The sequence below is a fragment of the Primorskyibacter aestuariivivens genome (assembly GCF_028023675.1).
In the GTDB taxonomy this organism is placed as follows: Bacteria; Pseudomonadota; Alphaproteobacteria; order Rhodobacterales; family Rhodobacteraceae; genus Marinovum; species Marinovum aestuariivivens.
Map to the genome: position 1 here is coordinate 54,675 of NZ_JAQIOZ010000001.1, position 55,746 is coordinate 110,420.

General features: G+C 62.4%; 55 protein-coding genes and 2 tRNA genes (1 of these 57 cut by a window edge). 29 read left to right on the forward strand and 28 right to left on the reverse strand.

The window, feature by feature from the left end; translation table 11 throughout:
- Positions 1–39 precede the first annotated feature (39 nt).
- Entirely contained in the window at positions 40–2,220 is a 2,181-nt protein-coding gene (locus tag PGB28_RS00300; RefSeq protein WP_271419469.1) for a vWA domain-containing protein, read from the forward strand.
- A gap of 52 nt (positions 2,221–2,272) precedes the next feature.
- A complete protein-coding gene (locus PGB28_RS00305; protein WP_271419470.1) occupies positions 2,273–3,433 on the forward strand; it encodes a cation:proton antiporter in 1,161 nt (386 codons plus the stop codon).
- A gap of 114 nt (positions 3,434–3,547) precedes the next feature.
- On the opposite strand, the gene PGB28_RS00310 is transcribed toward PGB28_RS00305, so the two are convergent.
- The 4 genes from PGB28_RS00310 to PGB28_RS00325 form a co-directional block, all read right to left on the reverse strand.
- Entirely contained in the window at positions 3,548–3,784 is a 237-nt protein-coding gene (locus PGB28_RS00310; RefSeq protein ID WP_271419471.1) for an acyl carrier protein, read from the reverse strand.
- 225 nt (positions 3,785–4,009) lie between these two features.
- The gene (fabG, locus tag PGB28_RS00315) at positions 4,010–4,747 is read right to left on the reverse strand and encodes a 3-oxoacyl-[acyl-carrier-protein] reductase (protein WP_271419472.1); all 738 of its coding nucleotides are present in this window, start codon (positions 4,745–4,747) and stop codon (positions 4,010–4,012) included.
- A gap of 64 nt (positions 4,748–4,811) precedes the next feature.
- Positions 4,812–5,750 (reverse strand): ACP S-malonyltransferase, encoded by a 939-nt coding sequence (gene fabD / locus PGB28_RS00320; RefSeq protein WP_271419473.1) that lies wholly within the window; start codon positions 5,748–5,750, stop codon positions 4,812–4,814.
- A gap of 141 nt (positions 5,751–5,891) precedes the next feature.
- On the reverse strand, positions 5,892–6,161 hold the full coding sequence (locus PGB28_RS00325; protein WP_271419474.1) for a hypothetical protein: 270 nt from the start codon (positions 6,159–6,161) through the stop codon (positions 5,892–5,894).
- A 349-nt stretch (positions 6,162–6,510) separates the two neighbouring features.
- Between PGB28_RS00325 and rpsF the strand changes: the two genes are divergently transcribed.
- The 5 genes from rpsF (at position 6,511) to PGB28_RS00350 (ending at position 9,109) form a co-directional block, all read left to right on the forward strand.
- Positions 6,511–6,864 carry a 30S ribosomal protein S6 gene (rpsF, locus tag PGB28_RS00330; RefSeq protein WP_271419475.1) on the forward strand — a complete coding sequence of 118 codons (354 nt, stop codon included), beginning with the start codon at positions 6,511–6,513 and terminating at the stop codon, positions 6,862–6,864.
- 19 nt (positions 6,865–6,883) lie between these two features.
- Positions 6,884–7,111, forward strand: coding sequence for a 30S ribosomal protein S18 (gene rpsR, locus PGB28_RS00335; protein ID WP_005608650.1), 228 nt, complete (start codon positions 6,884–6,886; stop codon positions 7,109–7,111).
- Between the two features lie 12 nt (positions 7,112–7,123).
- Positions 7,124–7,747, forward strand: a complete 624-nt coding sequence (gene rplI / locus PGB28_RS00340; protein ID WP_271419476.1) for a 50S ribosomal protein L9 — start codon at positions 7,124–7,126, stop codon at positions 7,745–7,747.
- A gap of 92 nt (positions 7,748–7,839) precedes the next feature.
- Complete coding sequence (locus PGB28_RS00345) at positions 7,840–8,232, forward strand: DUF1801 domain-containing protein (protein ID WP_271419477.1); 393 nt, start codon at positions 7,840–7,842, stop codon at positions 8,230–8,232.
- A gap of 76 nt (positions 8,233–8,308) precedes the next feature.
- On the forward strand, positions 8,309–9,109 hold the full coding sequence (locus tag PGB28_RS00350; RefSeq protein ID WP_271419478.1) for a methyltransferase domain-containing protein: 801 nt from the start codon (positions 8,309–8,311) through the stop codon (positions 9,107–9,109).
- 19 nt (positions 9,110–9,128) lie between these two features.
- Here PGB28_RS00350 and PGB28_RS00355 read toward each other — a convergent pair whose 3' ends face one another.
- From PGB28_RS00355 to PGB28_RS00365, 3 genes are all read right to left on the reverse strand, one after another.
- A complete protein-coding gene (locus tag PGB28_RS00355) occupies positions 9,129–9,932 on the reverse strand; it encodes a DUF2189 domain-containing protein (protein WP_271419479.1) in 804 nt (267 codons plus the stop codon).
- A gap of 180 nt (positions 9,933–10,112) precedes the next feature.
- Positions 10,113–11,444 (reverse strand): trigger factor, encoded by a 1,332-nt coding sequence (gene tig, locus PGB28_RS00360; protein WP_271419480.1) that lies wholly within the window; start codon positions 11,442–11,444, stop codon positions 10,113–10,115.
- Between the two features lie 129 nt (positions 11,445–11,573).
- Complete coding sequence (locus PGB28_RS00365; protein WP_271419481.1) at positions 11,574–12,971, reverse strand: hypothetical protein; 1,398 nt, start codon at positions 12,969–12,971, stop codon at positions 11,574–11,576.
- A 196-nt stretch (positions 12,972–13,167) separates the two neighbouring features.
- On the opposite strand from PGB28_RS00365, the gene PGB28_RS00370 reads away from it, so the two are divergent.
- Positions 13,168–13,932, forward strand: coding sequence for a helix-turn-helix domain-containing protein (locus tag PGB28_RS00370; RefSeq protein WP_271419482.1), 765 nt, complete (start codon positions 13,168–13,170; stop codon positions 13,930–13,932).
- Here the strand turns inward: PGB28_RS00370 and PGB28_RS00375 are convergent.
- Together PGB28_RS00375 and PGB28_RS00380 are read right to left on the reverse strand one after the other, a co-directional pair.
- Entirely contained in the window at positions 13,863–14,594 is a 732-nt protein-coding gene (locus PGB28_RS00375; protein WP_271419483.1) for a hypothetical protein, read from the reverse strand. The two genes, PGB28_RS00370 and PGB28_RS00375, sit on opposite strands and share 70 nt — an antisense overlap.
- A gap of 292 nt (positions 14,595–14,886) precedes the next feature.
- Positions 14,887–14,971, reverse strand: a tRNA-Leu gene (locus tag PGB28_RS00380).
- A 170-nt stretch (positions 14,972–15,141) separates the two neighbouring features.
- Here PGB28_RS00380 and PGB28_RS00385 point away from each other — a divergent pair.
- Positions 15,142–15,672: a Hint domain-containing protein gene (locus PGB28_RS00385; protein ID WP_271419484.1), complete on the forward strand. Its 531-nt coding sequence runs from the start codon at positions 15,142–15,144 to the stop codon at positions 15,670–15,672.
- Positions 15,673–15,699: 27 nt separating this feature from the next.
- Here the strand turns inward: PGB28_RS00385 and PGB28_RS00390 are convergent, their stop codons facing one another.
- Complete coding sequence (locus PGB28_RS00390; protein ID WP_271419485.1) at positions 15,700–17,382, reverse strand: NAD(P)H-hydrate dehydratase; 1,683 nt, start codon at positions 17,380–17,382, stop codon at positions 15,700–15,702.
- 173 nt (positions 17,383–17,555) lie between these two features.
- On the opposite strand from PGB28_RS00390, the gene PGB28_RS00395 reads away from it, so the two are divergent.
- The 4 genes from PGB28_RS00395 (at position 17,556) to PGB28_RS00410 (ending at position 20,766) form a co-directional block, all read left to right on the forward strand.
- Positions 17,556–17,894, forward strand: a complete 339-nt coding sequence (locus PGB28_RS00395) for a P-II family nitrogen regulator (RefSeq protein WP_271419486.1) — start codon at positions 17,556–17,558, stop codon at positions 17,892–17,894.
- A gap of 48 nt (positions 17,895–17,942) precedes the next feature.
- The gene (gene glnA / locus PGB28_RS00400; protein WP_271419487.1) at positions 17,943–19,349 is read left to right on the forward strand and encodes a type I glutamate--ammonia ligase; all 1,407 of its coding nucleotides are present in this window, start codon (positions 17,943–17,945) and stop codon (positions 19,347–19,349) included.
- 107 nt (positions 19,350–19,456) lie between these two features.
- A complete protein-coding gene (locus PGB28_RS00405) occupies positions 19,457–19,873 on the forward strand; it encodes a hypothetical protein (RefSeq protein WP_271419488.1) in 417 nt (138 codons plus the stop codon).
- 77 nt (positions 19,874–19,950) lie between these two features.
- On the forward strand, positions 19,951–20,766 hold the full coding sequence (locus tag PGB28_RS00410; RefSeq protein ID WP_271419489.1) for a lytic murein transglycosylase: 816 nt from the start codon (positions 19,951–19,953) through the stop codon (positions 20,764–20,766).
- Between the two features lie 77 nt (positions 20,767–20,843).
- On the opposite strand, the gene PGB28_RS00415 is transcribed toward PGB28_RS00410, so the two are convergent.
- The 4 genes from PGB28_RS00415 to PGB28_RS00430 are packed head-to-tail and all read right to left on the reverse strand — an operon-like array spanning position 20,844 to position 25,042.
- Positions 20,844–22,052: a beta-ketoacyl-[acyl-carrier-protein] synthase family protein gene (locus PGB28_RS00415; RefSeq protein ID WP_271419490.1), complete on the reverse strand. Its 1,209-nt coding sequence runs from the start codon at positions 22,050–22,052 to the stop codon at positions 20,844–20,846.
- Between the two features lie 31 nt (positions 22,053–22,083).
- A complete protein-coding gene (locus tag PGB28_RS00420) occupies positions 22,084–22,344 on the reverse strand; it encodes an acyl carrier protein (protein ID WP_271419491.1) in 261 nt (86 codons plus the stop codon).
- Between the two features lie 40 nt (positions 22,345–22,384).
- Positions 22,385–23,467: a UDP-3-O-(3-hydroxymyristoyl)glucosamine N-acyltransferase gene (locus PGB28_RS00425; protein WP_271419492.1), complete on the reverse strand. Its 1,083-nt coding sequence runs from the start codon at positions 23,465–23,467 to the stop codon at positions 22,385–22,387.
- A 33-nt stretch (positions 23,468–23,500) separates the two neighbouring features.
- The gene (locus tag PGB28_RS00430) at positions 23,501–25,042 is read right to left on the reverse strand and encodes a L,D-transpeptidase family protein (RefSeq protein ID WP_271419493.1); all 1,542 of its coding nucleotides are present in this window, start codon (positions 25,040–25,042) and stop codon (positions 23,501–23,503) included.
- 403 nt (positions 25,043–25,445) lie between these two features.
- On the opposite strand from PGB28_RS00430, the gene PGB28_RS00435 reads away from it, so the two are divergent.
- Positions 25,446–26,015 (forward strand): YcbK family protein, encoded by a 570-nt coding sequence (locus PGB28_RS00435; protein WP_271419494.1) that lies wholly within the window; start codon positions 25,446–25,448, stop codon positions 26,013–26,015.
- Positions 26,016–26,058: 43 nt separating this feature from the next.
- Here the strand turns inward: PGB28_RS00435 and PGB28_RS00440 are convergent, their stop codons facing one another.
- From PGB28_RS00440 to PGB28_RS00455, 4 genes are all read right to left on the reverse strand, one after another.
- Positions 26,059–27,270: a type II secretion system F family protein gene (locus PGB28_RS00440; protein WP_271419495.1), complete on the reverse strand. Its 1,212-nt coding sequence runs from the start codon at positions 27,268–27,270 to the stop codon at positions 26,059–26,061.
- Complete coding sequence (locus PGB28_RS00445) at positions 27,267–28,721, reverse strand: GspE/PulE family protein (protein WP_271419496.1); 1,455 nt, start codon at positions 28,719–28,721, stop codon at positions 27,267–27,269. The genes PGB28_RS00440 and PGB28_RS00445 overlap by 4 nt, the downstream gene beginning before the upstream one ends.
- A gap of 42 nt (positions 28,722–28,763) precedes the next feature.
- Positions 28,764–30,728, reverse strand: a complete 1,965-nt coding sequence (gene gspD, locus PGB28_RS00450; RefSeq protein ID WP_271419497.1) for a type II secretion system secretin GspD — start codon at positions 30,726–30,728, stop codon at positions 28,764–28,766.
- Between the two features lie 167 nt (positions 30,729–30,895).
- Complete coding sequence (locus tag PGB28_RS00455; protein WP_271419498.1) at positions 30,896–31,381, reverse strand: hypothetical protein; 486 nt, start codon at positions 31,379–31,381, stop codon at positions 30,896–30,898.
- A 96-nt stretch (positions 31,382–31,477) separates the two neighbouring features.
- Between PGB28_RS00455 and PGB28_RS00460 the strand changes: the two genes are divergently transcribed.
- Entirely contained in the window at positions 31,478–31,993 is a 516-nt protein-coding gene (locus tag PGB28_RS00460) for an outer membrane protein assembly factor BamD (RefSeq protein WP_271419499.1), read from the forward strand.
- An 8-nt stretch (positions 31,994–32,001) separates the two neighbouring features.
- On the opposite strand, the gene gspM is transcribed toward PGB28_RS00460, so the two are convergent.
- The 7 genes from gspM to gspG all read right to left on the reverse strand — a co-directional run bounded on the left by gspM (position 32,002) and on the right by gspG (position 36,567).
- Positions 32,002–32,499: a type II secretion system protein GspM gene (gspM, locus tag PGB28_RS00465; RefSeq protein ID WP_271419500.1), complete on the reverse strand. Its 498-nt coding sequence runs from the start codon at positions 32,497–32,499 to the stop codon at positions 32,002–32,004.
- On the reverse strand, positions 32,492–33,727 hold the full coding sequence (gene gspL / locus PGB28_RS00470) for a type II secretion system protein GspL (protein WP_271419501.1): 1,236 nt from the start codon (positions 33,725–33,727) through the stop codon (positions 32,492–32,494). The genes gspM and gspL overlap by 8 nt, the downstream gene beginning before the upstream one ends.
- Positions 33,728–33,797: 70 nt before the next feature.
- Positions 33,798–34,643, reverse strand: coding sequence for a type II secretion system minor pseudopilin (locus tag PGB28_RS00475; RefSeq protein WP_271419502.1), 846 nt, complete (start codon positions 34,641–34,643; stop codon positions 33,798–33,800).
- Positions 34,640–35,260, reverse strand: a complete 621-nt coding sequence (locus tag PGB28_RS00480) for a type II secretion system protein GspJ (RefSeq protein WP_271419503.1) — start codon at positions 35,258–35,260, stop codon at positions 34,640–34,642. The genes PGB28_RS00475 and PGB28_RS00480 overlap by 4 nt, the downstream gene beginning before the upstream one ends.
- A gap of 4 nt (positions 35,261–35,264) precedes the next feature.
- Positions 35,265–35,633: a prepilin-type N-terminal cleavage/methylation domain-containing protein gene (locus PGB28_RS00485; protein WP_271419504.1), complete on the reverse strand. Its 369-nt coding sequence runs from the start codon at positions 35,631–35,633 to the stop codon at positions 35,265–35,267.
- The gene (locus tag PGB28_RS00490) at positions 35,621–36,109 is read right to left on the reverse strand and encodes a type IV pilin protein (protein ID WP_271419505.1); all 489 of its coding nucleotides are present in this window, start codon (positions 36,107–36,109) and stop codon (positions 35,621–35,623) included. Before PGB28_RS00490 ends, PGB28_RS00485 begins: the two co-directional genes overlap by 13 nt.
- Complete coding sequence (gene gspG / locus PGB28_RS00495; protein ID WP_271419506.1) at positions 36,106–36,567, reverse strand: type II secretion system major pseudopilin GspG; 462 nt, start codon at positions 36,565–36,567, stop codon at positions 36,106–36,108. Before gspG ends, PGB28_RS00490 begins: the two co-directional genes overlap by 4 nt.
- 289 nt (positions 36,568–36,856) lie before the next feature.
- On the opposite strand from gspG, the gene PGB28_RS00500 reads away from it, so the two are divergent.
- The 7 genes from PGB28_RS00500 to PGB28_RS00530 all read left to right on the forward strand — a co-directional run bounded on the left by PGB28_RS00500 (position 36,857) and on the right by PGB28_RS00530 (position 46,364).
- Entirely contained in the window at positions 36,857–37,366 is a 510-nt protein-coding gene (locus tag PGB28_RS00500) for a prepilin peptidase (RefSeq protein WP_271419736.1), read from the forward strand.
- Positions 37,367–37,490: 124 nt separating this feature from the next.
- Positions 37,491–39,110 (forward strand): tetratricopeptide repeat protein, encoded by a 1,620-nt coding sequence (locus tag PGB28_RS00505; protein WP_271419507.1) that lies wholly within the window; start codon positions 37,491–37,493, stop codon positions 39,108–39,110.
- Entirely contained in the window at positions 39,107–40,357 is a 1,251-nt protein-coding gene (locus PGB28_RS00510; RefSeq protein WP_271419508.1) for a tetratricopeptide repeat protein, read from the forward strand. The genes PGB28_RS00505 and PGB28_RS00510 overlap by 4 nt, the downstream gene beginning before the upstream one ends.
- 232 nt (positions 40,358–40,589) lie before the next feature.
- A complete protein-coding gene (locus PGB28_RS00515) occupies positions 40,590–41,042 on the forward strand; it encodes a hypothetical protein (RefSeq protein WP_271419509.1) in 453 nt (150 codons plus the stop codon).
- 262 nt (positions 41,043–41,304) lie between these two features.
- Positions 41,305–41,733 carry a hypothetical protein gene (locus PGB28_RS00520; protein ID WP_271419510.1) on the forward strand — a complete coding sequence of 143 codons (429 nt, stop codon included), beginning with the start codon at positions 41,305–41,307 and terminating at the stop codon, positions 41,731–41,733.
- Positions 41,734–41,997: 264 nt separating this feature from the next.
- Positions 41,998–45,033 (forward strand): FG-GAP-like repeat-containing protein, encoded by a 3,036-nt coding sequence (locus PGB28_RS00525; protein ID WP_271419511.1) that lies wholly within the window; start codon positions 41,998–42,000, stop codon positions 45,031–45,033.
- Between the two features lie 68 nt (positions 45,034–45,101).
- Positions 45,102–46,364: a lytic murein transglycosylase gene (locus PGB28_RS00530; RefSeq protein WP_271419512.1), complete on the forward strand. Its 1,263-nt coding sequence runs from the start codon at positions 45,102–45,104 to the stop codon at positions 46,362–46,364.
- 72 nt (positions 46,365–46,436) lie between these two features.
- Here PGB28_RS00530 and PGB28_RS00535 read toward each other — a convergent pair.
- Positions 46,437–46,523, reverse strand: a tRNA-Leu gene (locus PGB28_RS00535).
- Between the two features lie 188 nt (positions 46,524–46,711).
- Positions 46,712–48,436 (reverse strand): peptidoglycan-binding domain-containing protein, encoded by a 1,725-nt coding sequence (locus tag PGB28_RS00540; RefSeq protein WP_271419513.1) that lies wholly within the window; start codon positions 48,434–48,436, stop codon positions 46,712–46,714.
- Between the two features lie 120 nt (positions 48,437–48,556).
- Here PGB28_RS00540 and lipB point away from each other — a divergent pair, with 120 nt between their 5' ends.
- Positions 48,557–49,225 (forward strand): lipoyl(octanoyl) transferase LipB, encoded by a 669-nt coding sequence (lipB, locus tag PGB28_RS00545; RefSeq protein WP_271419514.1) that lies wholly within the window; start codon positions 48,557–48,559, stop codon positions 49,223–49,225.
- A gap of 62 nt (positions 49,226–49,287) precedes the next feature.
- Here lipB and PGB28_RS00550 read toward each other — a convergent pair whose 3' ends face one another.
- Positions 49,288–50,175 carry a LysR family transcriptional regulator gene (locus tag PGB28_RS00550; RefSeq protein WP_271419515.1) on the reverse strand — a complete coding sequence of 296 codons (888 nt, stop codon included), beginning with the start codon at positions 50,173–50,175 and terminating at the stop codon, positions 49,288–49,290.
- Between the two features lie 102 nt (positions 50,176–50,277).
- Here PGB28_RS00550 and PGB28_RS00555 point away from each other — a divergent pair, with 102 nt between their 5' ends.
- The 6 genes from PGB28_RS00555 to PGB28_RS00580 all read left to right on the forward strand — a co-directional run.
- A complete protein-coding gene (locus PGB28_RS00555) occupies positions 50,278–50,688 on the forward strand; it encodes a GFA family protein (RefSeq protein WP_271419516.1) in 411 nt (136 codons plus the stop codon).
- 34 nt (positions 50,689–50,722) lie between these two features.
- Positions 50,723–50,917 (forward strand): DUF1059 domain-containing protein, encoded by a 195-nt coding sequence (locus PGB28_RS00560; protein ID WP_271419517.1) that lies wholly within the window; start codon positions 50,723–50,725, stop codon positions 50,915–50,917.
- Positions 50,918–51,073: 156 nt separating this feature from the next.
- The gene (locus PGB28_RS00565) at positions 51,074–51,328 is read left to right on the forward strand and encodes a hypothetical protein (protein WP_271419518.1); all 255 of its coding nucleotides are present in this window, start codon (positions 51,074–51,076) and stop codon (positions 51,326–51,328) included.
- Positions 51,329–51,582: 254 nt separating this feature from the next.
- Entirely contained in the window at positions 51,583–53,478 is a 1,896-nt protein-coding gene (locus PGB28_RS00570; RefSeq protein WP_271419519.1) for a PhoX family protein, read from the forward strand.
- 249 nt (positions 53,479–53,727) lie between these two features.
- Entirely contained in the window at positions 53,728–55,401 is a 1,674-nt protein-coding gene (gene ctaD, locus PGB28_RS00575) for a cytochrome c oxidase subunit I (RefSeq protein ID WP_271419520.1), read from the forward strand.
- A gap of 333 nt (positions 55,402–55,734) precedes the next feature.
- A protein-coding gene (locus tag PGB28_RS00580) for a DUF2244 domain-containing protein (RefSeq protein WP_271419521.1) crosses the window boundary here: on the forward strand, positions 55,735–55,746 show its 5' end (the start). It continues 486 nt past the right edge of the window; the window shows 12 of its 498 coding nt (coding positions 1–12); it begins with the start codon at positions 55,735–55,737; its stop codon lies off the right edge, out of view.

Genomic DNA, 55,746 nt, shown 5'->3' on the forward strand with positions numbered 1-55,746 from the left:
CGCTGGTGGCCAAAGTTTTTCCCTGAGAGGATTTAAGCCATGTTTCGCACATTCCTGATGCTTTGCGCGCTCTGCGCACCGGGTCTGGCCGCCGCGCAAGAAGCCCCGCGCACCATCCTGGTCATGGATGCCTCCGGCTCCATGTGGGGCCAGATCGACGGCGTGGCCAAGATCACCATCGCACAACAGGTGATGGACGACCTACTCGCGACTCTGCCCGACGGCCAGGAGCTTGGCCTCGCTGCCTATGGCCACCGGACCAGAGGGGACTGCGCGGATATCGAAACGCTGGTGGTGCCGGGCACAGGCACACGCGACGCCATTTCGCGCGCCGTGAACGGGATCAAGCCACGCGGCAAGACACCTATGACAGATGCGGTGATCGCCGCCGCCGAGGCGCTGCGCTATACCGAAGAAGCGGCGACCGTGATCCTTGTCTCGGATGGGATCGAGACCTGCAACCCAGATCCCTGCGCCGCCGCCCGCGTGCTGGAGGAGTCCGGCGTGAATTTCACCACGCATGTGGTTGGATTTGACGTGAGCGACCCCGAAGCGCTGGCGCAAATGCAATGCCTTGCCGAAGAAACCGGTGGCCGGTTCCTCACCGCCGACAATGCCAGCGAGTTGGGGGATGCTCTCGAAGAGGTCGCCGCCGCGCCGGAACCTGTGGCTGTCACGGTAACCTTTATCGCCACCGAGGGCGAAGGCGGGCCGCGCGTCACTACGGATCTCATGTGGTCGCTGTCAGACGGCGACACCGTGCTGATGGATTTTGAACGCGGGGCATCTGTCTCTGCTGATCTGATGCCAGGGACCTACCTCGTCTCGGCCCTGCGCCCCGAGGATGAAGCCAGCGCCGAAGCGGAAATCTCCGTGGGTGACGCCAACGAGACCGTGACGCTGGTGCTGCCCGCGCTCCTGCCCGCCGCATCGGTGAGCGGTCCGGCAGAGGCCGAGGCGGGAGCCACAATCCCGATCGATTGGGACGGACCCGACGCGCATCGCGATTACATCGCCGTGTCGAAACCCGGCGACAATGGCTATGAGAATTACGCCTATACCTCCAAGGGCGACCCAGCCCAGCTTCTCATGCCCGCCGAGCCTGGCGATTACGAGCTGCGCTATGTGCTGAACGAAGGCCGCAAGGTACTGGCCGCGCAGCCCATCACCGTGACGGCGACACAGGCCACGCTTGAGGCCACGGACAGCGCGCCCGCGGGGGCCACGATCCCGGTTACATGGGACGGGCCGGATTACCACCGGGACTATATTTCGGTCGCGCGCCCCGGGGACCGAGGCTATGTCAACTATGCCTACACCTCCAAGGGCACACCCGCGCAACTGGTCCTGCCGCCGGAGCCGGGGACCTACGAACTGCGCTATGTGATGAGCCAGGACAAGACCGTACTGACGACCCGGATGATCGAGGTGACAGCCGTCGAGGCAACGCTGGACGCTCCGGCCCAGGCCAATGCGGGCGAACCGCTTACCGTGGGCTGGACCGGTCCGGATTATCACCGGGATTACATCGCCGTGGCACGCCCGGCGGACCGGGGCTATGAAGCCTATACCTATACCAACCTTGGCACGCCGCTGGCACTCAAGATGCCGCTGGAACCCGGTGCATACGAATTGCGCTACGTCATGAGCCAGAACAAGACCGTGCTGGCGGTACAACCCATCGAAGTGGTGGATGTGCAGGCCAGTCTCGATGTGCCGGCCACTGCGCCCGCCGGATCGAATATCGCCGTGCATTGGGACGGGCCGGGCTATGACCGCGACTATATCTCTGTCGCGCGGCCATCTGATCCGAAATATTCCGGTTACACCTATACGAACAAGGGCAATCCGCTGATCCTGCGGATGCCGGTCGAGCCTGGAGACTACGAAATCCGCTACATCGCCAATGCCAATGGCACGGCCATCCTCGGGCGGGAACCGATCACCCTGACCGAGGTCACTGCCACGCTGGACGCGCGCGAGACCGGTCGCGCGGGCGGCACGCTGGCGGTGCATTGGGACGGGCCGGATTTCAAGGGCGACTATATCGGCCTGTCCCGGGCCGGATCCTCGGACAGCGAATACGAGAGCTATCGCTACACGTCCGAGGACAGCCCGCTGGTGGTCGAGCTGCCGGAGGTGCCGGGCGACTATGAGCTGCGCTATTATATCGGTCAGGACCGCAAGGTGATCGCGCGCTTGGCGGTGAGCGTGGAATAGACGCGGATCGGACCGGCGCTGAGGCCCGGCCCATGACAGGACAGACGCGCTGATGGATATGCACGTAACCTTCCTCATGCTGGGCGCGATCTTTGCCACGGGTCTTGCCGCCGACCTCGTGGCGCGCAAGACACCGATCCCGCGGGTCACGCTGCTGCTTGTGCTGGGGGTCATCGCGGGCGGCGCGGGGTTTGACCTTTTGCCCCGCCCCGAGGATGCGCTGCAGGAATTCCTGTCAGTTACGGCGCTGACCATGGTGGCCTTTCTGCTGGGCTCGGCCCTCTCGGCCCGGACCCTGCGCGAACGCGGTCGCGCGATCCTCTGGCTGTCGCTGAGCATCGTGCTGGGCACGCTGGCGTTGGTGGCGCTCGGTCTCTGGCTGGTCGGGCTGCCGCCGGGGCTTGCGCTGATCATGGGGGCGATTGCCACCGCCACGGCCCCCGCCGCGACGCAGGACGTGGTGGCACAATCCGGCGTCGACAACAGTTTCACCCGCACCCTGTCGGGCATCGTGGCCATCGACGATGCCTGGGGGCTGGTGGTGTTTTCCATGGTCCTGCTGGTCGTGCAGCAAACCACCGGAAGCGCCCATGGTGCAGCGCTGCTGGGACATCTGGCCTATGACCTCGCCGGAGCAACGGCGCTGGGGCTTGCTGTCGGGCTGCCCGGGGCGTGGCTGACCGGGCGGTTGCGCGACGGGGACCCGATCCAGATCGAAGCGCTGGCGCTGGTTTTTCTGCTGGCAGGCGGTGCGCTTTATCTTGGCCTGAGCTACCTGATCGCGGGCATGGTGGCGGGCGCGGTGCTGGTTAACTGGGCCACCCATCACGACCGCGCCTTTCACGAGATCGAGCATATCCGCTGGCCGTTTCTGGTGCTGTTTTTCGTGCTGGCCGGTGCGGCGCTGGAGCTTGAGGCGCTGGCTTCGCTGGGACTGGCAGGCGGCGTCTATGTGGTGCTTCGGGTGCTGGCACGGCTTCTTGGGGGCTGGCTGGGGGCGCTGGCCGGGCAGACAGCTGCGCATGAGCGTCCGCTCTACGGTCCGGCCCTGCTGCCGCAGGCAGGCGTTGCGGTGGGCATGGCGCTGATCGCGGCGCAGACCTTCCCCGAATGGCGCGACACGATCATGGCGCTGACCATTGGCACGACAGTGTTCTTTGAACTCATCGGCCCGCCCGCCGCACTCTGGGCGATCAAACGCAGCGCAGTTTGACCGATTTCTTCAAAAGAAATCGGTGCGAAATCTTTTGAAGATTTCGGCACCATTCCAAAGAAAAACGGCGCGCCCGGTGGGGCACGCCGTTTCAGAATCTGATCAACAGGTCGCTTATGCGGACGCTTCGTTGATGAATTTGGTCGCGTCGCCAAAGGTCTGGATGGTTTCGGCCGCGTCGTCCGGGATCTCGATGCCGAACTCTTCTTCGAACGCCATAACCAGCTCGACAGTGTCAAGGCTGTCTGCGCCGAGGTCGTCGATGAAGGAAGCGTTTTCAACGACTTTCTCTTCTTCCACGCCCAGGTGTTCCACAACGATCTTTTTCACGCGCTCTGCGACGTCGCTCATATCTGTATTCCTCATCGTCTTGGGCCTTCGGCCCTGTTGTGCCCGCGCCCCTGAAGGGTCGAACTGAATTTGCCCCTCCCGAGGCAGCGATTGGCCAGTGGCCCAAACTTGTCCACGCATGGCGGCAAGAACCCCGACCGGCTGTGCCGCTCCCGGAAATTCCCCGCGCCTATAGCACATGAAACGCCATTGGCAAACGCTTTCCGGCTGCGGAATGGTCGCGGCTTACAACATGGCCATGCCGCCATTGACGTGCAAGGTTGCGCCGGTCACATAGCCCGCCTCAGGGCTGGCCAGATAAAGCACCGCCGCCGCGATTTCCTCGGGCGTGCCCATGCGGGCGGCCGGGATCTGCACGTTGATCTTTTCCTTCTGATCATCGGTCAGCTTGTCGGTCATGGCGGTGGCGATGAACCCCGGTGCCACGGCGTTCACGGTGATTCCCCGGCTTGCCACCTCATAGGCCAGCGATTTGCCCATGCCGATCATGCCCGCCTTGGCGGCGGCATAGTTGGCCTGCCCCGGGTTGCCGGTCGCGCCCACGATGGAGCTGATATTCACGATCCGCCCCCAGCGGGATTTCATCATGCCGCGCATCACGCCCTTGCAAAGCTTCATCGAGGCGGTGAGGTTCACGTTCAGAACCGATTGCCATTCCTCATCCGACATCCGCATGAAGAGGTTGTCACGGGTGATCCCGGCATTGTTGACGAGAATATCCACCGCGCCCATCGCCTCGATCGCCTGTTTCGGCAGCGCGTCCACCGCATCCATGTCCGAGAGGTTGCAGGGCAGCACATGGGCGCGCTCGCCCAGCTCTGCCGCCAGTTCCTGAAGCGGTGCCTCGCGCGTGCCGCTCAGCCCCACGGTGGCCCCCGCCGCGTGCAGCGCCCTGGCGATCTCGCCGCCGATACCGCCCGACGCGCCGGTGATCAGCGCGCATTTTCCTGTCAGATCAAACATGTCTGCCCCATTGATAGTGAAAAATCTCGTATCTCGGTCCCAAGCGCCACGAGTAAGGATGACCTCAGCCGACCGCCTCTTTTGCCGCGACCACATCCTCGGGCGTGCCCACATTGCGGGTCGCCACAGCGCGGTCGATCCGGCGCACCATGCCGCACAGCGCCTTGCCCGCGCCGATCTCCCAGATCTCGGTCACACCATGGCGCGCCATCCATTCGACGCTTTCGCGCCAGCGTACCGCGCCGGTCACCTGATTGACCAGAAGCGAGCGGATCGTCGCCGGATCGTCCACCGCCTCGGCAGCGACATTGGCCACCAGCGGCACCTTGGGCGCGTTGATCTCCACATGGTCGAGCGCCTCGGCCATCACGCGGGCCGCGGGCTCCATCAGCATGCAGTGGAACGGCGCGCTCACCGGCAGCATGACGGCGCGTTTGGCCCCGGCCTCCTTGGCCAGGTCAACGGCGCGCTCAACAGCGCCCTTGTGGCCGGACACGACAACCTGCGCCGGGTCATTGTCATTGGCGGCAGTGCAGATCTCGCCCTGCGCCGCGTCATGGGCCACTTTGCGCGCCGCGGCCAGATCCAGCCCCAGAAGCGCCGCCATCGCGCCCTCGCCCACCGGCACCGCGTCCTGCATGGCCTGACCGCGGGTGCGCAACAGCCGCGCGCAATCGGCAATGCTCAGCGATCCGGCGGCAGCGAGCGCAGAATATTCGCCCAGCGAATGCCCGGCCACATATTGCGCCATATCCACGGTGATGCCCTCGGCCTCGAGCGCGCGCATGGCCGCCAAAGAGGTTGCCATCAGCGCAGGCTGCGCATTGCGGGTCATGGTCAACTCTGCCGCATCGCCCTCCCAGATCAGGTCGCTCAGCTTTTCGCCCAGAGCGTCGTCCACCTCATCAAAAACGGCCCTCGCCGCAGGATAGGCGTCGGCCAGCGCCTTGCCCATGCCGATCGCCTGTGCGCCCTGCCCCGGAAATACGAATGCTCGCCCCATTGTTGTCCCCTTATCAACAGCTTTTGTCGCGTTGGCATATGGATACGCGTCCAGCCCGGTTCCTGCAATGACCAGACGCAAAAACAAACCCCGCTGGCCGGAAAGCCAACGGGGTCAGGCGCGGGAACCGTGAGACCGGTATCAGGTCGGAGCGTGCGGCGTCCGGGCAGCAAACAGAAGGTGCAGGCCCGTCACGCCTAGGAAGAAGGAGGCGCAGAGTTTCATCAGCATGATCTCGGCGATATTGCTGGCCCCCGGTGCGATCCAGATGCCAAGCGCCGAAGCCAGCAGCGCAACGGCGATCAGACGCGTGAAACCGCGCACCAAGGTCGCAACCGAGATCTCGCGCGTCGGCGGAACCATTTGCGCCGAAGAACCTTTGACGTGCATGTAGTTGTCTGTTGCGGCCATGTGTCTGTCTCCCATCATTCAAGCTTTTCCCTTTGATCGCCGTGAAATCGGGCGCGAATGCGGCGCAAACGCGGTCATGCCGGGAAAACTCCGGGCCAATCCGGGGGCAGGCCCATGGTGACATCACCAAAGTTCCGAAATCTTCGAAAGATTTCGGTCCGATTTCATTGAATGAGATCGTGACCACACCAGCGGTACACTTGGCCACCCCCCCTTGCCATTCGCCCATTTCACTGTATACGGGGCGCTCCTTTCGCAAGACGATACTGAACCGCGCAGTCTCTCGTGGGTCCGGGGCGAAAGGTGTAACCGGCCCTTTGAAATGCGCCTTGATATAAATGGAGTGCACATGCCCCTTTATGAGCATGTCTTTATCTCGCGCCAGGATCTGTCCGGCGCGCAGGCCGAAAGCCTGGTTGAACATTTCAGCACCGTTCTCGCGGACAATGGCGGCAAGGTCGTCGAAAGCGAGTACTGGGGCGTGAAGACCATGGCCTACAAGATCAACAAGAACCGCAAGGGCCACTATGCCTTCCTGCGCACCGACGCACCGTCGGAAGCCGTGCAGGAAATGGAACGCCTGATGCGTCTGCATGATGACGTAATGCGTATTCTGACCATCAAGGTCGACGAGCATGCCGAAGGTCCTTCGGTCCAGATGCAGAAACGTGACGAACGCGACACCCGTCGCGAACGCCGCTAAGAGACAGGAGCGCTAAACCATGGCCGCAAAACCGTTTTTCCGCCGTCGTAAAGTGTGCCCCTTCTCTGGTGAGAATGCACCCAAGATCGACTACAAGGACACCCGTCTGCTGCAACGCTACATCTCTGAGCGTGGCAAGATCGTGCCCTCCCGCATCACCGCAGTCTCCGCCAAGAAACAGCGTGAACTGGCCCGTGCCATCAAACGCGCCCGTTTCCTGGCCCTGCTGCCCTACGCTGTGAAGTAAGGAGAGACTGACATGCAAGTTATCCTTCTCGAACGTGTTGCCAAGCTTGGCCAGATGGGTGACGTCGTCGACGTCAAGCCCGGCTTTGCCCGCAACTACCTGCTGCTTCAGGGCAAGGCGCTGACCGCATCGAAAGAGAATATCGCCTCTTTTGAAGCCCAGAAAGCCCAGCTCGAAGCGCGCAACCTTGAGACCAAGAAAGAGGCCGAAGATCTGGCCGGTCGTCTCGATGGTCAGCAGTTCATCGTGATTCGCTCCGCCTCGGACGGCGGCAACCTCTACGGCTCTGTCACCACCCGTGACGCCGCTGATGTGGCCACCGAAGAAGGCTTCTCGCTGGATCGCAAACAGGTCATCATCCGCAGCCCGATCAAGACGCTCGGCCTGCACGACGTCGAGGTGCACCTGCACCCCGAGGTGATGGTCACCATGACGCTGAACGTGGCCCGTTCGCCCGAGGAAGCCGAGCTGCAAGCCTCTGGCAAGACCATTCAGGACGCTGCCGCCGAAGAAGAAGCCGCCGCCGATTATGAAATCGCCGAGCTGTTCGAAGACATCGGTTCCGCCGCGTCGGAAGACGAGGATCTGGCCGAAGTTGTCGAAGACGTGCTGCCCGAGGGCGACGACGAGGACTGATCTCGCCCGCAATATCTATTCAAGACGCCGCGCAGAGCAATCTGCGCGGCTTTTTCTTTGCCTGTCGGGAATGCCCGTTTACCCTACCCGACATGGGACATGACACAATCGACGCGTATCACGCGGCACAGGCCGCGTCCGACCGCGCGATCTGCGATCGCCTGCGCCTTGGCATCGATCGCGGGCTGCCCGAGGCCGGGGCGAAGATCTGGCACGCGCATCCGGTCTGGTTTCTGGATGGCAATCCGATTGTCGGCTATGGCAAGCTGAAATCCTGTATGCGTCTCATGTTCTGGAGCGGCCAAAGCTTTGACGCGCCGGGGCTGAAATCCACGGGCAAGTTCAAGGCCGCCGAGACGCGCTACACCGATGCGGCACAGATCGACGATGCTGCGCTCGCCGCGTGGCTGGCGGATGCGCGTGATATCCAGTGGGATTACAAGAATATCGTCAAACGCAAAGGACGGCTGGAGCGGTTGTGCTGAGGCGGATCACTTTGTGGTCGACGGGTTTCACCCGCGTCGGCTAGGCTGACCGAATTGCCAGACAGGAGCGATTTTCATGGCCGATCCTTTTCAAAATGTGGATGCCGCAGGCCCCGAATTTATCAAGGCCTTTGCCGACGCGATGGATGTCCGGCAGTCGGACCCGACGATGGAGCGCATCGTCGCGGCCTATCTCGGGCGGCTTGAGTTTCCGCCTGACAGCCTGACCGTGGAAATCGGCGCAGGCGCGGGTGCCGTGTCGCGCCGCATCGCCGCCCATGCCGCCCCGGCGCAGGTCACGGGGTTTGAACCCTCTGAGGGTTTTGTGGCCGAGGCGCGGGCGCGGGCCGCAGATCACGCAAACCTGAGCTTTGAGCAGGCCGATGGCACCGCGCTTCCGCTGGAGGATGGCGCAGCACAGAATGTCATCCTGCACACCGTGCTCACACATGTGACCGATCCGGGTGCTCTTTTGACCGAGGCCGCGCGCATCCTGCGCCCCGGTGGCAGGCTGGTGGTGGGCGATGTGGATTTCTCCAAGGCCACCTTTGCCAATGCCCCGAATGACCCGCTGGATGTCTGCGCGCGCGAATTTGCCCGCTCTTACGTGACCGACGCGCATCTTGTGGGTAAGCTGCGCAGCCTGATCGCCGCGACAGGTCTGGAGCTGGAGCATTTCGGCATGGACAGCCGCGTGGTCACAACCCCGGACCAGATGCGCCCCTGGGTCGAGTTTACGACGCGGGACATGGTCACAGCGGGGTTGATCGGCGAAGACATGGCCCGCGCGCTGATGGCAGAGCATGACCGGCGGGCGGAAGCGGGCACGCTTTATGGCTATCAGGCCTTTGCCACGGCTGTGGCGCGCAAGACCTGACGGCAGACCCTGCGAATGATCACGGGTCCCCGGCCACTTCCCGGGCGACAACCCGCGTATAGAGATGCCAGGTGGTGTGGCCCAGGATCGGCAGGGTGAAGATCAGCCCCAGAAAGGCAGGCACCAGTGACAGCACCATGGTGACCGAGATAATCGCCGCCCATGTGAGCATGACAGCTGGGTTTTCCCGGACCACCTGAACCGAGGTCAGCATGGCCGTGACAAAATCGATATCACGGTCCAGCAGCAGCGGCATAGCCACAACGGTCACCGAAAACAGCACCGCCGACAAAAGCGCCCCTGCACATGTGCCGACGGCCAGAAAGGTCCAGCCCGCAGGCGTGAAAAAGACGATGTTCAGGAAGCCCCAGAAATCCGAAAAAGACGCGTCCTGAAGGATGATGGCCAGCCAGAGCCGTACCTGGTAACTCCACACCCAGAAAATGAACAGGGTGACAAAGGCCATCCAGCCCATTTCGCGCTTGCGCTGATGGGCCATGACGGTAAGAACATCCATCCATCCGAAAGCCTCGCCCTTTTGCCTGCGACGGGACATCTCGTAGAGACCGGCGGCGGCGAACGGCGCGACCAGAGGAAAGCCGATGGCGGCCGGAATGACCATCCAGATCTTGCCCAATCCGACCAGCGCCCAGACGAACAGCATGCCAAAGACCGCATAGAACAGCCCGAAAAAGCCGCTCATGACAGGGCGTGCGAGAAAGTCGGCAAACCCGGCTTTCAGCGATGCCTTGATATCGTCCACCGTGACGCTGTTGACCCGTGGCGCGCTGCGCGGATGTGCCCCTTCTGTGCTGGATGACATGACAGTTTCCCCCATTCGGGGCGTACCAGTATTTGTCCCGGCGACAAAACCGGCATCGCCCGCCGATACCAAGGGTGCCTCAGGACCCGCAAATGGGCAAGACCCGGGCGCAAGAACACCCCGGACACGAAAAAGGCCGCCCCGAGCGGAGCGGCCCTCTCAATCCAATGAGCGATGACGTTACTCTTCGTCGAGCTCTTCGACGGCTTTCTGCAGCTCTTCCTTGGAGACCTCTTTCTCGGTTACCTCGGCCAGCTCCATGATGTAGTCGACAACCTTGTCTTCAAAGATCGGGGCGCGCAGTTGCTGCTGCATCTGGGCGTTTTGCTGCACGAATTCAAAGAACTGGCGCTCCTGACCCGGGTACTGACGGGCCTGGTTCATGATCGCCTGTGTCATCTCGGCGTCAGAGACCTGTACCTCGGCCTTCTGGCCCAGTTCGGCCAGCAGCAGGCCCAGACGCACGCGGCGCTCGGCCAGTTTGTTGTGCTCGTCGGTGGGTTCGATCTCGCCGTGGTCATGCCCCTGCACTTCGGGGTTTTCCTCGTGCCACAGCTGATGCGCGATCTGCTTGGCCTCGGCCTCCACCAGCGACGGCGGCAGGTCAAAGGACACGATCTCGTCCAGCTGGTCGAGCAGCGCGCGCTTGGTCACGGCACGCGACGCGCCGACATATTCCGCTTCCAGACGTTCCTTGATTTGCTCTTTCAGGGCATCAAGGCTCTCGGCACCGAATTTACCGGCCAGTTCGTCATTGATCTCGGCGGCCACCGGTTCCTTCACCTCTTTGATGGTGCAGGAGAACACGGCCTCTTTGCCGGCCAGATGCTCGGCCTGATACTCTTCGGGGAAGGAGACGGTGACGTCTTTTTCTTCCTCGGCCTTCACGCCCACCAGTTGCTCTTCGAAACCGGGGATGAAGGAGTTGGAGCCCAGCACCAGCGGGTAATCCTCGGCAGAGCCACCCTCGAACGCTTCGCCATCCACCTTGCCGACGAAATCCATCACGACCTGATCGCCGTCTTTCGCCTTGGAGCCTTTGCGGCGCGATTTGAAGTCCTGCGCGGTCTCGGCCAGGTTGGCCAGCGCTTCGTTCACTTCGTCGTCACCGGCCTTGGCGACCATCTTCTCAAGCTTGAGCGATTTCAGGTCCACTTCGGGGATCTCGGGCAGCGCCTCATAGGACATCTCGACATTCACGTCGTCGCCTTCTTTCCAGTCCTCGTTGGTCATCTTGACCTCGGGCTGGAGCGCGGGGCGGTCGCCGCTGTCCTCGAAATGCTTGTTCATCGCACCGTCGATGCTTTCCTGCATCGCTTCGCCCAGCAGACGCTGACCGAATTGCTTCTTCAGCAGCGGCATCGGGACCTTGCCCTTGCGAAAGCCCTTCATCTCGATCTCGGGCTGTGCTTCGGCCAGCTTTTCGTTGACCTTTTCGTCCAGCTCGGCCGCGGTGACGGTGATCGCGTAGCCGCGCTTCAGTCCTTCGTTCAGGGTCTCGGTGACCTGCATGTTCTCTCGTCCTTCATGGTGGTTCGCGCAACCGCGCCGCAACAGGGCCGCAGCCGGGTGGGAAAATCTCGCCGTGTAATATTGGTCAGGCGGGCGCTGTGCAAGCGTGAATCCGGGGTGAATCCGGCCTCATTGCCCGGTTTCAAAGCAGAAGGCGCGCTCTGGTGTGCCGACACAGCGCGGATTGGTGTCAAAAGCTCCCTCTCCCAGCGCTGGTGCGACGGTGGCAACGGCACCATTCAACGAAATGGTCGGCGTGTCCTGGCCGCGCCGCTCCCTGCCTGTTACACGGATCGCTTCGCCTGCAACATTGGCTTCCCAAATGTAGCTGCGTGTCGCATCGCCGTAAAAGACCTGCTGAAAGGAGACGGTACACGGCTCTTTCGCCGTCACTGTCCCACCAGCGAGAAGCGTGCAGGTTGTCTGCATGGTCGCGCTTGCCTCGGGGAAGGTGACGTCAGCGGTGAGCGCGTCACGCCCGTTCATGATGGCGGCAAGTTCCCTCAGCGGGACTTGCGGTGGATAGAACTTCCACGCCTCGGCCTGAGCAGAAAAGGATGTCTGCCCTCCGCCCCAGTCGTCAATGAGCGCGCGGCCCCACAATTCGTTCTCTTCGGTGCGCCCCAGTTCGCCGGAACAGGTATAGCCCCCTTCATCGAAAATCCCCATCTCGAAGCGAACGGTCCGGCCCTCTTCCTCGAACCTGTTCCACGTCCGGTCCATGCCGGTATATATCCGGTAGAAGTCGGGCACGGTGCTTGACCGCCCGACAGTGGGCAACGACAGCGCGGCACCGGGTCGCCGGGCCATGTCACACAGTTGGCCAACCCGATCCCGGGTCAAGCCCTGCGGCACCGGCAGGCCCACCAGATCAACGCCATAGGCCTGGGCCGCGCCAACTGTATCAAGATACCCCAGCACCTCAGGCGGGACCGACAACATCTGGTCAATCAGCTTGGGCGACAATTCCAGCGTGTCAGCGCGCGACATAAGCTGCGAGATCGCCTGCACGGCCAACCGAAACGCCTTGTCCACCGACTCCTTGGAATAGTCCCCGCTGGGCACATCGAGGCTCGGTGCATGAAAGGCGAGTTCCCCGCCAACATGCAGGTTGCGGGCCGGAAAATTGCCATGCTGGCCTTCGCTGGATTGCCCGGCCAGGAAAAGCACGGCACAGGCGCTGTGGCATTTATCGCCAGCGGCCACCATCGTCGCCATGTTGCGCAGGATGAAGGTGCCCTCCTCTTCGCTGTAGCCCTCCTTGATATAAAGCGCCATGCGCACCGCCTCGGCCAATGATCCGCCGGGGCTGTCGAGACAGATCATCGGGTGGGGACCACTGTTGACGGACTGCGCCCCGCCAACCACTGGCAGGCCAAGCGGTGTGACCTCGTCGCGCACAAATGCCTTGAACCGGTCCAGATCCCCAGTTTCGATTGGCCCGGATATCTTGACCGCGCAACGGTGCGGGTTTTCCTGCAAAACCGTGAACTCGGCGGCTTCTGCCGCCGCGCCCGATACAGCCATGCAAAGTGCAGCAATCGCGGTCCGAACCATTCTGTAATCTCACTGTTGATACGTTTCCCCTGTTTTGGCGCGGACCTACGCCGGGGTCAAACCGGTTGACCGGACACGGCAAACCGCGCCGGTGGCCGCGCCCCTTGGCTTGACAATCCTGCGTTGCGCCAACACATTCAGCCGTCCGAATAATAGATATGTGCCCATGCCCCAGGACCCTTTGCGCGACAGACTTCAATCCCTCATCGAAGCCCAGGGGCGCAAACCCGCGGAACTGGGCGCGGCGATTGGCATCGACGAAAGCGCGCTCACCGGCTTTCTCGATGGCAGCACCCCCGAGGGGCCCTCCTTTGCGACCATGTCGCGCCTTGCGCGGGAATTGGGCGTGAGCCTGTCCTATTTCGATGAACAGGAAGGCGATTTCGAAATCGCCAGCGCCCGCGACATTGACCAGCAGGCCTCGCGCCTGTTGACTGATGTATTCCGCACCGCGCGGGCCAAGATGCTGGCACAGGGCAGCCGCCCGACCATGGACTGCATCGTCGCCTGGTGGCAGGAGACTGGTGGCAAGCTGGAAAACTGCGAGACGCTCCTGCCCTATGTCGATCTGGTGTCGGCCTCGGGTCAAGATGGCGCGCCGGAAGTCACCCATATCGGGCCGCTTGGCTTGTCAGCGGAGACGCTGAAATCCAACGACGCGTCCAAGCTTCAAACGTTCATCGAAAAGCTCAACGATGCGGACATGAACGAGTTGCGCACAACCATCGCAACCGTGAGCAGGATCGGCGTCGGCATGGTCACGCCGCAATCCCGGATCGTTCCGGCCACGCGTATCTCGGATTCGTTCCGGGTGGATTTCGTGCGCCTTATGTTGCCCGTCACGGATAAAAAGGGCGCGCCCTACGTGCTGAATTTTTCGACCTTGCTCAGCGTGTCGTCACCCAGGAAATATTCCGGCGACCGGGTGTAGAACCGCGCCGCGTGGCACAGATCGCAGGCGGGCAAGGCGACCAGGTACTCATTCGACGTCCGCCCCGGCACCTCGCTCAGCCAGGTCTGCGCCCCCGGCACCTGTACCGTGTAGCCATAAAGGCTGGCCAGCCCGCGTTCGACATCGGGCTTGCGGATAAAGGCGTATTGCCAGTCCGTGCGCCAATGGATCTGGCAATAGCAGAACAGCAGATGGGTAAAGAGACTGTAGAGGTTCCGTGACCCGCGCGCCTCGGGGTGGAAAAAGAACTCTCCCAGATAGGCAACGCGCCCCCGGATGCTTGTAACGGCCGCAGGCGCATGACGTTCAGAGATGGAGTCCATCGGGATGCTGTACATGCGCGCATAGGACCGCAGCCAGAACGCGCTCAGGCTTTCCGAACCGAGCCGATCCAATCGTGCCGCCACACCCGCGATGTCCCGGCCATCCTTCTGCAGGAACAGCCAAAAGGCTTCTTCCTTGGACAGATCGTGAAATTCGGTGGACAACATGGGGGTAAACCCGTGTTTCTGCATGGCCCGCATACGCGCCTGGCCACTATCCAGATCTGTTGTCGGCTCAACGGAAATACCGCGCTCGGTCAACCCGCGTTCGCACAGGGAAAAGAACCGGGCCACGTGGAAATCTTCTGTGCCAAACATGTTTTGCCCCTGAAACGACCTTCGTCCGCGATCACGACAGGGCGGTTCCGACAGGGTTGAACACAACCCACAAGTCTCAACTCCGCACTGTCTCAGCCATGTTCGTTAAGATGATCAGGGGATTTTGGCCAGCCGAAGCCGCAAAAACGTTAACCTTCGGGTCATTCTTGTCTCACGCAGGGCCATGATGACCGGGCAGCCGCAGCTGTGCCGAGGTCTTTGACGCGGGTGAGAGTTCAAACCTCGAACCGGATCGGCCTCAAGTCGCCCAAGGCGGTAGACCAATCCGAAGTGGTGCGGGTGGAGGGACTTGAACCCCCACGCCTTGCGGCGCCAGAACCTAAATCTGGTGCGTCTACCAATTTCGCCACACCCGCATCCGACGCAGGGCATACCTACGTGACGGGGCATTTAGCAAAGCTTTTCGGGCGATGCGAGAGGAAAGCCGCAGGAAAATGCCCCGCCGCGTCACAAAAAAGCCGCGACATTTACCGGCTGTTGTCCTATTCTTGCGAAAAAACCGAGGCAGGAACAAACAGGTACGCCCATGAAACCGAAAACGGTCGGGCGCCACGCGGGGACATCCCCGGTTCGGGACGAATCCGTCCCGAGCAACGGCGCGCATTCTCAGGACAAACTTTCCCGAAACAACGGGCTCATGCCCGGCACGCGGCTCTTGACGCTGGATGGCGAATTGCCGGTTGAGTTTCTCTCTCCCGGCGACCGCATCATCACCCGCGACAGCGGCATGGCGGTGCTGCGCGACCTGCGGGTCATGGATGCGGATTGTGAAACGGTTACAGTGCGCGCCGGATCGCTGGGTCATACCCGCCCCGATGCCGATATGGTGCTGCCCGCCACGCAGCGGGTGCTGGTGCGCGACTGGCGTGCCGAGGCGCTGTTCGGAATGAAAGCGGCGCTGGTGCCGATCAAACGGCTGGTGGACGGTGATTTCGTCTCGGTGGGGCCGAGGCGGCGGATGCGGCTGATCCAGCTGGTGTTCGACGTGCCGCATATCCTTTATGCCGACGGGCTTGAGGTGGAAAGCGCCGTGGCGGAGCGGGCGACCACCGCGTGACGTAGCGGTGCGCCGTGACGGCGCACCCTACAGGTTCAGCGCCCTGAACACTTTCGGCAGTTCTTCCGGCAGATCCTCGGCAATCAACCCGGGCCCAAAACTGCGCGCGCATTCCACATGCAACCATGCGGCGGTCTCGGCCGCCTGCATCGGGGCGAACCCGCGAGCGAGAAGCCCGGTGATGAATCCTGCAAGAACGTCACCCGACCCGGCGGTGGCGAGCCAGGGGGCCTCGCGGTCATAGACGGCGGCGTTGATGGAACAGCGCCACGACGGATCAGCAATGACAGTATCGGGACCTTTGAAGAGCACGGTGCACCCTGCCCGTTTCGCGGCATCGCGCGTCGCGTCCACTTTGGAATAGGCCGGGCCTTTGGTGGCGGGCGCGTTGAGCCGTTCGGAAATATCCGGGAACAACCGCGCGAATTCCCCGCCATGGGGCGTGAGAACGCAGTTCTCGTGCAACATGTCAAAGAGCGTCTGCGGATCATCCTGAAACGCACTCAGCGCATCAGCATCCAGAACAACCCCTGTAGGGTGGGCAATTTGCCCACCATTCCCCAACGCCACAGGCACCAAATCGCGCGCCCGCTCCAGCCCCAGGCCCGGCCCAAGGCACAGCGCATTCATCCGCTCGTCCCTGAGCACCTCCGCCAGCCCGTCGGCATCCGCCACCCGGGTGAGCATCAACGCGGTGATCTGCGACGCCACCTCCATCTGCGCCGAGGGCGGCACCCCCAGCGTCACCAGCCCCGCCCCGATCCGGAGCGCGCCCCGGGCCGCGAGACGCGCGGCACCGGTTTTGCCAGCCCCGCCGGAAAGGATGAGCGCGTGACCGTGGGAGAATTTGTGACCGGTTTTCTTAGCTAGACAGTAAGGATGCAATGGCCCGGACAACGTAGCGACTCGGCCCAAACCCTTGTCAGCCAAGTCATCATCCAAGTCTTGCGGATTATCTAGTTCCAATAGCCCAATTGGCTTTACGACAACATGCCCACAGCTTTCTGGACCGCCTGCCAATCTGTGTCCGAGTTTTTCGCGATGAAAAGTTACGGTCAAATCAGCAGAAAGGACCTGGTCAATTCGCGTTGCTGTGCGGCCGGTTCTATAAAGCCGCCCACTGTCAGCACAAAGCCCGCTGGGAATGTCGACAGCGACCCATCGTGTTGCGCCCCCCCATTGGTAAGGTGAACTGTCGCTGCAAAGATCGAACAAGCTAGCAATTCCTGACGCCGGGCGGGTGAGGCCAGTTCCGAAAATTGCATCGATGACCAATGGTGCCGGAGCATCTGGCAGGCTTTCTTCACCATAACCACGAGCAAGGATACGTGCCCAAAGCGATTCAAATGCCAAGGCTGTAACAACCGGAAAGCCGAGAGCAGTAACCTCCCCCATCTCCGCCCACCGCTCATAATTCATCTTCGCATCCGGCGGCAGCTTCTCAGCATCCCCATAGAGAAACACCTCCACCTCCCAGCCGCGCTCCTTCAGCAGCCGCGCCACCACAAACCCGTCGCCGCCATTGTTCCCCGGACCGCAAAGCACCACCGCGCGATGCGCCCCCTGCCCCAGTTCCGGCCACTCTTCGAACACTGCTTCAACCACACCCGAACCGGCGCGTTCCATCAGCTCCAGCCCGGTCACCGCGCCGCTCTGAATCGCGGCAGTTTCAATGGCGCGCATTTGGGCAGCGGTGAGCAATTCGGTCATTTTTCGGGCCTCCCGATTCACTTTCGCCCATTTCGCGGGCAAATTGCCTATTTTTTAATCACACCCTTTTCCCGGGCTGCGATTTTCCCCTGCCCCGGACCCTAGCCAATTGTGGCCCCTCAAGAGAAGTGATCTGTGCCACCAGGAACACGGGATAGCGAGGAGGCCACCACATGAAAAAGATCGAAGCGATCATCAAACCCTTCAAACTCGACGAGGTGAAGGAAGCGCTGCAGGATGTTGGCGTTCAGGGCCTCTCGGTCGTCGAGGTCAAAGGCTTCGGTCGCCAGAAGGGCCATACCGAGCTCTATCGCGGCGCGGAATATGTGGTGGATTTCCTGCCCAAGGTGAAAATCGAGGTTGTGCTGGACGACGATCAGGTCGACGGCGCGATTGAGGCCATCGTGGGCGCGGCCAAGACCGACAAGATCGGCGACGGCAAAATCTTTGTCTCCCCCGTGGAACAGGCCATTCGTATCCGGACCGGCGAAACCGGCTCCGACGCGCTGTAATCCGGCGCAAAGCAAGACACCCCAACACGCAACAAAGGGATATGTAAAATGAGCGCACAAGACCTGCTCAAGCAGATCAAGGACGAGGACGTCGCCTATGTCGACATCCGTTTCACCGACACGCGCGGCAAGCTGCAGCACGTGACCGTGGATGTGGATCTCGTGGACGAAGACTTCCTCGAAGAAGGGTTCATGTTCGACGGCTCCTCCATCGCAGGCTGGAAATCCATCGAAGCCTCCGACATGAAGCTGATGCCCGACACGGACAGCGCCTATATGGACCCGTTCTATGCGGAAAAGACCATCTGTGTGCATTGCTCCATCGTTGAGCCCGACACCGGCGAATCCTATGAGCGTGACCCGCGCGGCACCGCGCAAAAGGCCGAAGCCTACCTGAAGGCCTCCGGTATCGGCGACGTGGCCTATATGGGTCCGGAAGCGGAATTCTTCCTGTTCGACGACGTGCGTTTCTCGAACTCGATCAACAAGGTCTCCTATGAGGTAGACGCGCTCGACGCTTCGTGGAACACCGACACCGAATACGAGATGGGCAACACCGGCCATCGCCCCGGCATCAAGGGCGGCTATTTCCCGGTCAACCCGATCGACGACGGTCAGGATATCCGCTCGGAAATGCTCTCGACCATGAAGCGTCTGGGCATGAAAGTGGACAAGCACCACCACGAAGTGGCGTCCTGCCAGCACGAGCTGGGCCTGATCTTTGACAGCCTGACCAAACAGGCCGACGAGCTGCAGAAATACAAATACGTGATCCACAACGTGGCACAGGCCTATGGCAAGTCGGCAACCTTCATGCCGAAGCCGATCTATGGCGACAACGGCACCGGCATGCATGTGAACATGTCGATCTGGAAAGACGGCAAGCCGCTCTTTGCAGGCGACAAATATGCTGACCTGTCGCAGGAAGCGCTGTATTTCATTGGCGGCATCCTGAAGCACGCGAAAACGCTGAACGCCTTCACCAACCCGTCGACCAACTCCTACAAGCGTCTGATCCCGGGCTTTGAAGCCCCCGTTCTGCGCGCCTACTCGGCCCGTAACCGTTCGGGTTGTGTCCGTATTCCGTGGACCGAAAGCCCCAAAGCCAAGCGCGTCGAGGCCCGTTTCCCCGACCCGTCGTCCAACCCCTACCTGTGCTTTGCCGCGCTGCTGATGGCCGGTCTGGACGGGATCACCAACAAGATCGATCCCGGCGAGGCGATGGACAAGAACCTCTACGACCTGCCGGCCGAAGAGCTGGAAGGTATCCCCACCGTCTGTGGTTCGCTTCGTGAAGCGCTGGATGCGCTGGCCGCCGATCACGCCTTCCTGCTGGCCGGTGACGTGTTCACCAAAGACCAGATCGAGGGCTATATCGCGCTCAAGATGGAAGAGGTAGAACTGTACGAACACACGCCGCACCCGGTCGAGTTCGGCATGTATTACAGCTGCTAAAGTGGCTGGTGGGCAGCATTGCCCACCCTACAAAGATGCAAAGGGCGTCCCACCGGGCGCCCTTTTTTGCTATACTGGATCTGTTGCCCAACACGAAAGGACATGTCATGGCCGCCATCAAGATCCTGCATTTACTGGCCATGGCCTCGGGCGTGGGCTTTGGGCTGGCCGGGCTTGTCATCGCCCGGGTGAGCGCCGGGGCCGATCCGGCCGCCACGCCGACGGTGATGAAAATACGAATGCGGCTGGGTCAGGGAGGGTTCCTGTCCCTGGTTATCCTCTGGGCCACCGGCATCTGGCTGTGGCAAACGACGCATGGCGGCGCTGTATCAGCGCTGTTCCTGAGCAAGATTGCGGTGGTGATCCTCCTGACCATGCTGTCGGGATGGATGAACGTCATCAGCCTGCGCGCCGCACGCGGCGGCCCGCGTCCTGACCCCGCGCGCATGGCACAGATGGCCCGGGCGGCAACGGCTCTGGCGGTGCTGGCGGTTATCCTTGCGGGTCTTGCCTTTGGAACCTGAACATAAGGATTTTTGTTTACCTGTCTTAATGGCTGGCTAAACTGCGGATTGTTCAGTCGGTTCAAAGGATTTCAAGCATGCGCCATCTTCTGCTTTCCGCCTCAATTGCTCTGGGGCTGTTGTCAACATCGGTTCAGGCCGCGCAGTGCATCACGTCGAAAGGCCAGTTCGGTGCCTACAAGGCCGGGCTTGCCAAGGACGCGCAGCGCAGCGGCATTGGGCAACGCGGATTGCAGGCCCTGAACGCGGCGGGCCTGTCCGGAATCACGTGGCGGTTTGAGTCCAACCCAAGAAGCCAGACCGGCACCCTGCAGTCCGATCCGGCGACATTCCTGGCCAAGCGCTCGGGTTCCTCGGCCGATGCCTTTATCAGCCGGGTCAGATCCAAGATGGCCGCCAACCCGCGCACCTTTGCCGCGATTGAGCGCAGCACCGGTGTTCCGGGCAGCATCCTGGCCACCATCTGGGGACTTGAGACAAGCTGGGGCGGTTATCTGGGCAACACCCGGATCGTGGACGGGGCGGTGACCCTAGCCTCCTACTGCCGCCGCCACCCGCGCTTTGAATCCCATGCCGTTGCCGCGCTCAGCCTTGTGGATCGCGGCGTGATCACGTCAGCCACCAAGGGCGGGCCATCGGGTGAATTAGGCCATATGCAGTTTCTCGCGGGCAATTGGGTCAAATTCGGCGTGGACGGCAATGGCGATGGCCGCGCCGATCCCTATAGCGCCGTGGATGCGCTGATGTCGGCGGCCAATATGCTCAAGCGCAATGGCTGGAAAGCCGGGCAACCTTTTGGCGAAGGCACGCATAATTTCCGCGTTCTCTCGGCCTGGAATGACAGCGGCAATTACCAGCGCGCTATCGCTTATGCGGCGGAACGGGCGCAATAAAGCCGTCTCTGGTCTTCTTCTGTTTGAAAATACCTTGGGGGGAGCCGAAGGCGGGGGGCAAAGCCCCCCAACCCCTTCTAAACCTTGCGCAACGCCAGAACCGCGTTCAACCCGCCAAAGGCAAACGCATTGCTCAGCGCCACCTCGACCCTTGCCTCGCGCGCCTCGTTCGGCACCACGTCCAGCGCGCATTCCGGGTCTGGCTCTTCATAGCCGATGGTCGGCGCGATCACCCCGTCGCGCAGCGCCATGACACAGGCCAGAAGTTCCACCGCCCCGGTGCCGCCGATCAGATGGCCATGCATGGATTTGGTCGATGAAATCATCAACCTGTCCGCATGCGCCCCGAACACATCCGCCACGGCGGCGCATTCGGTTTTGTCATTGGCGGCGGTCCCCGTGCCATGGGCGTTGATATAGCCCACCTCTTCGGGATTGATCCGCGCATCCATCATCGCGCCACGGATGGCGCGCGCCGCGCCATTCTTGGAGGGCATGACGATATCGGCCGCATCCGACGACATGGCAAAGCCCACCACCTCGGCCAGGATCTCGGCACCGCGTTTCTTCGCGTGGTCATAGTCTTCAAAGACAAATACCGCCGCGCCTTCGCCCTGCACCATGCCGTTGCGATTGGCACTAAAGGGTCGGCAGGCATCCTTGGACATGACCCGCAGCCCTTCCCATGCCTTGACCCCGCCAAAGCAGAGCATCGACTCTGACCCGCCGGTCACCATCACCGGGGCCATGCCGCCATGAACCATCTGAAAGGCCTGGCTCATGGCGTGGTTCGACGACGCACAGGCGGTCGAAACCGTAAAACTTGGCCCCTTGAGGTTGAACTCCATCGACACGTGGCTGGCGGCGGCATTGTTCATCAGCTTGGGCACCACGAATGGATGAACCCGGTTCTTGCCCTCTTCATAGACCGAGCGGTAATTGGCATCGAGCGTGGTCATACCGCCGCCGGAATTGCCCAGAACCACGCCGGACCGCGCGGCCAGTTCGCCATCAAAGCTCAGCCCCGATTGCGCCACTGCCTCGCGCACCGCAAGAAGCGTGAATTGCGTGAACCGGTCATAAAGCGCCAGTTGCTGGCGGTTGAACCGGGCCTCGGCATCATAGCCGCGCACCTGACCGCCAATGCGGATCGACAGGCGCTCAACATCCGGGAAATCAAGCGGACCGATGCCGCAGCGCCCTTCACGGAACCCTTCCAGCGTCTCGGCCACATTGTGCCCGATGGCATTGATGGTGCCCGCCCCGGTGATGACAACGCGTTTCATACCCTGTGCCATGGCCCGCGCCCGCCCGCCGTCAATCGTGCTGCTCGGCGATCAGTTTTTCGATCCCGGCCACGATGGAGGCCACGGAGGAAATGTCGAAATCGCTCTCTGATGGCTCGTTGGCGTTAAAGGGAATGGAGATATCGAACGCCTCTTCAATGGCAAAGATGCTTTCCACCAGCCCGAGACTGTCGATACCGAGGTCATCCAGCGTGCTGTCCATGGTCACATCGGACGGCTCAAGCACAGCCTGTTCCGCGATGATTTCAAACACCTTGTCCTTGACGTTCATGCCTTATCCCTACTGTGTGCTCGCCCGTGATGTAGTGTCTCTACTCTGGCTTTGAAACAGCTTTTTTAAGGGCTGCGACTTCCTTGAACAAACGCGGCAATCTGCGCAGCGCCTTGTAGCTTTCCATCTGGTTTTCCATCTTGGTCGCCGGATAGCCAAGCAGCACCCGCCCCTTGGGCACGTTGGACATGATCTTGGTGGCCCCGCCGGCAATCACGTTGTCGCCCACGAAAATATTGTCGCTCACCCCGCATTGACCGGCAAAGACGCAATTGTTGCCCACCTTGGCCGATCCCGCCATGCCCACCTGACCGCAGATCAGGCAATCCTCGCCGATCTGCACGTTGTGGCCCAGATGCACGAGGTTGTCGATCTTGGTTCGATTGCCGATCACCGTATCGCGGATGGTGCCCCGGTCGATACAGGTATTCGCCCCGATCTCTACATCATCGCCGATGGTGACCGCGCCCAGAGAATGGATGCGCGCCCAGCTCTGGCGCTCTTCCTCGCCCTGATCGCCCAGCGTGTCGCGCACCCGCTCCACCGCGCTTTGTTCGGGAGTGACAAAGGAAAACCCGTCTGACCCCACACGCACGCCGGGTTGCGCGATGAACCGCGCGCCGATGGTGCAGCCATGGCAGATAACAACATGTTCGCGGATATCGGCCCCCGGTCCGATGGTGACGTCGGTGCCGATATAGCTCTGCGGGCCGATCGTGGAACCGTCGCCAATCCGGACCCCTGCCCCGATGATCGCACCCGGGGCAATGTTCACATCCTTGCCGATCACGGCCGACGGGTCGACAATCGCCGCCGGGTGAATGCCCGTGCCGTAGCGCGGGCCGGGGTCCATCACCGCCGACAGGCCGGACATGGCAAAGCGCGGGCGTTCTGCCAGGATCGCGGCGCGCAGGCCCAGCGCCTGCCAATCCGCGCCCTGCCAGAGCATCGCGACCTGCGCCTGTCCCTGCCCCAGCGTTTCGGCATATTCGGGCTTCATGGCCAAGGCGAGCTGGTCAGGTGCGGCATCTGCAGGCTCGCTGCAGCCCGTGATCACCAGTTCGGTGGCCCCGACAGCCTCGCAGCCCAGCGCCCGGGCGATTTCACTGACCGTGTAACTCATGCTGATCCCCGCCACGTTGCGACGAGGCCGGGTTTATCCGCGAACCGCAGGCAGCGCCACCCCCGCGTTGTTCAGGGCATCAAAGATGCGCGCATCGCGGCCATACATGTCATTGCGGTAATTCATCCGCCCCTTCGCATCGGTGAACGCGGTGCGGTAAATGATATGTACCGGCACCGGCGTTTCGAGATTCACGCGCGTATTGGCGCCGGTATCCAGAACGCGATGGAAATCGGCCTTGGGCGTGTCCGATTGCTTGGCAAGCAATGCATAGGCGAACTCGAACGGTTTTTGCAGCCGCACGCAACCATGCGAATAGGCCCGCACCTCATGGGCAAACAGGCTCTTGGCGGGCGTGTCATGCAGGTAGATGTTGTAGGGGTTCGGGAACATGAACTTGACCAGCCCCAGCGCGTTGCTGTTCGACGGCGGCTGGCGCAGGTTGAACGGGAAGTTGCGCCCCGAATAGGCCCCGAAATTCACCGCCGAACGCGGCACCACGCGGCCCCGCGCATCCACCAGCTGCAGATGCCCTGCCGCGTAGGGGTTCGCGCGCATCTGCGGCAGGTATTCATTGGCCATGATCGAACGCGGCACATTCCAGTACGGGTTAATCTCCATATATTCCATGACATCGGAGAATTCCGGCGTTTCGCGGTCCGACACGTTCTTGCCGATCACCGCGCGGGTATAGAAGGTCTCCTTGTCATTATCCATGATCCGGGCCGAGAACTCGGTCAGGTTGACGAGGATATGACGCTCACCACGCGGCCGGTTGAGCCAACGCTCCCGCTCCATTGCGACCAGAACGGATTTCAGCCGGTCCTGGGCCGAGACATTCAGCGCGCGCACCGTGCTGCTGCCGGCCACCCCATCGGGTTCAAGACCGTGGTGGATCTGGAATTCCTGCACCGCCTTTTGCATCGCGCCGTCATAGGTCACGCTGGCCGAACGGGTCAGGTAGCCCTTGGCAATGAGCCGGTTGCGCAGGGCCACGACCGCATTGCCGGACTGACCGGGGCTGAGCGAGTTGGCCGGAACCGTCGGCCCCCAGCCACCATTGGCCAGTGTTTGTTCCAGTTCCATCTTGGCGCGGACCAACCGGGTATATTCCGGTGAGGTGGGCACAAGGGACCGGAAGAACTGCACCGGATCGCCGGTGGTAAAGGCCCTCAGGTGGTCGGACGCGTCGCGCACCGGGACCTCGCGCTTTATATGCGAAATGACCTTTTGCGGGTCTTCGATCACACCGGTCTGCAAATGCCGGGCAAAGCGCAGAAGCGTGCGGGTGAGTTCGACCTCAAGCTCACCAAGCTGTTGCTCGGTACGGGCATTGGCCATCATGGCGCGAACACTATCGGCATTGTGGACGCGCAGAGGAAGGCCATGGGCGGCGGCGCTGTCCAGCGCCCCCAGAAGCGCGGCGCGACGCGCGCGATGGGTCTCATCGGGGCCGGTCCAGACGGGTTCGAATTTCGTATCGCGGTAGAGCGCCGCAATATCGCGGTCCTGCGCAGCCGATTCTGCCACCGCTTGCTTGAAGATCGTGACCTGAGCGGCCGCAGGGCTCGTCAATGCTGTGCTCAGGGCGAGCACTGCGCCAATCATGACACCCCTGAAAACCGCTTTCCCGCGTGAAACCATCTGAACCTCCTCAAACCGACTTGAATCTCAATACCCCATAGGCGCAAGACTGTAGGCGTTTGTCTACTCACAATTTCTTAAGCTCTGCAACGCATACTGACCCCCAGACAGGCAATCGTAGGCTGGACAGGCATTTGCGCATTTCTGCCACATGAACGGAAATTTCAGCAAATTTTCGCCTAACTGGCTTGCGAAGCTGGAGGAAGACGAATCTCGCCTTGGACAAAGAATCGCGATGTGGCATAGAGATCACGCATCTGGGGATGAGATGACCGGGTTCGCGTAACATCGCGGACTTGAATTTTGGTAGAGCGACGGACAGGCGCAAGACAACATGACGAATACCAGCAACAGCGCGATTTCGCGCCGCGGCCTCTTGGGCGCGTTTGCAGCAACTCTCGTGACAGCGGCACCGACCTATTCCAACGCGGCAGGGTTCCTGCGCGGCGGCGGGGATATCCGGCGCATCAAGATGTATTCCGCCCGCACCGGCGAAAAGATCGACATGATCTATTGGGTCGAAGGCGACTATATCAAGGACGCGGTGTCCGAGGTTCACAACTTCATGCGCGACTGGCGCACGAATGACGTGAAATATATCGACCTGCGGACAATTGACATTCTGACAGCCGCCCATAACCTTCTGGATGTGGACGAGCCCTATATGCTGCTGTCGGGCTATCGCAGCCCGAAAACCAACGCCATGCTGCGCTCGCGCTCGCGCGGTGTGGCCAAGAATTCGCTGCACCTCAAGGGTCAGGCGGCGGATGTGCGGGTCAATTCCCGCTCGGTCAGCCAGGTCGCGCGCGCCGCATCGGCCTGTCGCGCAGGCGGCGTCGGCCGCTACTCCGGCTCGAACTTCGTGCATATGGATTGCGGCGCGGTCCGCACCTGGGGCCGGTAAGCCAGCACAGACCAAACGATGATGGCGTCCGATTCTGCGGGCGCTACCCGGCGACGACCGCCTGAAGGTCGAAAATGGGCAATAGGATCGACAACACGATTGTCAGCACGCCCGCCCCCACGATCAGCATCAAAATCGGCTCCAGCAGCGCGGCGATCCGTTTGCGTTCATTGCTGAGCCCGTGTTCCACCATCACCGCGCTGCGGTCGGCCATCCGCGCCAGCCGCGCGGTCTGTTCGCCCACGGTGATCATCTGTTGCGCCACCGGCGGCACGATGCTCAGTGCCTTGAGCGCCGAGGACATGCTCGACCCGCCGCGCACGTCGCGGGCGGCCTGATCGGCCTCTTGCCGGAACTGCGCCACGTCCAGCACCTCTGCCGCGCCCTCGACCGCGGTCAGCGCGGTCTGGCGCGAGCCCAGAACCAGCGCCAATGTGCGCAGATACTGTACCGCCGCCGATTGCCGTTTCAGCCTGCCAAAGAGCGGCAACGCCAGAACAAACCGGTCCCGCAGCGCCTTGAGCACGGGCACGCGCGGTACGATGGCCAGAAACCCGACCAGCGCAACCGCCCCCAGCCCGAGCCACAGCGCGTTAGACTGAATCCACCTGGTGATGCCCAGCATGACCTGCGTCAATTCCGGCAAGGGCTGATCGGCAACCTCGAACAGCGCCACGATTTCCGGCGCGACCTTGACCATGAGAATCCCGCACACCAAAAGCGACACCGCCGCGACAAAGGCCGGATAGACCAGCGCATTGGCAATCTGCGCCTTGTCCTGCCCCACGGTTTCGAGGTGATCGGCCAATTCCGTCAGCACCGCTGGCACATCGCCCGCCCCTTCGCCCGACCGCAAGGCTGCGATAAAATAGGGCGGAAAGCCCGCGCCGCAATCCGCCAGCGCGCGGCTCAGCGGCTGCCCCTCCATGACCGAGGCCTTGGCGCGCGTGGCCACGGTTTCCATCGCCCGCCCGCCGCCAGCCGTCCGCACGGCCTCCAACGCGGTCTCGGTGGGCATGTCCGCAGACAAGAGCACCGCCATCTGACGCGTGAATACCGCGCGTTGATCCGCATTGAGCCGCGCACCGCCGCCCGATCGGTTTTTGCCCTTGTCCGCAGCGCGCGACACAAGCTCGGAGGCAAACAGCCCCTTGGTCTTGAGCCGGGATTGGGCATCCACCTCGGTCTCGGCCACGATTGTGCCGGTCTTGCGTTTGCCCTCTTGCGTATAGGCCACATAGGAAAACGCCTTCACACCGAGTCCCCCACGATGCGCAGCACCTCATCCACCGTGCTGTCACCGCGCGCCACCGCCTGCATCCCCTGCCCCAGCAACGTATCGCCGGGGTCAAGCGCCGCATGGCGCAGGGCGGTTTCGCTCGCGCCTTCGCCAATCGCGGCGCGGAGGGTCTCGGTCACGATGGTGATCTCGAAAATACCAACCCGGCCGACATAGCCGGTATTGTTGCAGCTTGCGCATCCGACCGCGCGCATCACGCGGGTCGGCAGGATCACCCCAACCTGATCGAACAGCGCCGCGTCGCTGGCGGTAGGCGGCTCTGCCGTGGAGCAGTTCAGGCAGACGCGCCGCAGCAACCGCTGGGCAATCGCCGCGCGCAAGGTTGCGCCGATCAGGTAATTGTCCACCCCCAGATCGCGCAGGCGCACAACCGCCTCGACCGAGCCGTTGGCGTGCAGCGAGGAAAACACCAGATGCCCGGTCAGCGCCGCCTGCGCGGCGACACTGGCGGTTTCATTGTCGCGGATTTCGCCGACAAGGATCACATCGGGGTCTTGCCGAAGCGTCGCGCGCAGCCCGGCGGCAAAGGTCATGCCGATATCGGAATTGATCTGGGTCTGGCTGATATCGGGCAGTTCGTATTCTACCGGATCCTCGACCGTCACAACATTGCGTTCGCGCGTATCGGCCAGATCAAGCAGCGAATAGAGCGTGGTGGTCTTGCCCGCCCCGGTCGGCCCGGTGGCCAGGATGATGCCATTGGGCAGCGCCGAAAGCTTTTGCAACCGCGCCACCTGATCCTCGTGCAGACCCAGTTCATGCAGCGGTTTCAGCCCCGAAGACCGGTCCAGAATCCGCAGCACGATGCGTTCCCCATATTGGCTGGGCAGCGAGGACACCCGCGTGTCGATCTGCCGCCCGCCCAGACGCAACGGGATGCGCCCGTCCTGCGGCAGCCGGGTTTCGGCGATATCCAGCCCCGCCATGACCTTGAGCCGCGACACGATGCGCCGCACCGGCAGGTCGGATCGGTCCATGATGGTCTGCAGAAAGCCGTCGATGCGCATGCGTACGCGCAGGCCCCCTTCATGCGGCTCCACATGCAGGTCCGACGCCCCGTCCAGCACCGCGCGGCGCAGGAACTGGTTCACGATACGGATCACCGGCGCGTCCTCGGCCTCGTCCAGCAGATCGCGTGTCTGGTACGCGGTTTCGCCATCCTCCAGATCGAACTGATGGTCGAGATCATCACCGTCAAACCCATTGCCCCGGTCGGTATAGATTCGCGCCAGCGCCAGTTCGAATTCGGATTTGCTCAACCGCTCCAGCGTGACATGGCCATTCGCGCGCCTGCGCGCCTCGGCCAGCCCGTGCAGGCTGGGTTCGGGACCGGTCACGATACGACCGGGTTCCACAACCACCTGATGCGTCTCGGCAAAGGGATATGGCAGGCGTGACACGCTCACGAGAGCCCCCGCGCCAGAACGGCTAATGCCGGAACAGAACGGTCAGTACTTGCCCTTGAACCTGAGCCGGCTGGGCAGCGGAGGGTAATTTCGGCTCTGGGCTGCGTCATCAATGAATCCGGCGTCAAAGGGCTGGTTGAGATCGGCACCATCAAACGGAAAGGCCCCGCCCGTGGTGCGTGGGTAAATATGTCCGTCCTTGGGGGCCAGAGCAAGGCTTGCCTTGCGCGCGTCGCGGGCGGCCTCCCGGGTCAGCTTGCGGGCCTCGGAATCGTTGGCAATGACCCGCGGGCGCAAGAGCACAAGCAGCACGCGCTGGTTTTTTGAGGCGTTCTTACCTCTGAACAGCCCACCCAGAACCGGAAGGTCGCCCAGACCCGGCACTTTCTGCGTCACCGAGCCAGAGCCGTTTTCCAGCAGCCCGCCCAGCATGATCACATTGCCATCATTGACCAGAACCGTGGTGCTCAAAGCGCGCCGCGCGGTGATCTCACCGCCGGTCGAGGCCGCGTCATTGGTCAGGTTTGACACTTCCTGTTTGATGTCCAGCCGCACGGTCCGGTCCGCATTGACCTGCGGTTTGACCGCAAGGGTCAGGCCCACATCCTCGCGCTCAATGGTCTGGAACGGCTGATCGGGGATCGCGCTGTCGCCCACCGTGGCGAAAGATCCGGTCACGAAAGGCACGTTCTGCGCCACGACGATTTCCGCCTCCTGATTGTTCAGGGTCAGGATCGACGGGGTGGACAAAAGCCGGGTGGAATTGGTGCTGGCAATCGCCGTCAGGAATGCACCAAAGCCGTTGCCCACATCGACACCGCCGATCGAGCCGCCATTGCCCGGCAGTGAGCGGTCATTGTTGAGCACCGACGTGACGTAAGAGGTCAGCGTTGGACGCCCTTCGAGCGCGAATTGCACACCGCCCACCAGCACATCGCCCAGAACCTCGCCGAACTGCACGGAAAGATCGGAAAACCCGTCCACGGCCATCTCGAAAATCACCGCCTCGACCAGCACCTGTTTCGGTCGCTGGTCCAGATGGCGGACCATCTGCACGATCTGGCTCACCTTGTCCTGCGGGGCCGAAATCAGCAGGGAATTGGAGCTGGGATCGGGCACGATGCTGATCTGGCCCTGCGTTGCGCCCTCGTCCCCGCGGGCGGAGAAGCTGCGCAGCACCACATCGGCCAGTGCCGAGGCATCGGCATAGTTAAGCTGCTCGACGATGGAGACGACGTTGTTTTGCTGCGTATCCAGCCGCGAGGACAGCACCCGCACCTGCTCGACCAGTTCCTGCGGTCCGGACACGACCAGCGCGTTCGAGCGCCGGTCTACCGAGATCGAGGCATCGGCGGGGATGATATTGAGCGATTGCACCACCTGAAGCACATCCTGCGCATTGGCATTGCGCAGGCGGATCATCTGGATCGGGCGGTCCTGAGGCGTGTCGAGCCGCTTCACAAGGTTCTCGATGCGGCGGAAATTCTCGCCCCGGTCCGACAGGACCAGCATGTTCGAACGTGGCACCAGTGTGATGATCGCCTCGGAGGGCAGAAGCGGGCGAATGACCTCCAGCACCTCGGCGGCGGGCGCGTGTTCAAGCTGGATCACCCGTGTCTCGTAATTGCCGTCAAGCCGCACGCCACCGGTATTGGGGGCGAGTTCCCGCGCCGTGTTGAGCGATACGATCCGGTCGGCATCCTGCCCCTGCACGATGGTCAGGCGGTTCAGTTCAAGCACGTTCAGGAACACCTCATACAGCGCATCGGGTGACATGCCCTGCGGCGCCAGCACCGTCACTGTGCCGCGCACCTGGGGGTCGAGCACGAAATTGCGCCCTGTCGCATCGGCCACGATGGTGATGAAACTGCGCAGATCCGCGTCGCGCAGGTCCAGCTCGACCTGGGCCAGGACCGGGGTGACCGGAGTAAAGGAAAACGACAATGCCAGCGCCAATGCCGCTGGAATGCCCCGCCAAGAACGTGATCGCCCCAAAAGTGACCGCATGACTGCCTGCCCGCCAATTATCTGCTCAATGCGCGTATGCGCTGCCCCTTCGGGCTTTGTAATTGATGCCACCCTAGCGGATTTGCACGGCCCGCGCATCCCTTTCCTTGTGACAGGTGATTTCCGGCAGGAACCCGTTGCCCCAGAGACTCAGGCTGGAATTCAGCTCACTCCTTGGGCAGGGCCAGTGTTTCCCGCCCGCGCCCGGTTTCCACGACGATGCTTTCGGCGGTGATCTCGATCACGACGGCCCCGTCGGTCAGCGCGTCACCCGGTTTGAGGATCTTGTCACCGGTGGGATGGGTGACAATGGCCCAGCGTTCATTACCGGACCGGATGATACCGCTCAGCCCGTAGCCCTGGCTTTCCAACGGCGGCGAGGGCGGCGCGGCCTCTGGCTCAGACGCGGGCGGCTGCGGCTCTGGCGTTTCCTCCTGCGCAGGCGTGGGCGGCGCCAACTCGCCGAACAGCGCGGGCCAGCCACGGCTGCGGCGCGCCTCGGACCGGGTGTCTTCACCACTGCCAGCGCGGGCAATTTCGATATTGGGGGGCTGAACAAGCGTGGCTTCGCGCGTTTCCCACAGGGCCGTGCCCAGCCACCCGCCAGCGCCCAGCGCCGCAAGCGTTACAAGGAATGCAAGAAATCTGCTCACCAAATGGCTCCGTCCCATATGTGGCCCACGCGCAAAGATAGACGCGGGCACCGGCCTGTGATAGGCTTGCGTTAATAATTAGAACATAGGCAGGTCATGAGCAGATCTCCAGTCTTCGCAAAAGCGGCGCTTGGCGCCGTTGTTTTTGCCTTGCTCGGTTGCGATGCGCAGCTTGGCGGGCAAGGCATGGGTTTTGCCGCGCGCTACGATGCGGCGCGCGGTGCGTTGGAAAGCGGCGACTACGCCAAGGCCGCCAGCAAATACGAGGCGCTTCTGGCCAATGCGGGTCCGCTTTCCGCGCGGCTGCGGCTGGAATACGCCCATTCGCTCCTGCGCGCGGGCAAGCATGACGCCGCCAGTGCCGAAGCCGCATCCGTCGCACGCGCCACGCAAGGCACGGCTCGCAACGCCGCGCTGGCCGTGCAGGGCACCGCCGATCATGAACATGCGCTCAGCCTGCTGAAATCTCCGGCGACCAAAGCGGAGGGACGCGCAAAGCTGAAATCCGCGCAGTCCGCCCTGTCCACGGTTCTGGAGGAAGATCCGGCGCTTGATCCGGTGGGCGGGCTGGCGAGCCGGTTGCGTGCCATCGAGGCGCGGCTGGGCGGCTAAAAAAGCTCTCAGCCCTCGCCCGGCTGGGCACGCAATTCCACAAAGACCCGGGCCTCATCCTCAGTCGCCTCGATGCGCAGATCGCTCAGACTGTAGCCCCATTGCGGCGCGATCCCTTCGAGCCATGCGCCGAATTTCTGAAACACCACGCTGTCAAAGCGCAGCGTCACCCCGCCCTGCCCGTCATTGGTCAAAGCCGTGACATCGCCGCGCAGCCCGGCCTCGCGCAGGCTTTGCTCAATCGCGCTCAGCCCGATCGGGTCATCGGCGCGCTGTGCCTCGTCCGCCGGGGTCAGGCTGGCCGCTTCCTGCGCGCGCTCGACCACCCAGACATGCAGAACCTGCGCCTCTTCAAACGCCGCATGTGCGGCCGCCTTGCGCGCCATCAATGGCTCGGCCACGCCAAACCACAACCCGGCGGGCAGCGCCACGAGCACAAGCAGCAAGAGCAGCAGCCGTTCCCGGCCGGTCAGCCGCAACAGAAGGTCAATCAGGCGCTCAGCCATCTTCGCCCTCCGTCTCTGCCCGTTGGAACAACACCTGCGCGACGATCCCGTCGCCATCCTCGGCAATGCCGGAACTGATCACGCGCATGCTCAGACCCGCCAATTCGGCGCGCGTCCCGGTCCCGTCCAGCGCGGCGAAATCCGGCAGGCCCAGAATGGCCAGCACGCCATCCTGCGCGCCCTCTTCGGACAGTTGCAGCAATTCCATCGCAACATCATCGTGGTCGAGAACCGGAAACACCCAGTTCATCACATCCAGCGGATCGCGGCGTTCCCCCTGCCCGGCGGAGGCGGCGCGCAGCCGATCCAATGCCCGCGCAACCTGCAACCGAATGTCGATCAACGGGCCGGAGGGCACGAAGAACTCCCGGACAAGACGGGTCGTCTCGGCCCGCCATTGTCGGTCCTGCGCGGTGATCTGGGACGTCTGCAACACGATCAGCGCGCACCACAGGCCAAAGGCCAGCCCGCCGGCAAGGATGGGCCATCGCCATGGCAAAACGCTGCGCCGCAGCCTGTCGCGCGCGGCCTGAGGGTCCACCCGCAGGTCCACCCCCAGCTCCCCATGGGCAAAGGCGCGCGGCATTGCGCCGGTCGCGTTTTGCGCGTCATCTGCGCTGGCAAAAACCTTGATGCCTTTGTCAGCGGCCAACGCGTCCAGATCAGCAGGCGCTCCGCCAGGCGCATAAATGGCCTTTGGCACCGGGCCGGTGCGCAAGGCCGCATCAAGCATGGCGCGGGCGATCTCCGGCTCGGCGCTCAATCCCGCGATGGTGCCCGTACGGACGACCCAATGCCCGTCTTCGCTTTCGGCGAAGCTCCAAAGTCCATCGGCCCATGGCAGGACAAGGAAATCCGGCAGCAATGCCCGACAGGCAGGGCCGCATGTCCGCCGCCAGTCATCGCAGAGGTCACGATCCGCGATCAGCACATGTGACCATGCCCCCGCCTCTCCCGGACCGGCCAGCGGCCAGATGCGAAGCCGGGCGATATCCTGACCAAGCTCGGCGCTGATCTGGCGCAATGCCACCCTTTCGCGCGCCGCGCCGCGCAGTCCGGCGGGAATATCCAGCGGAAACACGCTCAACTCGCTGCCCGGTACGCTCACCACATGCGGGCTGCGCGGCGCGGACGTGCCGGGGCGGGCCAATGCCTGCACATTGACCACCGCAAGATCACCCGATGATTTGGATCGTGCCGCCAGCGACTTTCCTCCGGACCGTGCCAAAACCCTTTGCCATAACGAAATTTTTCAAACTCATACCTGCCGGTGATTTGCGCACAGCTTGCCCCGGGGATCAACCGGGCAGACGCAGGCGATAGGCGACCTTGGTCACACCCGGGCTGGGGATACGCTCAAGCAACGTGCGCCGCCGCGCGGCTTTTCCGTCCAGTTCGGCGCTGATCTCAAGCTCGAACCAACGCGACGACACCCCTAGCCGCTCGAACGGGACGGCGTCGAAATCCTCGGCGTCCATGTTGTCCAACAGCAGGTCGCGGAAATCGGTGGTGCTCTCGAAGGGTCGGTTGCGCTCGATCAGCAAAAACAGCGCCGCGTTCATCGATGGCAGCAGTGCGCTCAGAACAGTCTCATCAGAGGTGTTCATGTTGAGCGCCCTGTCCCCCGGAATGGCCGCGGCAAAGCCCCCGAGTGTTGCGAGATGTGTTTGCGGTATCCCGGACAAGGGACCAAGTGCCTCCACCATGCTGAGTGCGCCGACAGTGTTCAGATGCGCGATCACCGTCTCGGCCACACTGGGCGGCAGCCCATTGGACCGCGCGGCACGGCGAAACTCTTCGGCGGCGCGGCCGGTGTCATCCCCGGCAATCCAGTTGAGATTGAAAAGACCCTGAGCATCGCGGACGGCGACCGTCACCTTGCCCCGGTCGATCTCGGCCCCGCCTGTATCCCTTGCCCAGCTTTCCCGGTCGTGATCGGCAACCGATCCGGTAAGGTCACGGGCCAGCCGCCCGATCACGAGCGCTTCAACACCGTCCATATAGCGCTCCAGCTGCCATCGCGTCTGGTCATAGCCGCGCCCGCTTTGCGCCGTTTGCGTGCGCATCAACAGCGCCACCGCGATCAGCGCAATCGCCGCCGCAATGACCAGCGCATTGACCAGAACAAAACCCCGCGCCCTCATTCCAGCGCCTCCAGGAGTTTCAGCCTGCCATGTGTCGCGCTGTCTAGACGGAGTGATAGAGCATCGGGTGCCTGCAAGATCAGGCTTGCTGTCAGATCGATCCCTTCGGGCGAAGGATAGAGCGAACGCCAGCCCTGCCCCTGCACAAAAAGCTGCATGTTCAGGTCCCGGACATCCCGGAACAGCACCACGTCCCCGCGCGGTTCGGACCGCGCGTCTGGCGCAAGCGAGGACCAGTAAGACCGGCGCAGTTCTCCGGTTGTTGTATCCCATCGCCACAGAACCCGATGAAACGCGACCGGGCGCGGATCGGTCTGCGCCGCCTGCCCGGCAATTGTCATGGAAATCTCCACGACGTCTCCGTCGGCCTCAGCAGCCACGACCGAGCGTAGCTCTCCGTCCGGTGCCGCGAAACCAACCGGGACGACCGCCGCCATATCCGCACGCAGCAGCGTCAGGCCAAGGGCAAGCTCTGAAGTGCGTTTGTCGGCATCCAGCACCCGGTCACGCCCGGAAAGCTGCCCGGTTATGGCCTGAATGCCCATCACTGCGACCAGCGCGAAAAGGCTCATCGCCACGACCAGTTCGATCAGGGTGATGCCGCGATCCCGTCCCATCCGCTCAGGCCCCCGGCACAGGCAGGTATCCCACCGCCAGCACGCCCGTCCCATCCGGTCCGACCGCCCGAACCGTCACATTGCGAAGACCGCCGCGCGTGGCCTCGCTGCTGCGTGTGATATCAAACGACATGCCCCCCATTTCGACCGAGCTTGCCTCGGGCGCTTCCCCGCCAAGCCTGACAAGCCGCATCTGCTGCAATTCGTTATGGGCGACGTGCAGCGCCAGCACACGCACCGGCATACCCGCCATCACGGTCTGGGACTGGGTCATGCTCCGGTATCCGGCGACCGAGGCGATCGACAGGATCAGAATGGCAATCAGCAATTCCACAAGCGTAAACCCGCGCGTCCCCGTCCCTAGCCGTCGCATGACAGCCCCTCCAGAAGATCTGGGTCACAGTTAAGCACGCCGCCGCCGGCACCGGTCTTGCGAAACACGGCAATGAACGCATTCACATCGCCATTGGGGGACAAAAGAATATCGGGACGCCAGCTACCCGCTGCCCCGTCAAACTCCGGATCCGGCCGATCCCCGCGCAGCACAACGGCCCCTTGCAAAGACACCGGCGATCCATCCGTTCGCCAGCGGTCCCCGGCAAGGCGCAGCGGCTGCAGCGCACCACGATCCAGCGCAATGCCCTGGGAGACGCCGGTGAACACGGCTTTCTGGTGCTGACGTTTCATCAGATTGGCCAGGGTCGCGCGATCTTCGGCATGGGCCAGACGCCCCGACGGCACGGCAATCTGCACCGACACGGCAAGCACAGCCAGAATGGCCACCACAACAAGAAGTTCGATCAGGCTGAACCCCGCATCAGCCCGCGCAACGCTGTCCCGCTTGTTCAACTGCCTTGCCATGAGCCGATATCGGCATTCACGCCCGTCCCGCCCGCTGTGCCATCGGCACCGTAGGAAAAGATATCAAACTCCCCATGCACCCCGGGCGAGAGGTATTGATAGGGACGGCCCCACGGGTCTTCGGGCAGACGGGCGATATAGCCATTGGCCGCGTAGTTTTCCGGCTTGGGGGCCACGGTCGGCATACTGACCAGCGCGGCCAGCCCCTGCTCCGTGGTCGGGTAGCGGAAATTGTCGAGACGATAGAGATTGACCGCGCTGGCGATGGCGGCAATGTCGGACTGCGCCCGTGCCACCCGCGCCTGATCGGGACGGTCAATGACACGCGGCACGATCACCAGCGCGAGGATCGACAGGATCACGACAACCACCATCAGCTCCAACAGGGAAAACCCTGCGTCACGCGGCTCTTGCGCGCTTTCGGTCTTTGGGGGGATCTCTGTCATGCAACAGTCCTTATCACGTATCTGGCCTCGGGTTGGACCCGTGCCCGGGCCTTTTCTGCAAACACTAGGCACCCCCCAAGGCCCGTGCAAGTGAGCGCTGGCCATGGGCGCGGTATCCGGCCATGATGCGCCCGAACCCGATGTCTGAGCCCTCTCTTTGCCCCATACACATCCCCTTTTTCTAGCCTTTTTCTCGCTGCTTATCGCACCCTTACTAGCCTGGGTTGTGGCCGGGCTTCTGCACATCCGCAGTCCGGGAATATTGCGGACCCAATGGGCCGTGCAACTCATGCTGAGCGTGCCGGTGGTCACCTTTGTCGCGGCACGGCTGAGCCTCGGCTGGGCCGAATCTATCCTCGCGACCCTTTGTGGCCTGTGCCTGATGTCACTGATCACATGCGATCTTTTGCGCTTTCGTCTGCCTGACCCGCTGACGGGCGGGCTGCTGATCTCTGCGCTGGCCCTGTCGGTTGCGGCCCCGCCGCCGGACTGGCGCGCGGCCCTGGCAACGGGGTTGGTTTGCGCCGCCCTGCTCTGGGCATTGCGCGCCGGATACCGCGCCTTGCGTGGACAGCACGGCCTGGGGCTGGGCGATGTGAAGCTGGCGGCAGGGATCGGGGCGCTGACCGGCCCGTTCGGGGCCGCGCCCACGCTGTTGCTGGCGTCCCTGATCGCGCTTGGATGGGCCATTGTGCAAAAACGGCCCCTGTCGCGACAGGCCCGCCTGCCCTTTGGCGCAGCGCTGGCAGCGGCGGCATGGCTGGTCTGGATCTGGCAACGCATCCCCCCTGCGGGATGACATTTGCGGGCATCCCGGCCCAATCTCTTGACAGGACGCTGTTCCTGCGACGAGGTATACCTATAGTTTCCGGGCTCCCGGGCCCCGTTTGTCACATCATGTTTTTCAAAGGACGGCCAAAGCCTTGACCGCAAAATTCATTCCATCAATCCCTCTCGCAACCGCGCTTGCGCTTGTCCTCGCGGCCTCCCCCGCCCTGTCGCAGGACACGTCCGAGACCGCCGCGCCCCCTGCCGCGCCGACCGAAACCGGCATTCAGACCCAGCTTGTCGCGGCAAGCGCCGCCGAAGCGGTGGGCGATTTCATCACCGCGCGGCAGATCTACGTGACGCTGGCCGAGGCCGGTTCGGCCGACGCGCAGTTGAACGCCGGCATCCTGATGATCGAGGGCAAGGGCGGTCCGCGTGACATGGCCGAAGCCTCGCGCCTGATCGAAGCCGCCGCCGCACAGGACCATCCCGCCGCCCTGCGCATCGCGGGCCAGATCGAGATGGCCAATGCCGGCAAGCTGGGCATGACCGCCAAGGCACGGGCCTATTGGGCGCGCGCGGCAGAACTGGGCGATGGCGATGCCGCCTATCGCCTTGGCCAGTTGATGCTGCGCCAATCACCGCAAGAGGACGGTGCCAAGGCGCTCGACCTGATCCGCTTTGCCGCCGAGAACGATCACATCGCAGCGCAGTTCCGCATGTCGGAACTGTTGTCCCAGGGCAGGATCACCCCGGCCAGGCCCGAAGAAGCCATCAGCTGGCTGTCGAAATCGGCCAATGCCGGCTATCCCGAGGCGCAGTTCTACATGGCGCAGGCCATCGAAAGCGGGGCCGTAACACCGAAATCCGGCGATGCAACCGAGGTGGCCCTGAACTGGTTCCGCCGCGCCGCCGATGGTGGGTTTGCCCGGGCGCAACGTGTCATGGGCGGCAAATATCTCAAGGGTGATGCCGGGCTTGAGCCCAATATCGACGAAGCGATGCGGTTTTTCCGTCTTGCTGCGGCACAGGGGGAACCGGGCGCACAGTTCAATCTGGGTGTCCTGCTGGCTTCGGGAACGCAGGTGCAACAAAACCTGCCCGAAGCGGTGAGCTTCTTTCAGGCCGCCTCGGAACGCGGCATGGCCGATGCCAGCTATCGCGCAGGTTTTTTGCTTGAAACCGGCGGTCCGGGCCTGCCGGTGAATATCAACCGCGCCTTCGAGTTCTATGTCCGCGCTGACCAGCAAGGGTCGGAGGACGCGCGCTTGCGCCTTGGTGAACTGGCCGCAGCCAATGTCATGGGCGACCGGATCGCACCGCATGATACGGTGCCTTGGGTGCTCCATGCCGCCGGACAGGGCCATGAAGAGGCGCTGAGCTGGCTGGAAACCGAAGCCGACAAAGGCATGCGCGAGGCGATGCATGCGCTTGGCGCGTTTTACATATCTGCCGCTTCCGAGGGCGATGAGCCGCGCGATATCGAAAAAGCCGCCGCATGGTATGCCAAGGCGTCCCAAGCCGATTACCCGCAATCCCAGATCGAATATGCCCGCCTGCTGTCGCAGGGTCAGGGCGTCGAACAGGATTACCTTGCCGCGCATAAATGGTTCAACATCGCCGCCGCGCGCGGCATTGCCGAGGCCGCGCCGCTGCGTGACGCGCTGACCGATCTGATGGACCCCGAAGACATCGCCAGTGCCCAGGCCGAGGCCAGCGCCTTTTTCGACCACATCCGCGCGCAACCCATCCCGAAACGGGACGAAGGCGAATGAAGGCAAGAGCACGCTTGCAGGTCTGCGCATTGGCGCTGGCCCTTTGTGCCGGGGCCGCGTCGCCGGGCTGGACCCAGTCGCCCCCTGCCCCGTCCGAGGCGCGGGCAACGTTGGAACAGCTTCTGGAACATTCCGAACGCGGCCATCCCGAGGCCCAGACCCGTCTGGCCAAACGCTATGCCACCGGGGATGGCGTGCTCCCGGATTTCGAGCGGGCGGTGGAGCTGTACCGTAAAGCCGCGGACTCCGGTCACCCGGAGGCGCAAAACCAGTTGGGTCGCCATCTCGACGCCGGGCTGGGGACGCCACAGGATACCGCCGCTGCGCTGGACTGGTTTGGCAAGGCCGCGGCACAGGGCAATCCGGCGCATGTGTTCGACTATGCCACGGTGCTGGAAAAGGCTGCGGGCGACGACCCGGACAGGCAGGCCAAGGCCCTTGCCACCTATGCAAGAGCGGCAGAGATGGGCCATGTCCCGGCATTGACCAGCCTCGGGGTGCTCTATCAGCAAGGCACCGGAACAGAGGTCGATTACGAGGCCGCCGCGCGTTACTTTGAAAAGGCGGTTGCCGCCGGGGATGCCCGCGCCCTGAACAATCTTGGTCTGCTCTATGTGCGCGGGCATGGGGTGGAACAGGATTACGACCGCGCGGCCCAGCTTTTCCTTGCCGCCGCCGAGGCCGGAATTCGCGCTGCCATGCGCAACCTCGCGGTGATGTATGAAAACGGCTTTGGCGTGGAACAGGACGACCAGCAACATGCGTTCTGGCTGGCCAAGGCGCGCGAAGGACAATCGGCCACGGATATGCCCGTGGCCTTCAGCTTCGACGCGGCCATCGCCACGCCCGATCTGGCCACCCAGGCGGATATCGACCGCCTGCGCCAGACCGCGATTTCGGGCGACCCGGTCGCACAGTTCCAGATGGGCTGGCTGCTTCTGAGCGCGAAAGAAGCGCGTTTTGCCACGCTGGACGAAGCCCGCTACTGGTTCGAAAAGGCCGCCGCGCGCGGGCATGGGGCCGCCATGGCCAATCTGGCCCTGTTTCACGCTCAGGGGCTGACCGTCCCGCAGAATTACGAACGCGCCTATGCCTGGGCATCGGCGGCGCTGGCAACGGGGCGCAAGGATCAGGAAGCGCTGCTGCAATGGCTGTCGGCACGGATGCCGCGCGTTCAGATCACTGCAGCACAGGAGCGGGCCAAGTCCCTATGGCAGCCCGCCGCCCCCTATCGCCCCATGGAGTGACCGGCCAAAAGTGGATGGCCACGCAGCGTTCAACCTGAGCGGGCCAAACAAAAAAGGGCACCGCGACATGATCTCCGGAAAACCACGAGAAATCCGCCCAAGCGGGCGCGCCTTTGCCCGTTTTACAAGAATTCCCGTGATTTTAGAGGCAACCTGTGCCACATTATGCGCATTAAGGGCGCATGCGCCCGCTACATTTGTTCAGCTTTTATACCGCTAAGGAGAATTCGGCATGACCGCAGATATGATTCACTCCAAACGCCGAAAATCCGGCCTGATCGCCGCCATGATGGGCGCGCTCATGATGGCGGCACCGCTTGCCGCGCAAGACATCAATCTGGTCGAACAGCACAATTCCAACGCGCTCTGGTTCGAGAACTGGTCGGGTCTGTCCAATGCCAACCTCACGGTGCGTGAACCCAGCGGGCAGGTTCTGGATTTCCCGTCCCGCAAAGGCTCGCCGGTGTTCAAACTTGAGAAATCCGAAGGAGCCGACGGTATCTATAAATATGAACTGCGCGCCGCGACCGAAGAAAAGGCGCGCCGCGTGAACAAGCTTTACAGCGGCCGGGACAATGAGCCTGAAAGCGCGTCTGTTCCATATGTCCTGACCGGATTCTTTGTCGTTAACCGTGGCGTCATCGTCGAAAAAGACACCTCTACGGAAGACGACGACAAGAAATAACCGCGGCTTGCCTGTGTTGCGTATTGTTTCACCGCCCGCTGTCATCGGGCGGGTCAGTGGTGTTTCGGCATCGGCGGCGGGCCGTCGGCTCGCATATTGATGCTCCAGGGCGCGTCCGCGTCGCAACGCCATTGCCAGCCCGGTGTTTTGGGACCACTGTGACCTGGACCACTGTCATTTGCCCAAGTGTCTGTTAATGATTCTTCATCTTTCCTGAACTTGCGTTCAAAACAGCAGTGAACGCCAAACGCCGGAGCACGTCATGAGCAGCATATTCCTGTCCCTTCCCCGCCTGACCCGCAGGGCGCTTGCCGCTGCCGGAGGTGTTGTACTGGCCACGGCGCTGGCTGCCGAGCCGGTTGAACAACATAATTCGAACGCGGTCTGGTTTGAGAACTGGACCGGGCTGAGCAACGCGCAACTGGTCGTCGCCGCCCCGGATGGCGAGATCACGACCGTTGAGGCCAGCTCGGGCACCCCGCTCTACACGCTCCCACAACGCGATGTGCAGGATGGCATCTATCGCTACGAGCTGACCGCCGCCACGGATGAGAAAGTGCGCGTGGTCAACACCACGTCGAACGGGCGGGACACGACCCCGACGATGGAGCCGAAGCCCTTTGTCATGAATGGCCATTTTGTCGTTGACCGCGGCGTGATCATTGCAGAGGTCGCCGTTTCCGAAGACTGACGCGACGGCTATTCGGTCTCACCAATGATCGCCCCGGTGCGGGATAATCGCGCGCCGGAGCTTGGCCCATGCCTGCAAGGGGATCCGAAATGGTCAAGGTAGCCGGGAAAAAACCGACCGATAGCAACATCGGGGGTCTGGGAACCGGTGGAGCGACACAACCCGTGACTTGCGCGGATGCGGAACATGTTTCACCATGTGGTCATTCCAAATCACATGCCGCGACCTGCTAGGTATGAACTGCATTTTGAAAGCCGTCGACCCATGTTGAACTCTGCCGTTGAAAGCAAGGCCCGTTTCTTCCTCGCCGCCCTGATCGTCTTTACCCTGGCCTATTTCTTCTGGACCGGATCGCGCTATCCGGCGCTGGACGAAAAGGCGATGATGAGCGGCGCGATCCAGCTTGAGGACCCGATCGGGTTCGAGGCCAAGATCCAGCTGACCGAGGGTATGGGGTTCATCGAACGGGTTGGCGTGTCCACCATCAACTGGGTCAACACCAACAAGAAGGGCATGACGTTCGGCGTGCTCTTTGCCGCGGCGCTCATGACGCTCTTTGCCTCGCTGCGGCAACGCTCGTTCAAATCGCCCTGGGCCAATTCGCTGCTGGGACTGTTCATCGGCACGCCGCTCGGAGTCTGCGTGAACTGTGCCGCGCCGATTGCGCGTGGGCTCAAGGCCAGCGGACTTCGGGCGGAAACGACGCTTTCGGCGATGATCGCCTCGCCCACGCTGAATATCGTGGTGCTGACCATGGCGTTCAGCCTCTTGCCCACCTATATCGCCGGGCTCAAGATCGCGCTGAGCCTGTTCATCATCCTGATCATGGTACCGCTGATCGTGCGCTGGGGCCTGCCCGCCCCCGAGATCGCGCCCATCGAGACCCCCAAGGCGGAATTCTTTCAAGCCCCGGTGCTGGAAGAGGGCGAAACCCTGCCCGGTGCGGTACAGGCAGTGCTCAAAAGCTATCTGGCGAATTTCTGGTTCATCGTGAAAATGACCGTGCCGCTGATGTTTCTTGCCGGGTTCCTGGGCGCGCTGGCAGGCACGCTGTTGCCCGAAAACGTGCTGGGCGACCTGCAATTCAGCCTGTTCCTGCTGGTGGTGATTGCCGCGATCGGCCTGTTCCTTCCCGTACCCATCGCCTTTGACGTGGTGGTCACCGGCGCGCTTCTGGCCGCCGGGGCGAGCCACGGCTATGTCATGGCGCTCCTGTTCACGCTCGGGTCTTTCTCGATCTACAGCTATTTCATTGTGGCGCAGTCCTTTTCGGTCCGCATTGCCAATGCCGTCGCGGCGACGGTGCTGGTTCTGGGCGTGCTGGGCGGCGCGGCGGTGGAGCGCTATCACAACTGGCAGTCCGACCGGGCGCTGGACATCCTCCTTGGCGCATTGCCGAACGTGGTGGCCCCGGCCCATGCGGTGGGTGCCGCGGGTGTGAGCCTGACCGAACGGCCCTTTGCGCCGCGCTCGGCCCCGGCCGAGATGCCGTTCACCCGCATGGAAGCGTCAGAGATCGGCATCGACAAGCCGGTGGAATTTTCCTTCAAGGACATGTGGCCCCCCTTTTGGGAGGGGCGCAGCCTTGCCAGCGCCGATTATGACCGCGATGGCGATACCGACCTGATGATCGCCTCCACCGAGACCGGGTTCTACCTTTATGACAATCAGGGCGGCAGGTTTGAACGCGCAGAGATCGACACGGGCGATTTCGCGGGCAAATACGTGTTCAACGCCGCCTTTGCCGATCTGGACAATGACGGCTGGCCCGACCTGATCGTGGCGACATATCTGGACGGCAATTACCTTGTCCCCAATGTTCAGGGGCAGTTGGATTTCACCGCTGCCCGGCCCATCCCCAACCAGCCCGACACGCGGCTTTCCATGGCCATGGCGCTGGACGATGTGGACGCGGATGGCGATCTGGACCTCGCGCTCGGCAACTGGGCGGCGGGCTGGTACCGGCAGGTTCCGGGCGAGGAAAGCCGCAACCGCATCATCCTGAATGACGGGGTTGAGACATTTGGCGACAGCTTCCTGTCCCTGCCCGGCATCCCCGGCGAGACGCTGTCGATCCTGTTCACCGATATGGACCATGACGGCGATGCGGACCTGATCGTGGGCAATGATTTCGCCGTGCCGGACTACCTCTACCATGGCGACGGCGCGGGCGGCTTCACCGCCATCCGCAAACAGGACGGCACCGTCCCCCACACCACCCAGACCACCATGGCGGTGAAATCGGCCGACCTGTTCAACAATGGCAAGACCCAGCTCTATTTCGCGCAGATTGCAGGCCGCTCTTCGGGTGTGTCTGAGACGCTCAAGATGCAGCCGCTGGAGCAATATTGCGACGGAATCAAGGACGCGACCGCCAAGGCCACCTGCACCCGCAATATGGAGATCAAGACGTGGTATCGCTCGGGCAACCGGTTCGACCCCTCCTATGCACCGCGCTGCAAGGAACTGTCCGAGCCCGACGCGTCCGAATGCAAGGCCATGCTGATCAAGGATATCGCCATCCAGCGCCGCGACCCTGCGCTCTGTGATCTGATCCCCGCCGACCAACGCATCCCGCGCGCCTATTGCGACGTGCATTTCCTGCCCGAACGTCTGGTCACGCAAAACGAGGTGGATGCCGCCCTGCCCCAGATCATGCGCGCAAATGTGCTGCTCGACCCGCAGGAGAGCGCCTATACCGACACGGCCAAGGCGTCCGGCCTCGATGTGGGCGGTTGGTCCTGGGACACGAAAGTGGCGGATTTCGACAATGACGGCTGGCAGGATGTCTATATTGTCAACGGCACATGGGTCCCGAATGAGGTCAGCCCCTCGAACCTGTTCTTTCACAATCAGGGCGATGGCACATTTGCCGAGGCCTCCGGTCCCATGGGGCTTGAGGATTACCTGATGACCGCGTCGGCCACGCATTTTGACATCGACAATGACGGCGATCTGGACCTGATCACGCATCCGGTTAACGGACCCATCACGATGTTCCGCAACAACAGCCAGACAGGCAATGCGATCCGATTCGTGATCGAAGATCATGTCGGCAATCGCGACGGCATCGGTGCGCGGCTGACGCTGACCATGGAGGACGGCAGCACGCAATCGCGCGAGATCCTGCTGGGCGGCGGGTTCATGTCCTTTGACGCAGCCAAGGCGCATTTCGGACTGGGCGAGGCCGAAAGTGCCGCGCAATTGCTGGTGCAGTGGCGCGACGGCGGGCAAAGCGTGATCGACGGGCCGCTGAATGCGGGGCGGGAATACACGATCCTGCGGCAGGGACAGGACTGATACGCCGGTTTCCGCCACTTGCCGGATTTGTCATTTGTCTGTGCCGCGCGGCGGCTTAGGCTGTGCTCATGTCCCTTACCAAGAGTGTTTCGCCCGTGTTCCTGCGCCTGATTGTTGTCCTGTCCCTTCTGCTGCCCGCGACCGCGGATGCCCAGAACCGCGCCAAGGTGGAGCGCCAGTTCCAAAGCTGGCTGGAGCAGAGCATCTGGCCCGAAGCCCGCCGCAAGGGCGTGTCGCGCAAGACGTTCGACGCGGCCTTCGATGGCGTCGCGCTGAACTGGAAATTGCCCGATCTCACGCCCCCCGGCCAGCCCGCCACCACCCCGAAACGCCAGCGCCAGGCCGAGTTCGGTGCGCCGTCCCGCTATTTCCGCCCCAATTCGGTGCAGGGTGCCACGCGGATCGGCAAGGAGATGGCCAAGCGACATGCGAAAACGCTGGCCCGGGTCGAGGCGCAGACCGGCGTGCCCGGGCGCATCATCCTCGCTATCTGGGGCCGGGAAAGCGGCTATGGCCGGGTGGACATCCCCCATAACGTGTTCGAGGTGTTGGGCACCAAGGGCTTCATGTCTTCGCGCAAGGGTTATTTCACCGATGAACTGATCGCCGCGCTCCAGATTGCCGAAGCTGGACATGCGCCGGGCAGCGTGATGAAAAGCAGCTGGGCGGGGGCGCTGGGCCAGCCGCAATTCATGCCGTCCAGTTTCCTGAAATACGCCGCTGACGGGGATGGCGACGGGCGTGCCGATATCTGGCGTTCCGAGGCCGATACCATCGCCTCGATCGGTCACTACCTTGCGCGGCACGGCTGGATCAAAGGGCGCGATTGGGGGTTCGAGGTGAAGGTCCCGGCCTCTGTCTCCTGCGCTCTCGAAGGCCCGGATCAGGGCCGTCCGATCACGTCCTGGGAAGCCATGGGCATCACCCGTGTCTCGGGCCGCCCCTTCCCCGCCCATGAACGCGATCAGGTGGGATACCTGTTGATGCCCGCCGGTCGCCATGGCCCGGGTTTTGTCGTCACGCCCAATTTCTACGTGCTCAAGGACTATAATATGAGCGATCTCTACGCGCTGTTCGTCGGCCATGTCGGCGACCGCATCCAGTATAATGTGGGGGATTTCTCTGCCCGCTGGGGCCAGATCGACGCCATGTACCGATCAGAGATTGCCGCAATGCAGCGCGTGCTGGAGCGCGCCGGGCATGATGTGGGCGGCGCGGACGGCCTGCCCGGGTTCAAGACCCGCCGCTCCATCGGACGCTGGCAAGAGTCCAATGGGCAGAACGCGACCTGTTTCCCCGACAACAGCCTGATCAAACGGCTGGCCAAATAGCCAGAAACGGCGCAAACCACGCATCAAAAAGCATAGATCAGGGGATCACCGAGGGCCCATCAGAGTGGACCTTGGTGCGGTCGAGAGGACTCGAACCTCCACGGGAGTTACCCCACAGCGACCTCAACGCTGCGCGTCTACCAATTCCGCCACGACCGCACTTGAATTGGTGCGCGGGGTGTAGCCAATTGATCCGCCAATGCCAAGAGCAAAAGAACAGCCCCGAGATGTTTTTTGAACGCTGTCTCATGCCCCGGGCCACGGCACGGATCGGGCCGTGGTGCCCGCTCAAAGCAATAGGGCCGCGCGTCCTGCACGGCCCTTGCTCAATCGCTCAGATCGGCGGGTCACTCGCTGATGGTAAACACCGGCAGACCGCCCCCGTTCTGGGCTGCGGGCACAGCCGTCGGAGCATTGGCGGGCGCACCGCCCAGCATGGCCGAGGCCTTTTCGATCAGCGCCGTGCGTCCGGGTTGCGCCGGGGCAAAGACCGGCTCGGCCCCGCCTGCGATGGCGTCAAGCGCCGTGCCGTACCAGACCAGCGCGAGGTCCGAACGCTTGGACGCGCCGATGCCCTGGCTCAGGTGGTGCCCCATCAGTTCCGCATAGGGCTGGTTGCCAATCGAGGTCAGCAGCAGCGCCGAGCCCATGGCCACATCCATATCGTCGACCCGGTAGCCGACCGAGAGACAGATCTTGGCCGTTGCCGCCAGTTGTGCCGGCGACATGCCCGAGCCAAGCACAAAGCCCGACACACCGCGCAGCACCTCGTCACGCGATTGCAGCGATACCGCGGCCACATGTTCCTTGAGCAGCGGACCAAAGCCCTGGCATTGCTGCGCGATCTGGTCCGGGGTGACGCCCTGAACCTTGGCGATCATCTCTTCGCCCTCGGCAATCGCATAGGTGCGCGCCAGGCAGAACTGTTCGCTCAGCGCCAGGTTGGCATCGGTCATCGTGCCTTCGGTGACAAAGCCGCCATTGGTCGATGTCAGCAGGTTGACCTTGTTACAATGCGAGGCCAGCGACACGGTGGCCGATTGTTGCCCGCCCATGAAGTTGGGCAGTGCGGGCGCAGCTGCGCTCGCGGCCCGTGCCGCCGGGTTCGAGACCACCGGCTGCGCCGTGGCAACGGGCGTTGCGATGGCATTGGCCTGCGGTGCCGGCGCGGCTGCCATCTGGGTCTGCGGCTGTTGTTGCGGTGCCGGTTGCTGCGGCAGCATCTGCGCTGTGGCCAGTTGCGTGCCGCCATCGGTCTTGGAACAGGTTCCGCGCGTACAGCTGAACATCGCGGGTGTCACGTTGAATGCCTGGAAATCGTTGCGCTCATATCCGTTGGGGGTCGAGGCAAAGACCCGCACCGCACAGGATTGGGCGTTGCACCAGAAGGCCGAGCCGGTCACCGAGGTGTCGAGGATATAGTCGGTCTGGCCGTCCCCGTTGATATCCGACAGCTGGATGAAGCCATGGCGCTGGACCAACTGTTCAGCAGATGGGTCCGAGGATTTGGCGATCTCATGCACCGCAGCCGCCACCACGTTGGGCAGCCCGTAATGACCGCCGATGGACGCGGTCGCCGTGCCGGTGCCGCCATTGAGCTGTTCGTCACGATAAACGATGAGCAAGCCGCGCACCCCTTGCGGGTTCGACGCGATCAGCTGGGCTGTCGTGGCCCCGCCCGATTGCGCGCGGTAATAGGAGGAGATCAGGAAATCGCGTTCGAACTGCGTCAGCTGGCCCGTGGCCGGGTAGCCAAGATGCGCCTGATACTGGGAGATTGCGCTGCGCGTCTTGCGCCCGCTCACGCCGTCGGGTGTGCCTGCCGGAAAGCCGAAATAGTTCAACGACGTCTGCACCTCACGCACCTGCTGGCGCTGGGCCGTGTTGACGCTCGGCGTCTTGCGGTAAACCTTGCGGGTGGTCGTGCGTTGCTGCGCCCCCTGCGAAATCGCCCCGCCGATGATGCCGCCCACAAGACCGCCGATCAGCGCGTCATTGGCCAGCGCCGTCGAGGCCGGTGTGACAACAAGACTTGCAGCCACCAGAGCGCTCAATGCATAACGTTTCACCATGTTCTTCTCCTCAAATGCACGGAACCATCACGTGATTCCCCAAATACCATTAGTCCTAATTAGCGTCAGTTTCCGGGAATTGCGTTTCCAAAGTCAAGCAAGCAATAAAGTTGTCTCCCTATGGTAGAATGGATCATCAGCGAAGGTTTGACGGGCTATGACGAGGCCGTTGCTTTCATGGAAGCCCGCGCGGCAGCGATTGCCGAAGGCACGGCAGAAGAAGCGATCTGGCTGGTCGAACACCCCCCGCTCTACACGGCGGGCACCTCGGCCCGGATCGAGGACCTGACCGACCCGGACCGTTTCCCGGTCTATGAGAGCAAACGTGGCGGTCAATACACCTATCACGGTCCGGGGCAGCGGGTGGCCTATGTCATGCTCAACGTCGCCAAGCGGGGCCGCGACGTGCGCTGTTTCGTGCGGCAACTGGAGCAATGGGTGATCGCCACGCTGGACGAGTTCAACGTCAAGGGCGAGATCCGCGACGGACGCGTCGGTGTCTGGGTGGTGCGGGGTGACAAGCCGCTGGGCGTGACCGGCCAGCCCCAGGAGGACAAGATCGCCGCTATTGGGATTCGCCTGCGCAAATGGGTGAGCTTTCACGGCATCTCGATCAACGTGGAACCGGACCTGGAGCATTTCACCGGCATCGTGCCCTGCGGGATCACTGAACACGGCGTGACCTCGCTGGTCGACCTGGGCCTGCCGGTGACCATGGCGGATGTGGATGTGGCGTTGAAACGGCGCTTTGAGGAGGTGTTTGGCAGCCAATCCGCTCCAGCAAATTAAAGAGACGCTATCGACACTGGACGGCACCCGAAGCTGGTTATCGCAATGGCGTTTGGCACGCCTCAGGCGGGCTTTGTTACCACTTCGGCTTTTGTGCGCAGCCACTTCAGAAATGTCATGACGTCAGTCCGTGGTTCGCCCGGGCCCGTTTCAATGTAGTAGAAACCGAAAAGCGTTTCAGACGCCAGCTCCACGACACGGCCAGCCGCCAGATCATCCACGAAAAAGGCGCGGGCCGTATAAGTAATACCGTCGCCACGCCGCACCGCTGGCATGATGAGATTGCCCGGCATATGATTGATCTGCAATGGTTTCTTAGGGACAATCCCGTGGTAGGTAAACCAATCGGCGGCCTCGTTGGTCCCCAGCTCCTGCAGCCAGGGCAATTCGGCGAGGGACGCCAGGTCCGCCCCGGTCCGCTCACCAGCCAAATCCGGCGTTCCGATGACCACCATGTCTGTCTTCAGAAAGGCTTCGCTGTCTGGCTCTACCCGGCGCCTGTCACGGTACCGGATCGCGATGTCGATGCCCCCCGGCCTGAGGTCTACGACGTGCGACGTGGGATTCAGCATCAAGGTAATCTCCGGATGCGCCCGCTGAAACTCGCCTATTTTCGGCATCAACCACTCGACGGCGAAAGCCGGTGACATGGTCACCTGAACCGGCCTTGCAGCCGCCGCTTCATTGATCCGCGCAACACCCCGGTTGATAATGTCGAAGCCCGCTTCAAGGTCGCGTGCCAGATGCGCGCCAGACTCCGTCAACTCGATACCCCGGCCGACCCGCGCGACCAACGCGACGCCGAGCCGTCGTTCCAGGGCCTTTACCTGCTGACTGACCGCCGCCTGGGTGACATTGAGATGATCCGCCGCTTCGGCATAGCTTCCGGCACCCGCGACAGCGGCAAAGGCGCGCAGACTGTTCAAAGGGGGCAGGTTCAACCAATCCATACGATAGTATTTCTAATGCTTCGTCACAATTAATGAATCGCATAAATCCGAAATCTTTTCAATAATGCGAATGAAATTAGCCATTTTCCGGGGAGTGACGAGATGAAAAAACTAAAAGGTGGATGTTACTGCGGCGCCATTCGCTATGTGATCGCAAGCCCACCGAAATGGTCCGGGCACTGCCATTGCCGCTCTTGTCAGCTTGCGCTCGGGGGGGCCTTTGTCACCTGGTCCAAAGTGCCTCTGGCAGATTTTACAATCACCAAGGGCGGCCTGAAGCACATCGAGAAAACACCGGGCGTGCGCCGCGGCTTTTGCGGAGAGTGCGGCACGACGCTGACCTACGCAGCAGAAGGCGAGGTAGACGGACAGGACTGGGGCGCGGACGCCTGGTTTGCGACGGCAACGCTGGACGATCCGTCCATAGCGAAGCCGGAGACGCATGTTTTTGTCTCGCACAAACAGCCGTGGATAAAGCTGGCCGACGGATTGCCGAGTTTCGATCAGTTCTGACGCGACTGTCTGGGACCAAAAGAGGAGAGACCCAATGAGCAAGACCTATTCTTACGCCTGCCGCGACTGTGAGGGGATGGAAACCTGTCCGGGCGAGGTCCGCGCCGCAACCGAAGACGAAGTGTGGAAACTGATGGAACTGCACGCCGTGATCGCACATGGTGAGGATCCGAGTTCCTGGGATGCGGAGACGCGCACATATCTCGGCACACTCATAAAATCGCACTGAGCAGAGAGCCCGCGGCTGCGCACAGGCATGGGGCGTTACTGCGCGGTGAATGAACTTCTGAACTTTCACGCAGCCCCGGGGGGCGCAGAAAGCGCTTGAACGACTCACGGCTTCGCGCCACGTTGCGGCGTTACACACCTGCACCGGAGCACCGTCATGGAGCCCCGCCTGATCGCCGCCCTGATCCTGGCCCCCTTTGCCCTGGCCTTTCTCTATTCGGCCATTCATGAGCTTGTGCGCTACCGCTCCGAGGGACGGGCGGAATACGGGCTCAGCTATGACGAAGAGACCGGCACCACCCATGTCACCGCGATTGGCGAGGAAACCGAGGCCTATGATCTCGACGATTTCGATCCCGGCGATTACCGCGACCCTGAAATCAGGACCGACCCGGACGAGGAGCGCAGCTAGAGCATAGCGCGTAAAAGTGGAACCCGGTTTTGCGCGCCCCGGACATGCGCGCTGCATCGGCAGAGGACGGCGCGTGAACGCGACCCGCGTTGGGGCGCTGCGCGTGGCACAGTAAGGGCGCTGCGCGCGGCATAGGGGGTTATCCACATCCTGTCATGATTCCTTGTTGAAACTGTCACACCGCCGCAACGCGCGGGCCTTATCGCGGCAAGCGCTGCGAGGTTGCAGCGACGGATTTCACACAGGGATACGCCATGCAGGATATCGACAAAGCCATGCTCTCCGCCGACGATTGGGATGAGCTGAACTTCCCCCGCCCCGAAGAGAATGATTTCGACCGCGTCGTTGAACGCGCCATTTCCCGCCGGGGGTTCCTTGGCGGCGCGCTGGCCTTTGGCTCGGGCGCGGCTGTGATGGGTGCGGGGCTTCTGGGCTCCACCTCTGCCGAGGCCATGGTCGCGGCGAGCCGCTTCCCGTTCAAGCCGATCGCCATTCAGACCGATTTCGAAATTCACGTGCCCGAAGGCTACAGCCACCATGTGCTGGCGCGCTGGGGCGATGCGCTGTTCTCGGATTCCGAGGGCTATGACCTGACCGAGGGCGGCCCGGTGGACGGCTCAGACCGCATCTTTGGCGAGAATACCGACGGGATGGAGACCTTTTCCTACCAAGGTCACGAACTGATCGCCATCAACCACGAATACACCAACCGCAAGATCAACCTGCCTGCCGGCCAGGACGGCGTTCCGGCAAATGCGGGTGACGTGCTCAAGCTGCAGAACCTGCAGGGTGTAACGGTGATGGAAGTGGTTGAGGGCGACAACGGCTGGCAAGTGGTCAAGGACAGCCCCTTCAACCGCCGTATCCACCACAACACCCCGATGAAGATCGTGGGCCCCGCCGCTGGCCATGACTTGCTCAAGACAGACGCGGACCCCACCGGCACCGCGTCGCTGGGCACGCTGAACAACTGCGGGTCTGGCAAGACGCCCTGGGGCACCTACCTGACCTGTGAAGAGAACTTTAACGGCTATTTCGGCGCAACAGCCGAGCCGGAAGTGACCGAAAAGGTCACCGCCGGTTTCTCGCGCTATGGTGTGGGCACCGATGGCTGGGGCTATGATTATCACAAGCATGATCCGCGCTTTGACACGTCGAAAAACCCCAATGAACCGCATCGCGCAGGCTGGGTGGTCGAAATCGACCCGACCGATCCCGAAAGCATCCCGGTCAAACATACCGGTCTGGGCCGTTTCAAGCATGAGAATGCCGAGGTGGTGCTGGCCGCCGATGGCCGTGTCGTTGTCTATATGGGCGATGATGAACGGGGCGAATTCCTCTATAAATTCGTCTCCAATGGTGTCTTCGCCCCGGGCGGCTCGACCGAAGGTCTGCTGGATGACGGCACGCTCTATGTCGCTAGGTTCGAAGATGACGGCACCGGTGCCTGGATCACGCTGACGCCGGAAAGCACCGGCATGGACGCGGCCGAGATCCTGATCTTTGCCCGTCAGGCGGGATCGGCAGTGGGCGCGACCACCATGGACCGTCCCGAGTGGATTTCCGCCAACCCGCATGCGGTCGAGGCCTATTGCTGCCTGACCAACAACAAGAACCGCGGCATGAAGCCCAATGCGGGCGGCGATGAGACGCCCGTGAACGGCCCGAACCCGCGTGAGACCAATAAATACGGTCAAATCGTGCGTTGGCGTCCGCATAACGACGATCACGCAGCCGACACGTTCGACTGGGATCTCTATGTCATGGCGGGCAACCCGGATGTGTATGACAATGTCTATGGCGGCTCGGACAACGTGAACGCGGGCAACCTGTTTAACTCGCCCGACGGAATGGCGTTTGACACCAACGGGCTGGTCTGGATCCAGACCGATGGCGATGACAGCAACGAAGGCGAGTTCGCGGGCCACGGCAACAACCAGATGCTGGTGGGCGACCCGGTGACCGGCGAGATCGTGCGCTTTCTGACCGGGCCGAACGGTTCGGAAGTGACCGGTCTGGCCTGGTCCTCTGACCGCCGCTCGATGTTTGTGGGCATCCAGCACCCGGGCGGCTCCTGGCCCGATGGTGAAGGCCTGCCGCGCTCCTCGGTGATCGTGGTCAAACGCGATGATAATGGGCTGGTGGGGTAAACCCCATCGCTCGCGACAATCGGAAAGGCCGCCGTACAGGTGGCCTTTTTGCTGTGTGCGTTTGGGAAGAACCGAAATCTTCAAAAGATTTCGGAACAAACAGGCTCCCCGCCCCCGCGACATTTTTTCTTGATCCAAGTCAAACTGACCCGTTGCCGTCACCGGGGTAGCATTCTAGAACCTGAATGAGATTCCGGGTGCGGGCTATGGTGCGCGCGCCCATGTTTTGTCTAGCAGGAGGCACGAGACATGGCAGACGCCGCCATTCACGGCCACGAGCATGAAGATCAGCGTGGTTTCTTCACCCGCTGGTTTATGTCGACCAACCACAAGGACATCGGTATCCTGTACCTGATCGTCTCTGCGTTTGCCGGCTTCATCTCGGTGGCATTCACCGTTTACATGCGCATGGAGCTGATGGAGCCCGGTGTGCAATATATGTGCCTTGAGGGCGCTCGCATGTTCGCCGCAGAGGCCGGAACATGTACCCCCAATGGCCACCTCTGGAACGTGTTGATCACCGCGCACGGCATCCTGATGATGTTCTTCGTGGTTATCCCGGCGCTGTTCGGCGGGTTTGGCAACTATTTCATGCCGTTGCAGATCGGCGCGCCGGACATGGCCTTCCCGCGGATGAACAACTTGTCCTTCTGGCTCTATGTCGCTGGCACCACGCTGGCGGTGTGTTCGGTCTTTGCACCGGGCGGCAATGACCAGCTTGGCTCGGGCGTGGGCTGGGTTCTCTACCCGCCGCTGTCCACCAATGAGGGCGGCCTATCCATGGATCTGGCGATCTTCGCGGTGCACGTCTCGGGTGCGTCGTCGATCTTGGGTGCGATCAACATGATCACCACCTTCCTGAACATGCGTGCCCCGGGCATGACGCTCTTTAAGGTGCCGCTGTTCTCCTGGTCGATCTTTGTCACCTCGTGGCTGATCCTGCTGTCGCTGCCGGTTCTGGCGGGCGCCATCACCATGCTGCTGACCGACCGGAACTTTGGCACGACCTTCTTTGATCCTGCCGGTGGCGGTGACCCGATCCTGTACCAGCACATCCTGTGGTTCTTCGGCCACCCCGAGGTTTACATCGTGATCCTGCCGGGCTTTGGCATCATCTCCCACGTGATCGCGACCTTCTCGCGCAAGCCGGTCTTTGGCTACCTGCCGATGGTCTGGGCGATCATCGCGATTGGTGCTCTGGGCTTTGTCGTGTGGGCACACCACATGTACACCGTCGGCATGTCGCTGACCCAGCAGTCCTACTTCATGCTGGCCACAATGGTCATCGCGGTCCCGACAGGGGTCAAGATCTTCTCGTGGATTGCCACCATGTGGGGCGGTTCGATCAGCTTCAAGGCGCCGATGATGTTCGCCATGGGCTTCTTGTTCCTGTTCACCGTGGGCGGCGTGACCGGTATCGTGCTGTCGCAGGCCGGTGTGGACCGGGCCTATCACGACACCTACTACGTGGTTGCGCACTTCCACTACGTGATGTCGCTGGGCGCCGTGTTCTGCATCTTTGCAGGCATCTACTTCTACTTCGGCAAAATGACCGGCCGTCAGTACTCGGAAAAGCTGGCTCACCTGCACTTCTGGATGTTCTTCATCGGTGCAAACCTGACCTTCTTCCCGCAGCACTTCCTCGGCCGTCAGGGCATGCCGCGCCGCTACATCGACTATCCGGAGGCATTCGCCACCTGGAACTATTGGTCGTCGATCGGCGCTTTCCTGTCCTTCGCCTCGTTCCTGCTGTTCTTCTACATCGTCGCCCACGCCCTGCTGCGTGGTGCACGTGAGACCCGGAACAACTACTGGAACGAATATGCGGATACGCTGGAATGGACCCTGCCCAGCCCGCCGCCGGAGCACACCTTTGAAATCCTGCCCAAGCAGGAAGACTGGGACAAGGGCCACGCCCACTAAGCTCCGACAGCTTGAAACACCGGAAAGACCCCGCCCTGATCGGCGGGGTCTTTTGCATTTGACGCGCGACAGAACACGCGCGCTTGTGAGCGGCGTCACATCCGCGTTGCGCACCATGTGCGACACTCATTTGGACGGGATGCGCCTTGTTCAGGCTCATCCCCTCCCCGCGATACGCCGCCGCTTCCGATCTGTGGCTATCGCATTGCCGAACCGGTCGGGACCAACCCCTGGCCGTCCCCGACCACCCGGCCGGTTCGCGCGCCCCCCTCACACGCGCTGCGCGACAGAAATATTCATCGACTTTGCGGCACGGGTTTTTATATCTGGATCATGCCCTATGCA

Bases quoted from the DNA above. Each gene is read 5' to 3' on its own strand.
- PGB28_RS00435 (WP_271419494.1), top strand. From the start codon at position 25,446: ATGACGAATACCAGCAACAGCGCGATTTCGCGCCGCGGCCTCTTGGGC.
- PGB28_RS00475 (WP_271419502.1), bottom strand. From the start codon at position 34,643: ATGAGGGCGCGGGGTTTTGTTCTGGTCAATGCGCTGGTCATTGCGGCG.
- PGB28_RS00395 (WP_271419486.1), top strand. From the start codon at position 17,556: ATGAAAAAGATCGAAGCGATCATCAAACCCTTCAAACTCGACGAGGTG.
- rpsR (WP_005608650.1), top strand. From the start codon at position 6,884: ATGGCCGCAAAACCGTTTTTCCGCCGTCGTAAAGTGTGCCCCTTCTCT.
- PGB28_RS00420 (WP_271419491.1), bottom strand. From the start codon at position 22,344: ATGAACGTCAAGGACAAGGTGTTTGAAATCATCGCGGAACAGGCTGTG.
- PGB28_RS00365 (WP_271419481.1), bottom strand. From the start codon at position 12,971: ATGGCTGTATCGGGCGCGGCGGCAGAAGCCGCCGAGTTCACGGTTTTG.
- gspD (WP_271419497.1), bottom strand. From the start codon at position 30,728: ATGCGGTCACTTTTGGGGCGATCACGTTCTTGGCGGGGCATTCCAGCG.
- PGB28_RS00550 (WP_271419515.1), bottom strand. From the start codon at position 50,175: ATGGATTGGTTGAACCTGCCCCCTTTGAACAGTCTGCGCGCCTTTGCC.
- PGB28_RS00370 (WP_271419482.1), top strand. From the start codon at position 13,168: ATGCCCCAGGACCCTTTGCGCGACAGACTTCAATCCCTCATCGAAGCC.
- tig (WP_271419480.1), bottom strand. From the start codon at position 11,444: ATGCAGGTCACCGAGACCCTGAACGAAGGACTGAAGCGCGGCTACGCG.
- fabD (WP_271419473.1), bottom strand. From the start codon at position 5,750: ATGGGGCGAGCATTCGTATTTCCGGGGCAGGGCGCACAGGCGATCGGC.
- PGB28_RS00570 (WP_271419519.1), top strand. From the start codon at position 51,583: ATGCAGGATATCGACAAAGCCATGCTCTCCGCCGACGATTGGGATGAG.
- PGB28_RS00355 (WP_271419479.1), bottom strand. From the start codon at position 9,932: ATGTCATCCAGCACAGAAGGGGCACATCCGCGCAGCGCGCCACGGGTC.
- PGB28_RS00520 (WP_271419510.1), top strand. From the start codon at position 41,305: ATGAGCAGCATATTCCTGTCCCTTCCCCGCCTGACCCGCAGGGCGCTT.
- fabG (WP_271419472.1), bottom strand. From the start codon at position 4,747: ATGTTTGATCTGACAGGAAAATGCGCGCTGATCACCGGCGCGTCGGGC.
- PGB28_RS00555 (WP_271419516.1), top strand. From the start codon at position 50,278: ATGAAAAAACTAAAAGGTGGATGTTACTGCGGCGCCATTCGCTATGTG.
- PGB28_RS00560 (WP_271419517.1), top strand. From the start codon at position 50,723: ATGAGCAAGACCTATTCTTACGCCTGCCGCGACTGTGAGGGGATGGAA.
- PGB28_RS00530 (WP_271419512.1), top strand. From the start codon at position 45,102: ATGTCCCTTACCAAGAGTGTTTCGCCCGTGTTCCTGCGCCTGATTGTT.
- PGB28_RS00385 (WP_271419484.1), top strand. From the start codon at position 15,142: ATGAAACCGAAAACGGTCGGGCGCCACGCGGGGACATCCCCGGTTCGG.
- PGB28_RS00460 (WP_271419499.1), top strand. From the start codon at position 31,478: ATGAGCAGATCTCCAGTCTTCGCAAAAGCGGCGCTTGGCGCCGTTGTT.
- PGB28_RS00375 (WP_271419483.1), bottom strand. From the start codon at position 14,594: ATGTTTGGCACAGAAGATTTCCACGTGGCCCGGTTCTTTTCCCTGTGC.
- PGB28_RS00390 (WP_271419485.1), bottom strand. From the start codon at position 17,382: ATGACCGAATTGCTCACCGCTGCCCAAATGCGCGCCATTGAAACTGCC.
- PGB28_RS00565 (WP_271419518.1), top strand. From the start codon at position 51,074: ATGGAGCCCCGCCTGATCGCCGCCCTGATCCTGGCCCCCTTTGCCCTG.
- PGB28_RS00500 (WP_271419736.1), top strand. From the start codon at position 36,857: ATGCTGAGCGTGCCGGTGGTCACCTTTGTCGCGGCACGGCTGAGCCTC.
- PGB28_RS00410 (WP_271419489.1), top strand. From the start codon at position 19,951: ATGCGCCATCTTCTGCTTTCCGCCTCAATTGCTCTGGGGCTGTTGTCA.
- PGB28_RS00485 (WP_271419504.1), bottom strand. From the start codon at position 35,633: ATGCGACGGCTAGGGACGGGGACGCGCGGGTTTACGCTTGTGGAATTG.
- PGB28_RS00510 (WP_271419508.1), top strand. From the start codon at position 39,107: ATGAAGGCAAGAGCACGCTTGCAGGTCTGCGCATTGGCGCTGGCCCTT.
- PGB28_RS00415 (WP_271419490.1), bottom strand. From the start codon at position 22,052: ATGAAACGCGTTGTCATCACCGGGGCGGGCACCATCAATGCCATCGGG.
- PGB28_RS00515 (WP_271419509.1), top strand. From the start codon at position 40,590: ATGACCGCAGATATGATTCACTCCAAACGCCGAAAATCCGGCCTGATC.
- gspM (WP_271419500.1), bottom strand. From the start codon at position 32,499: ATGGCTGAGCGCCTGATTGACCTTCTGTTGCGGCTGACCGGCCGGGAA.
- PGB28_RS00345 (WP_271419477.1), top strand. From the start codon at position 7,840: ATGGGACATGACACAATCGACGCGTATCACGCGGCACAGGCCGCGTCC.
- PGB28_RS00405 (WP_271419488.1), top strand. From the start codon at position 19,457: ATGGCCGCCATCAAGATCCTGCATTTACTGGCCATGGCCTCGGGCGTG.
- PGB28_RS00310 (WP_271419471.1), bottom strand. From the start codon at position 3,784: ATGAGCGACGTCGCAGAGCGCGTGAAAAAGATCGTTGTGGAACACCTG.
- lipB (WP_271419514.1), top strand. From the start codon at position 48,557: ATGGTAGAATGGATCATCAGCGAAGGTTTGACGGGCTATGACGAGGCC.
- gspG (WP_271419506.1), bottom strand. From the start codon at position 36,567: ATGACAGAGATCCCCCCAAAGACCGAAAGCGCGCAAGAGCCGCGTGAC.
- PGB28_RS00480 (WP_271419503.1), bottom strand. From the start codon at position 35,260: ATGGGACGGGATCGCGGCATCACCCTGATCGAACTGGTCGTGGCGATG.
- PGB28_RS00350 (WP_271419478.1), top strand. From the start codon at position 8,309: ATGGCCGATCCTTTTCAAAATGTGGATGCCGCAGGCCCCGAATTTATC.
- rpsF (WP_271419475.1), top strand. From the start codon at position 6,511: ATGCCCCTTTATGAGCATGTCTTTATCTCGCGCCAGGATCTGTCCGGC.
- PGB28_RS00525 (WP_271419511.1), top strand. From the start codon at position 41,998: ATGTTGAACTCTGCCGTTGAAAGCAAGGCCCGTTTCTTCCTCGCCGCC.
- PGB28_RS00300 (WP_271419469.1), top strand. From the start codon at position 40: ATGTTTCGCACATTCCTGATGCTTTGCGCGCTCTGCGCACCGGGTCTG.
- PGB28_RS00325 (WP_271419474.1), bottom strand. From the start codon at position 6,161: ATGGCCGCAACAGACAACTACATGCACGTCAAAGGTTCTTCGGCGCAA.
- glnA (WP_271419487.1), top strand. From the start codon at position 17,943: ATGAGCGCACAAGACCTGCTCAAGCAGATCAAGGACGAGGACGTCGCC.
- PGB28_RS00425 (WP_271419492.1), bottom strand. From the start codon at position 23,467: ATGAGTTACACGGTCAGTGAAATCGCCCGGGCGCTGGGCTGCGAGGCT.
- PGB28_RS00540 (WP_271419513.1), bottom strand. From the start codon at position 48,436: ATGGTGAAACGTTATGCATTGAGCGCTCTGGTGGCTGCAAGTCTTGTT.
- rplI (WP_271419476.1), top strand. From the start codon at position 7,124: ATGCAAGTTATCCTTCTCGAACGTGTTGCCAAGCTTGGCCAGATGGGT.
- ctaD (WP_271419520.1), top strand. From the start codon at position 53,728: ATGGCAGACGCCGCCATTCACGGCCACGAGCATGAAGATCAGCGTGGT.
- PGB28_RS00305 (WP_271419470.1), top strand. From the start codon at position 2,273: ATGGATATGCACGTAACCTTCCTCATGCTGGGCGCGATCTTTGCCACG.